The organism is Citrobacter sp. TBCS-14 (assembly GCF_005280805.1).
In the GTDB taxonomy this organism is placed as follows: Bacteria; Pseudomonadota; Gammaproteobacteria; order Enterobacterales; family Enterobacteriaceae; genus Citrobacter; species Citrobacter gillenii.
Genome location: NZ_SZWM01001020.1, coordinates 57,672 through 115,342, shown reverse-complemented (window position 1 = coordinate 115,342; position 57,671 = coordinate 57,672). Strand labels below are relative to the sequence as shown.

Here is a 57,671-nt window from a genome sequence, read left to right as displayed (position 1 = left end):
CGTCTCTAACTATGCGGTGATGAACGTGACAGTGACGGGGAGTTCAGCCTCAATCGGCACAATGGATTTTACATTAAACGGCGAGCATCAACCGATCATCGCGGCTGATGGGCAGTCGCAGCATCCGGTTACGTTGGTGCTAAAAGATGCCAATGGTAAACCGTTAACAGGGCTTGCCCATGACATTGAGTTGTCATTGGCATTTACGCCTGACGCACAGCAAAGCCGTGAGCGTTCGGCACAGGCACCCAAGCTCGGTGAAGTACAGGAAACCCGTTCCGGGGTGTATACCGCGACGTTGACGCCGGGTTTAACGGCGGGTACGGCACGCATCACCGCTAAAGTCCTGGGTAAAACAGAAACTCTGACGGTAAAACTAAAAGCGGTTTCCGCCGAGGCGGCAAAATCGACGTTGACGGTAATGCCCATGGAACAGATCGTTGGGCACCCGATTAGCCTGACGTTAGAGGCAAAAGATAAAGACGGGAATGCCATTACCGGCGACGACAGCTTACGTTTTTATGCTGTTTCAGCCAGCGGCGAGGTTCGTTTTACTGCCGTAGAAGAGAAAGACGGCGTGTACCGCGCTAAGGCAACATCTGAACTGGCTCAGGCGACACGCATTGGTGTGGCATCACAAAAACATGATTTCTCCGGGCTGGAAAAACAAGCCACCTGGATTGCCGACAAAACGCAGCCGGTGGTTCAGGCTTTTAACCTGACCAGGGACAATGCGCTGGCGGATGGCAAACAGAGTAATGTCGCAGTCGTTACCCTGACCGACCGTTATGGCAACGCGCTGTCCGGATACACGGTTACCCTGGCGTTACCGCCACAGGTCAAGATCGCGAATGGGGAGAACGTTGTGAAGACCAATGCCAAAGGTGAAGCAACATTCTCACTGATCAGTTCAACGCCGGGAACATATGAGATTACGCTAAGCGCGGGGAACATCAGCTCATCACTGCGCGTAACATTTGCCTCTTCAATGACGGGCGCAACATTGTCTCTGGCAGCCAAAGACAATGGCGCAATCACCAATATTGCTGCAAACGGTCGCGATGGCGCCACGCTTGAGGTAAGGCTCAACAATACCGCCGCGTCGGTTGAAGGACAGAAAGTGGAGCTTATCGTAACGCCGCAAGGGCTCGTATACCCGGACAAAATCACCACCAATAAAGACGGTTACGCAACGGTGACGTTAACCACGGTTAAGGCGGGTAATTACACCGTGAAAGCCATGGCTACAGACGGGCAACAGAGTATTGAGTCCTCGAGCGTTGAACTGGGCTTTGTACCTGATATTAACAGCGCTGTGCTGAATTTGACCGCACCAGCAGAGAGCATCGCGGCGAACGCATCAGCTAAGCACGAAATTCAGGTACAGGTTGTCGACGGTGAAAACAACCCATTTAGCGGTGACGTGCGCCTAACCAGCGAACCCGCCAGTGGATTAAAACTGGACCAGTCCGAACTGACATTGGATGAGAAAGGAATGGCATCAACAACCTTTGTTGCCGCAGAGGCCGGGCGCTATCAATTGCAGGCAACCTTCATCAAAGAGGGTAAACGCGTTACGGCGAGTAAGGCAGTGGAGGTGGTATCGGATCTGCAAAATGCAGTCTTGACGATCGAACCGTCAACCACCTCAGCCATAGTGAGTGATGTGGATAACGTGGCGTTTACCCTGCATCTGAGCGATACATCGGGTAACAACGTCAGCAACCGTAAGCTGAAAATTACGGCCACAGGCCCATCGTCACGCGATCCTCTGCAGATTGATAATACGCTTGTCACCACCAATGACTCCGGTACTGCGACCGTGAATGTCCACGGCCATAAGGCGGGTCGTTACACGCTGACCGCCACATTGGCTGAACACGGTAGCAACGTCTCGGCAAATGCTTCGCTGACGCTGAATGCTGATGCCCAGAATCCGGTACTCACTCTGGAGCAGGATCCTGGCTATGCCGTTGCCAACCTTGAACCGGTAGGCTTTATGGCCCGATTGCAGGATAAGTTCGGTAACCCGTTAAACGGCAGTGTCGAATTTAGCGCGGGCAGCAAAGCCCAACCCAGCAGCGGAACCTTTACGATGACGCCGGATAAAACCAACTTTACGTTAGGAAATGCCTACTCACAGCTGAGAACGGATACCGCTGGTGAAAGTTGGGTGAGGGTGAAGGCAATGACGGGAGATAAAACGCTGGAAAAAGAACTCACCGTCTGGGTAGTTGAAAACCATAAACCGAATTCCTGATTCGGGATATACACCGGAGATAGCCGCGGCTCAGCGGCTATCTCCCTTATCTATTTATTCAGCCCTCTGAGGCTCTGGACTGTAATAGGTTTAACACGCTCAAATCCCTCCTCGACGCCCCCTTACCCTGTTGATCTGAAAACGCCCATCAATATAATAAGTGGGGCTGGAAATAGCGATAAAACCTCAGGTAATATATTTACAGACTGAAGACTACGCTGTCAGAATTAATTTATCACGTAACAAACTATGCAGGGAGACTTAAATCTACTATCCGGCATGGCCGTTTGCATAACATGAATAACACATAGCATATATCATCAATTCGGAGTCTTACATTTTCACTCTCAAAAATGTAACCCGATAAATATTTTACCCCAAAAATGTTAAATTTTTATTATGATTATTTTGCGGAGAGCTTATGAACAAAATATATCAGATAAAATGGAGTAAAGTCCGTAATTGCTGGTGTGTGTGCTCAGAGCTTGGAAGGAAGAATACGAAAAAAAAGTCCAGGGCGTTATTAGCTGGTGCCGTAGCGTTATGCTCATCGATGGCCTTGGCTAATGATATTGATGTAAGCACAGATAACACCGTTGATTTTGGCACAGGCAACCAGTCCATTAATTACCATATCAATGTAAAAGACAATGCCAACCTGGTGATCAATGCACCGGACTCGCGTCCCCGCCTGACCTTCACATCAGGAGGCGGGCTGGATATTACCCAGGGAACAGTGCGTATCAACGGTGAACTGAACATTCTGCTGAAAGGCACCGGTTACCTTAACGTCTCTAATGCAGGCAGTGAACTCTACGCTGACGACTTATATGACAGCGCGTCAGATAACTGGCGAACGGGCGGTTATTTTAACGTGTCTGATGGCGGTAAGATTCATGTTAAAGGGACCAGCCGCCTGACCTATGAAAGGGGAAACGTTAGCGGTGAGGGTAGCCAGGTCAATACACAAACATTCTTTATGGGTGTATTCAAAAGCTACGGTGGCGATCAATTCCTGTCAGTTAATAATAAGGGGGAAGTTAACGCCAGTGATAAATTAAGTCTCGGGTATTACAATCAAGATTCCAATACCACATTGGTCGTATCCGACATGGGGAAGATCTCTGCCCCTGAAGTTAGCCTAAGTACAAACTCAGAATTAGCATTAGGCGCTCAGGAAGGTGAGAAAGCGAAAGCTGCCGGGATTATTGACGCCAAGAAAATAGAGTTTGTTTGGGCGGGTACGGACAATAAAAAAATCACCCTGAACCACACCAGCGATAACGCCAATATATCAGCGGATATATCAAGTGGCAGCGAGGGGCTGGGTTATATTAATGCACTTAACGGCACAACGTTTCTGTCTGGGGATAACTCAAAATTTAGCGGTAAAGTAAAAATTGCCAAGAATGCCACACTTGGGGTTACGCAGAACCTGGGAACCGCGAATATCAGCAATAGCGGTAAACTCTTGCTGAATGCCCAGGACAACATGGCGTTTACCAATAAGGTTTCGGGGAATGGCATTATCTCCGTCGGCACCGGAAATGTGGCGCTATTGGGTGATAACACCGCCTTTAAAGGAAAGATCAATGTTGAATCGGGCGCCGTTGCGAGCGTTTCTGATCAGAAAAATCTCGGTTCTGCCGGGTTATCCGTTGCCGGGACGCTGCAGCTCAATAGTACAAGCGACTGGTTGTTTAACCACCAGATTGCTGGCTCTGGCATCCTGGAGGTCGATACGGGAAACCACGCTTTCTCTTTTAAAAACAGCGCGGTGACATCCGGATTTACGGGTGCTCTGGCGTTACAGAATACGACATTCAACCTGCAGGGAACCAACGCCGATGCTCTTGCAAAAGCAGGGCTAATTGCAGGAAAAGGGAGTGAAATTTCACTGGGAACGGGCACACAGTCCATTGGAAGCCTGGCCTTTTCTGGCGGAACCATTGCGTTTGGTAACATTACCCCCGGCATACACCACACCGATAAAATGGTGAATGTCAAAGAGGAGTTAGACCTGACGGGGTCTGGTGCTGTGCAGGTGAATCCTGTGGGCGTAGTGGACGCTATAGCGCAAGATATTGATACCGGTCTCTCTTTAATGGAGCAGGAAGACGCCAATGCAGAAATTAAACTGGTGTCCACCCAGTCAGGAACCGGTGTAACAGGTGACGCCGGAAACCTGCAACTGCAGGATCTAAACGGTAACGCGATAACAGATGCTGTTCAGCATGACATTAGCCAGAACGGACAGGTGGTAGCCAAAGGAACTTACGACTATCGCCTGACCAGCGGGAAAAACCATGATGGTCTTTATGTAGGCTACGGTCTGACGCAGATTGAACTACAAGGACAGGGGCAGAATGCACTACTGCTGGACGCCAACGGAAAAACCGGGGCGGCTGCGGAATTAAGCTCTCGCCTGAGCGGCTCCGGGGATCTGGCGCTTGACAGCCAGAAAGGCCAGACAGTTTCACTTTCTGGTCTGAATAATGATTACACCGGCCTAACCGATTTGCGCAGCGGTAATCTGCTGATGCTCAATGATAATGTACTGGGTCATACGTCAGGTCTTCAGATGGCAGAAGAGACCGTTCTGGATATGAATGGGCATAGCCAGACGATTGGGCAGCTAACCGGCGCCGTAGGATCGGTTCTGAATATTAATGGCGGTAGCCTGACGATTTCTAACGGCGGAACGTCATCAGGGACATTGGCCGGCAGCGGTAATCTCAACATAGATAACGGCGTCTTTAATGTGAATGGCAGTAATGCGTCCTTAAGCGCAACAACGACCATCGCGTCCGGCGCAGAGGTCAAACTAGATAACGTTCAGGGATTGGGGGCCGGGAATATTATTGCCGATGGTCATCTCAACCTGAATACCGTTGAGGGGAAATTGTCCAACAACCTGAGCGGCAAGGGTGAAGTTTCATTCAGCGAATCTAACGTCGCTCTCGAGGGGGATAACCGCGGGTTTAGCGGTCACGTTAAACTGGATAAAAACACACAATTAGTTGCGTCAGCCGCCGGCCATCTCGGGGGAGCAACCATTCACAATCAGGGTGACTTGATCCTTAACAGCATGGATGACTGGACCCTGCAAAACCAAGTCGATGGCAGCGGTAATGTCATCAAGCAGGGCCAGGGTACTATCACGCTGACCGCGAATTCCGCCTATACCGGCACTACGGATATTCAACAAGGGGGGCTGATACTGGGTCAGGAGGATGCGCCGGTTACGCTGGCGAGCCAGCAGGTCAATATTTCTTCTGCCGGTATGCTCTCAGGCGCGGGAACAGTGTCAGGCAGTATCCATAATGCCGGATTGTTCGTTGCCGGAAATGGCGCATCAGGTCGCTTTACTGTTGGCGGGAATCTCTCTAACCAGGGTGTGATATCTTTGGGGAATAGTGGGCAGTCCGCCGGCAACCAGCTGATTGTTGAGGGGAATTACCACGGCAATAATGGCCTGATTAATTTTGATACTGTTCTGGGGGACGACCGTTCGGCCACCGATAAGCTTATTGTAAAAGGTGACACCACTGGCAGTACTCAAGTAAGTATCACCAATGCAGGGGGCCAAGGTTCACAAACTCTGGAGGGGATTGAGCTTATTCATGTAGATGGCCGTTCTGAAGGTGATTTTTCTCAGAGCGGGCGTATCACTGCGGGCGCTTATGATTATTCATTGGTTCGGGGCCAGGGGGCTAACAATAGCCACTGGTTTCTGACCAGCCAGTTGATTAAACCTGAAAATCCCGAACAACCGGTTTCGCCCACAGAGCATACGCTTCGCCCGGAAGGGGGAACCTATACCGCGAACCATGCGGCAGTAAATACCCTGTTCAACATGAGGCTACACGATCGCGCGGGAGAAACGCAGTACACAGACATGTTAACCGGAGAGACAAAAAACACCGCTATGTGGATGCGTCAGACAGGGGGCCATCATAGTTGGTATGACGGTAGCAGCCAGCTGCGTACTCAAAGCAATCGCTATGTGATGCAGCTCGGCAGCGATATCGTGCAGGGCTCAACTAACGGGCGTGATAGCTGGCGTCTCGGGATCATGGCCGGGTATGGCCATGATAATAATCAGACCCGCTCATCAGCCACGGGTTATACCTCGCGAGGTAGCGTCAATGGCTATAGCACGGGTCTTTACGCCACATGGTATGCCGATAACGTCGATCATAACGGTCTGTACCTCGACGGCTGGGCGCAATATGGATGGTTTGATAACTATGTAAAAGGTGAAGGACTGGCTTCTGAAGCCTATAAATCCAAAGGTCTGACGGCATCTGTTGAAACGGGGTATACCTTTAACGTTGGCGAATTCTCCGGTAGCCAGGGAACCGTTAATGAGTGGTATATTCAGCCGCAGGCGCAGGTTACCTGGATGGGGGTCAAATCTGATGACCATCGAGAGGCTAACAGAACGCGTATCGAGATGAACGGCAACGGTAATGTTCAAACCCGTCTTGGAGCCAGAGCCTACCTGAAAAGCGTTAATAAAATGGATGAGGGCAAAGGCCGTGAATTCCAGCCATTTATTGAGGCTAACTGGATTCATAATACGCGCAGTTTTAGCACGAAAATGGATGACGTTAGCGTCAGCCAGGAAGGTGCGCGTAATCTGGGAGAAATTAAACTGGGTGTTGAAGGCCAGATTACACCAGATTTAAATCTGTGGGGTAATGTGGGCGTCCAGATGGGAGACAACGGTTACAACAACAGCGCGGCAACGTTAGGGCTGAAATATCATTTCTAATCGGCCCGCAACAAGAGATAGCCGGGGTGTTTTTGCAAGCACCCTGGCTACTGCTGCTTGCACGCCTATTATCTGATTCATTCATAATCATTTCTACGTTAGCCAATACCATGCCAAGGATTGATGAATATCACTCATAGTCTCTATCCCCCTGCTGGTGATTATCCGTGGCGATTCAATCACTATCTAATGAGTCAGCAATTCTGGCTTTGTCCCCCCCCCTTTCCTCGCCTATGATTTCGCAGTGTTGTTAGCACTTTTTTGCTAATTCGCATTACCTCTCGCAATCTTGTTATAGCGTTTAGCAGTGGAGTAATTTAGCCACTGCGCTTAGCACCAATCCGATGCTGCCATTTATGACACCTTTTAGTTTGTTGTGAAGATGCTCGATTAAATTTTTCATGACTGTGTTCGCTTGGCCTTCAAATCATGTGCAGAACAAAGACGGAATTATTAATAATCCGATGAACCTTAGAATTTTTAAATAGGTTTCCAAAAGCTCTCTAAAAAGGATATGGAAATGAATTCATAATAATTGACGTAACTAGCTGATATAAATAATTTTAATAAGACTTAGAAAAATTAACCCCTTGCGATAATGAAACACCAAGTCCAAAAAGACACCTTTGCGTCCAAAAAGGACTTCACATAGTCCAGCTGAGACGCTATAGTATTTTCTCATACTTAGGAGAGTAATCATGCTTACTTATGCTTTTTGGAACAATAAGGGTGGTACCGGTAAAACCAGCTTGGCATTTCAAGTAATTACAAGATATGCTGAAACTCATCCAAACGAGAGGATTTTGGCGCTTGATCTGTGTCCTCAAGCAAACTTATCTGAACTCATGTTGGGTGGAATGAATGCCAATGGCAGTGAAAAATTACTAGCAAGGCAAGGTCTTGTTCCTCGTTGTTCCATCGGCGGTTATTTTCAGACTCGCTTACCAGCACCATATTCTCCACCGGTATTCAATGCTTTTGATTACATAACAACTCCTTCCGCTTCTAACCGTGACATTCCCGGTAATATTAATTTGATATGTGGCGATCCATTGCTGGAATTGCAGGCAAACGCAGTGAACACCTTGGCAAACCAGAATATTCCAGGCACAAATGCGTGGCTTGCAGTAATTGACTGGTTAAAGGATTTACTGTCACAACTGAGAACCACTTATGATGTGGTCTTCTTGGATTGTAACCCAAGTTTTTCATTCTATACTCAAATTGCGTTAGCAAGTGCTGACAGACTGATTTTACCTGTAATGGCAGATGACTCTTCCAGAAGAGCAATATTAAATGCTATTTCTCTGGTATACAGTTTAAAACTACCATCTGAAATTTATACTTCCTATATGTTTTCGACAAAGTTAGAAGCTGCCGGCAGGCCCTTACCTAAGATTCATCAGATCGTACAAAACAGGTTAACTCAATATATGGGTGATGCTTCAGCATACGCGGCTGTACTTCATGCAATAAGAAAAGATGTTCAAGATCTTATAACATCTCATCCTCACTTATTTACGTTCAGTAACGTAACGGATGGGTTTTCTAGCGTACGTGATTTTCAAACGACAGGAGTCATTGCACACGCTAAAGGGCAACCTTTCTCAAAAGTTAAGGCAGGTAAACAATCTATCAATGGCCATAGAGTTCAGGTGAAAGCTGATTATTTAGATAATTGCAGAACTGCTATTAATAATCTTACTTCACGATTCTAAAAAAAGGCCCAAAATGGGCCCTTAAATTTTTATTGTTTTCTGACGCTGTGCTTTGTAATGATTTAATTCCATTTTTATCTACATTGCATTATCCCAGCGCCGACAGCAGATTCACGTTCAGATCTAGACTGGCCCCGTAGTTCAACGATTAGATAATGGTCGGTTGCGGCGTATCAGCTGTCAGGCTTGTCGACAGCGGACCCAACGGTGCCAAAACGCAAACTGCCCACTTATTCAGTTTGCCCTCGTGTTTCTCCTCCACTCAGCGGCGATAACGGAAACGCCACTCTTTCGATCCGTTCGGCTCGATGAGCAGAGAGAGGCCATTGCCATCGTTGAGTTCACGCGACTTAGAGCGCCTGATTTCAATGTCTGTGAGGGGCATTGTGTATAGTTCCAAAGTGTAGATCGCGGGCTATAGGCATTGTATATACATAAATGTATAGATTTGAGTAGACGTTAGTTTACGTCAAAATACTGAGATATTGGCGAAAGCCTTATGATTACTGGGTTTGATTGACTTGAGTAGACTTTAAAAGAAGTGTGTTTGGAGCGGGCGAAGGGAGCCGAGGACAACTAGCTAACTTCTTGTTTCTTAAAGACTGATGAATCCATTGGTTACAGTGATGGTTACACATGGATAGGCTGAAGGTCAAGACTTGAAGCACGTAATAATCCCTCTAAAGGAATAGAACTCACGGTCTGACTACCCGACCCTCAGCCAGACCAAAAGGGCCGGGCTATGGGGTAAAGCGTCAGGCTCATCGTATTAGATGGGTCCTCACATTTTTCAGTCAAAATTCATCGTCTAAGAACCATCATCAGCGAGCTGACATCAGAACGACCACCAGCCCCAGCTTCAGCAGGAGGACTACCAGATAGACTTTGTGTAGGTCCATATGTCCCCTCCCTCGCATAGTTATGATATAACATAACATTAAATAAGGGCCAAGACCCGAAGGTCCTGACCAATAGCTATTATTGTTACTTAGCTTACTTGCTAAAGCTCAGGCACTTGACCACTGGCAACACAGCAGTAGCACTTCCTGTCTTCATCTTAACAGTCGTAGCGGCTTCAGCCACAACAAAGACCTTACCGAGAATCTCAAGGTCATGGGACTGGGAGTTACCATCACGGGAAAGAATCACGGTGATATGTTCACCATCATGACGCAGACAACCAAAGGATAGACAGGTGAAGTGCTTCGCCAACATGAATAGGCCACGGTCAGTCCCATTGTAGTAGGCGATGTCTGTACCCAGCATGTCCTTTACTGCATCCTCACCACCAAATCCGTTCTTCATAGCCAGACGGGAGAGAGCGGACATATGGGACTCATGAGCAAGGATGCCATAGCTGGACACCTCAGAGCCATAAGCGGGCTCGGTACTCTCAAACAGCGCGTCTACGATAGCCTCTGCTCGTGGCAGGAGACTCCCGGTCAACTTAGGATAATCCACTGTCTTCAGCAGCTTAGAGGTCAGTAATACATCGACCATTTTAGCGTTGATTGTACGGACCACATTCTCGCAGATGTTCAGGGCGTCTTGCTGAAGTGTGCCAACAGTGAAACCAGTAGAGGACTTAGCGTCCCACAACTTCGCCTGATGGCTGACGAGGATAGCCTTTTCGATTGGTTCAACGGTAATCTCGCTACCAGCGGCAGCGGTGACTACAGTGGGAGTCTTACCGCCACGTACCGGAACGACCACGGAGCGGTCAGCCAGAGTGTGAGCAATGATTGGGGTCGGTAAGCTGTTACGGGTCGGCAGCAGCTCAACAGGGAAAGGAATGTTCTCCTGAGCGTCTTTAAGCACACCATTCAGCATCGTTTTCACCAGCTTAGCCAGCTCAAGGGCATAAACCTGCGGGTCAGCGTTAGTCGGCAAGCCTTCGTTAATCTGGAGGTTGTCGGTGTCGGTGATACGAACAGGCTCAATGCCAAACTGTAAAGCGTCTTTTGTCATAGTCATGATAATTAATCTCCTTTGAGTCAAATACTTGAAGTCCGGGACGCGATGTCCCAGACCTGAATGTGTGTGGGTGTGAGCTGGCGAGCAGCTAATGTGCTTAGAGTTGGTCCATCCAGTTGTCCATGCCGTCAATCTCCACCAGCTTCGAGGCTCGTGAGCGACCAGCAGAAGACACAGCGTTGCGAATAGAGTCACCATAGGCCTGACGTTCAGCTTTCTGCTGGTCACGCTTCTGGGCCGCTGCTAGACGCTCCTCGGGGGTCATGTTCAGCTCAGCCATACGCTCAGCCTGAATGCGTACAGTTTCAGCAGCTTCAGCTTGTGCTTTGGTCTTGGCCTGCTGGCGTAGACGATAGGCAGACATGACTTCCTTACCGAAGAAGTTAGCGATAAGTACGCCAGCATCAGAAAGGACTTCCAGTAGCTCCAGAGGCTCGGCAGCTCGTGGACTGAAGCCAGCCATATAGCCGGGGATGAGGGTCTTTAACGCCAGTGATAACGGATAGGACTCACCGTCCAGCTTGCAAGTATTTGCGTAAAGGTCGATGTCGGTGACTTTGAGTTTCCAGTCGTTTTGGTCGAATAACATTGTTCGTACTCCTCTTGAGAGTTGAGACTATCGGTCTCGCAGGCATGGTTATGCCTACGGTCTCCCCGCATCGGTCATCTCAAAAGGTTTAAAATTAGGTTAGGTTTGATCACTCTGAACGATCAATTGAAGACATTATGATTGGAACAAACGATCAATAGGTATGTGGTTATTTGCTAATCTACGACCACCTTTCACCGAGAAACCCAGGAATGCCTCATGCCTAAATTAGCTATTAGCTTATTGCTTTATTTGACCTGCTTTTATGCAGTTGGATATGGCGCTGGATATATAACAGGTGGGATAACTTGGCACACACTGTATATGCTTGAACGTATAATCACCGTAGCCTTACTTGCATTCATTCCAGTCTTTATCTTTGCGGTTTTATTAAAGGCATCAAAAAGACACGGAATAATAAGATCACTTTCAGTCGCAGCAATTAATATCATCCCTTCAGCTATCGCATTACTTATAGGATTCACTGACGCAGTGACCAGAGAATTCCTTACTTACTTTCTCGGTTAACTGACATATCACGAATGACCAACTGTTCTATTAGCTCATTACGAGAATAAAATGGTCGGTCATTCGTAGCCGCTTTATCTACACCAAGCATCGACAACAAAACAGAAGTGGGAAGACCCCGGTAACGCAGGGTCAAACGGCCTTCGGGAGTGCGTGGGTCAATCATAGCCATTGTTAAAGTCTCCACTCACAGCGACCGACACGTAGCTCCTCAAACGCCTCTTTCGAGACGAGTTGTCCAGCACTGTAGTGCGATACAGTGTGCTTCTTAATGAATGCCTTAGAGTCCGGCGTGATTTCATCCGAAGATGCTACAGCGGCCTGAACGCTGGCACTGGAGGTCATAGACACAAAGGCATCCGCTACAGCTATTCCGTACTCAAAGTCCAGCCACTCGCCAAACTTCACGGCGGACGTGGGGTCAGCAAGCCATGACGTACCGAGGCAACCCATATCAACTTTCTTTATGCGACCACTTTTCGGTCCCATAAGATAGCGCCCGACTTTGGTACGGGCAAAGCGTCTGACTTCTGTACTATTGCCATCTGCAACTTTGCCAATCTGGATACCGACCCGACGAATTTCATCCAGTCGAAACAATCCGTCCTGACTGGTGAGGTCCTGACCGAAGATATGGATGGTGTATTCTTGTTGAGACATTTACGTGTACTCCTTTTGTTTGCACCCTGAAGTCGCACCCTACTGACCTACTCAAGCCCCCACGTAAAGGGAGACCAGCAGGCAACAGGACGCAAACAGAATGACTTGAGGTAATTGTGTTGTGGTCTGCGATGACCATAGAGACGAAGGTGCGACAGCGTGTCAGGACGACCAGATGGTGAGCGGTGATAGACTCAAGTCAAAATGAAGACACGAGAACGCTAACGGGCTGGAGGTCTGACAGAGGCTGTCTTGCCTTGGGATGTCTTCGGAGAAAGACTTAATGTCGGGAGAGCTTCCGCATGGCTTGACGCATCAAGACCAGAGGCGAATGTACAGTCCCTATAGTGATAGCTAAGGGTCCACTCCCTATAGTGAGGGTTTAAGATTTGCGACCATATTTACTTTGGCTGGTAGGACTTAAAGTTCTCCTTATTGGAATTGTGATAACACAATCCATCAAAGAGGACTCTAGTCAAACCATAGTAACAATGGGTCTCCTCCAGCCTGCTGGTCATCTCAAAGCTCCAACCTCAGACACCACTGGTCAACCACTTTGAGTTTCCGCCTGTCCACAAATGGATGGCAGACCTCAGTAATGGTGTCTTGGTTCTTCACAATCTCGCACACCGATGGTCTCATAGACGGAAGTTCCGCTGAGGTCTGATGTTCTCCGCCTGTCAAAGGAGAGAGATAGCTACGTTAAAAGAGAATGGTCTCAGGCCAAGGTGATTTAACACTAGGCGTCTGCGGATGGTTTCCAATCGGGTCCGCTGCCGGAAGCCTGAGACTTAATGAATGTGTGTGGGTCGAGGAACTAAGGGTCCCCCTCCTATAGTGATAGTTTAGTCCCTCCCCTATAGTGAGGGTTTATTCGTTAGCGGCTTTCTGTCCTTCTCTCGCCTTCCTGTCCCGGTCTTCAATGCCCTTGAGCGCCCTTTCCGGCATACTGTTAAACATGGCCTCAACTTCTTTCGGTCTGGTAATCTGCTCAGTGACAATGATATTCAGCAGCTTAAAAAGACCATGCGCTAACTGAGGGTCATCATCAATGTTAATTTCACCCGGATGGACCGCCTGATTGCCAACGATACGACAAATATCAGCAGCTCGCTGGACCAATGGTGACAGACCTTTAGCCACGAGGGACTTAATGTCCGTGTCGATATGCTTCCCCGGCTCACCGAGATGGACCATCAGCTTTTGAAGACTCAAGCGCAGGAGTGCAGCAGCGCCTTTAGGTGACAGATTAATGATGCTTCTGGCTTCCATGTAGTCGGACTTACAGTCTTCTGGCATGTCAGGATTAGGGGGCTCAACATTACCAGACGTGGGTATGACCATATTACTTTCATTCCAGTAAGCATCATCATCACAATGGGAGCATGTGGACATATAGAAGCTGGTCTCTTTGTAATGAAGCTGAGAGCTACTTCCTCCCATACGACGCCAGTGCTGCCTAGAATAAACACCACAGTGAGGGCAGTTAAACGCCTCTGCTTTAAATTTCGCCGGGAAATACTCAGCCATTTACTCCAGTCTCCTTATAAACACCAGCCATCACATTAACCAATCTATCTACCTCGACCTCTTTCGCGTAACGGTCGTAAGTTATAGACCCTGAGCTATGACCCATAATCGCCTGAGCATACGCTAACTCGACACCATGTTGTTTTAGCTGGGTCGCAACTGTATGTCTAAACGAGTGAAACGCTAAGCCGCTACGATCAGCGAGGACTTTCGGCAGCAACGTTCTGTTAAACCATTTGCTGACCTGCTCACCGTAGCCGTTCTTCATCAGCTTGAGGCCACCGAATACCATAGCATTATCACCCACAGCCTTTCTACGGTCTTCCACAAGCGACATAAAGTCAGTCAATACAAACCATAAGCGCCACCGACCAATGGGACGCAGCGGTCACTATGGGCGTTCTTGATGCTCTTACCCGGCAGGCTGCTATCGTCTTCGTTGATATGAATGTAGACGGTCCCGGCCTCAGTGACCCTGACGTCTTTGACTTGAAGTTGAGCCACCTCGTTAAGTCTTGCACCTGTAATCGCAGCCAGAGCGGTGACGTAATAATGATATGGCTTACCTGAGGTCTTCTGCGAGTACGCTTTAGCGGCGACCATCAGTTGCCCTACCTGCTCAGGACTGAACGCATCACGAGCGTCGGAGGCTTTACGCTGCGGGACTTTCAGCTCAAGACCTTCTGTCAGGTTCTTAGTTATCAGGTCGTTGCGTACCGCCCACTTAAAGACAGCAGCCATCTTGATAAGATATTTATTGTTAATGGTGACGACATCTAAACAGTCAGTCTTAGCCTCTCGGTTCAGCAGGTCTGACAGCTGCATATCCTTAAAGCGTTGCTTACGGTTCTTCGGTATCTGCTGGAGGACTTCACGGACCCTGAGCATATCTGAGCGGGTCGCCTTACTGACATCCTGAATACTCAGATAGTCGAATATCTCGATTAGCGTGGAGTGTGACGCTCGGTTCTCGCTTAGGGTCGCTGGCTTCCAGTTCTGGGCGTTCTCCTGCTCGTACTGCTCAATGAGAGACGCGAGGGCCAAAGCTTTAGGCTCAGGGACTTCTGGCTCCGATGATACAGATAGGGAGGCGGACGGTCTTAGACTACTAGTCTCAGGCTCAAGGTAAGACAACAGGCTGGAACTATCGCCCTTGAGTCTGTCCTGACAGGCCTTGAGCACACCGATAACGTCATTGATATAGTGATGCTGGTCTACAGTCAGACGCTCAGTCGCTACAGCTTCCCGAAGGTTAGACTTAATGTCGTCGTACTGGTCAACATAAAGCTGGTAGGACTCCGGGTCGTTCAGGTCATCACGGCGGACACTTAGTTCCCACTCGACAATGGTCTGCAAGTGCTCCCGTAGCTCCTCATAAGAGGCGTTAGGGCTGTCTGCGTGGATTGCTTTAAGTGCTGACTTGATGTGCCGAGAGTGAGCCATGGCGGTGCGTCTGTCCTTAGTCCGTAGTGACAATGAGGTCATTCTATCAGTGTTTGACTGACGGTGCCGTAGACGGAAATAGTAGACGCCTCTGCGCTCATAGAGATAGGCGGTAATTTGGAGTTGCTTGCTTGATGGCTGAATCATATGTCTGTATGCCCTGAGAGGGTTACACAGTGGGTTACAGTAAGTAACTCTGCAAGGAGGCTTTAAGCCATATCCCTTAGGATTCAGTAAGTTAGTAAACTTTAAGAAAGGTCATGGAGCGGGCGAAGGGAATCGAACCCTCGTATAGAGCTTGGGAAGCTCTCGTTCTACCATTGAACTACGCCCGCATTGAAGTGCGTAAGGGATTATAAACCTTACACACTTCCTGGCAAGGGGCTGATCGACTGACTGGCGATTAATTCACCGTCAGCATTTTGGCTTGCTGCCCTGCGGCGGCAAATAGCGCTGCGGATCGATAGCCGTAGCGCGATAACGGATCTGGAAATGCAGGCGCACCGAAGCCGCATCAGAGCTGCCCATGGTGGCAATTTTCTGCCCGGCTTTCACTGTTTGCCCGTTGTTAACCAACAGCGTATCGTTATGGGCGTAGGCGGTAATGTAATCTTCGCCATGTTTTATCATCACGAGGTTGCCGTAGCCGCGCAGCTGATTGCCGACATAGACCACCTTCCCGGCTCCAGCCGCATAAACAGGCGTGCCGCGCGCGGCAGAGATATCAATCCCCTTGTTGCCACCTTCGGCCGTGGAGTATGGCAGTATCACCTTCCCACTCGCTGGCCACTGCCAACAGCGTTGCCCTACCGGTGGCCAGGATGACTGTGGCACAGAAGAAGACGGTCTGACTGCTGCCGTTTTGGTGGAGGATTTCGATTTAGATTTTGTTTTCGCCGATGCCGTGCTGGTTTTCGCGCCACCGCTGACCTTAAGCTTTTGCCCAACTTCTATGGTATAGGGGGGAGAAATGTTGTTCAGGCGCGCGATCTCTTTGACGCTGGTCCCTGTCGCACGTGAAATACCATACAGCGTATCTCCCCGCTTAACGGTATAGGTAGAACCAGAACCGGAATCAGATGAGCTTGAACATCCCGCGACGATCAGGCTGCTCAGCAACATTATTGTGATAACAAAGCGTTTTCTCATCAGGCGTCCCGCACTCAAAACAATTCCTCGCAACATTTTAAGACGCTTTATCATAGCAGTCCGATGCCGGATGCCAAATCATATCGCGGCACGAATCGTCCGTTCAGGCATTTCACACCGACGGATAATCAATCGGCCACAATTAGGCATATAATAGTGATGCTCAAGATTAATGGTGGATGCGATGCGACAGGAACATGTCATTTTGTTGAATGAGCAGGACCAGCCCTGCGGAACACTGGAAAAGTATGCGGCGCATACCGCTACAACGCCCCTACACTCTGCCTTCTCCTGCTGGCTCTTTAACGACCAGGGCCAACTGTTGGTGACTCGGCGTTCGCTACACAAAAAAGCCTGGCCAGGCGTCTGGACTAACTCGGTCTGCGGCCATCCGCAGTCCGGTGAAACTACTGCAGACGCCATCATCCGTCGCGCTCGTTTCGAACTGGGTGTGGAGGTAGCCGAACTCACGCCCGTGTATCCTGATTTTCGTTACCGCGCTGCAGACCCCAGTGGGATTGTGGAAAACGAAGTTTGCCCGGTCTATGCCGCACGAGTTATCAGTGCGCGACGGCCAAACACGGATGAAGTAATGGATGAGCAGTGGAGTGAACTTGAGGATGTCTTACGTGCGCTGGATGCCACACCGTGGGCCTTCAGCCCGTGGATGGTAATGCAGGCATCTAACGATAAAGCGCGCGAATTATTACGCGAGTTTGCTAACCGTAATTGATTGCCGGATGGCAACGCGAAAGCGTTTTATCCGGCCTACAAATCATGCTTATCGTAGGCCGGAAAAGCGTGGCGCGATCCGGCATTTCACATCTTATTTAACCGGACGCATCGCCGGGAACAGGATCACGTCACGGATGGTATGGCTGTTGGTGAACAGCATAACCATACGGTCAATACCAATCCCCAGACCGGCTGTCGGCGGCAGACCGTGTTCCAGAGCGGTAACGTAGTCTTCGTCGTAGAACATCGCTTCGTCATCGCCCGCATCTTTGGCGTTAACCTGATCCTGGAAACGCTGCGCCTGATCTTCTGCATCGTTCAGCTCGCTGAAACCGTTACCGATTTCGCGTCCACCAATGAAGAATTCGAAGCGGTCAGTAATTTCCGGGTTGTCATCGTTACGACGAGCCAACGGAGAAACCTCTGCCGGGTACTCGGTAATGAAGGTCGGCTGAATCAGGTGCGCTTCCGCCACTTCTTCAAAGATCTCCGTCACGATACGACCCAGACCCCAGCTCTTCTCAACCTTGATGCCGATAGATTCAGCAATCGCTTTAGCAGAGTCGAAGTTGTCCAGATCCGCCATGTTGGTTTCCGGACGGTATTTCTGAATGGCTTCACGCATGGTCAGTTTTTCGAACGGTTTACCAAAGTCGAAGACTTCTTCGCCGTAAGGCACTTCGGTGGTTCCCAGAACGTCCTGCGCCAGCGTGCGGAACAGCGATTCGGTCAGTTCGATCAGGTCTTTGTAGTCCGCATAAGCCATATAGAGTTCCATCATGGTGAACTCTGGGTTATGACGAACGGAGATGCCTTCGTTACGGAAGTTACGGTTAATTTCGAACACACGTTCGAAGCCGCCAACCACCAGACGCTTGAGGTACAGTTCCGGCGCAATACGCAGGTACATGTCCAGATCCAGCGCGTTATGATGGGTGATGAACGGGCGTGCAGCGGCACCGCCAGGGATCACCTGCATCATCGGGGTTTCCACTTCCATAAAGCCACGGCCAACCATGAACTGACGAATACCCGCCATGATCTGTGAGCGCACTTTAAAGGTATTGCGAGATTCATCGTTAGAGATGAGATCCAGGTAGCGCTGACGGTAACGCGCTTCCTGATCCTGCAGGCCGTGGAATTTGTCCGGCAACGGACGCAGCGCTTTAGTCAGCAGACGCAGCTCGGTGCAATGGATGGACAGCTCGCCGGTTTTAGTCTTAAACAACTTACCTTTCGCGCCGAGGATATCGCCCAGATCCCATTTTTTGAACTGCTCGTTGTAAATGCCTTCCGGCAGATCGTCACGCGCAACGTACAGCTGAATACGGCCACCAACGTCCTGCAGCGTAACGAATGAGGCTTTCCCCATAATGCGGCGGGTCATCATACGACCGGCAACGGATACCTCAATGTTCAGCGCTTCCAGCTCTTCGTTTTCTTTCGCGTCGAAGTCAGCGTGCAGTTGGTCTGAGGTGTGATCGCGACGGAAATCGTTCGGAAACGGGATCCCCTGCTCACGCAGGTTAGCCAGCTTCTCACGGCGCGTTTTCAGTTCATTGTTAAGGTCGGCTACCGCGTCAGCGCCCTGTGCGTGTTGTTCAGACATGTTGGTTCCTCATAACCCTGCTTTCAAACTTGCTTCGATAAATTGATCCAGGCTGCCATCCAGCACCGCCTGCGTGTTACGGGTTTCAACCCCGGTACGCAGATCTTTGATGCGGGAGTCATCCAGGACATAAGAACGAATCTGGCTACCCCAGCCGATGTCGGACTTGGTGTCTTCCATCGCCTGCTTCTCGGCATTCTTCTTCTGCATTTCCAGTTCATAAAGCTTCGCTTTCATCTGCTTCATGGCCTGGTCTTTGTTCTTGTGCTGGGAACGGTCGTTCTGGCACTGTGTCACAATCCCGGTCGGGATGTGGGTAATACGCACCGCAGATTCTGTACGGTTAACGTGCTGACCACCCGCACCTGAAGCGCGGTAAACATCGATGCGCAGGTCTGCCGGGTTGATTTCGATATCAATGTCATCGTCAACTTCCGGGTAGACAAATGCAGAGCTGAACGACGTATGGCGGCGACCGCCGGAGTCAAACGGACTCTTACGTACCAGGCGGTGTACGCCGGTTTCAGTACGCAGCCAGCCGTAAGCATATTCGCCAGCGATTCTGATGGTCACGGATTTAATACCCGCCACTTCACCTTCAGATTCTTCAATAATTTCAGTCTTAAAGCCGCGTGCTTCAGCCCAACGCAGATACATGCGCATCAGCATGCTGGCCCAGTCCTGCGCTTCGGTGCCGCCAGAACCGGCCTGAATATCGAGATAGCAATCTGCGCTGTCATATTCACCGGAGAACATACGACGGAACTCCAGCTGCGCCAGCTTTTCTTCCAGCGTATCGAGTTCGGCAACGGCTTCGTTAAAGGTTTCTTCGTCGTCGGCTTCTATAGCCAGTTCTAACAGGCCGGAGACATCTTCCAGGCCCTGGCTCATTTGGTCGAGCGTGTCGACAATGGCCTCAAGGGAAGAACGTTCTTTGCCCAGCGCCTGCGCGCGTTCGGGTTCGTTCCAGACATCCGGCTGTTCCAGCTCGGCGTTTACTTCTTCCAGACGCTCTTTCTTGGCATCATAGTCAAAGATACCCCCTAAGAACGTCAGAGCGTTCCGTGAGGTCCTGAATGCGGTTATTTACCGGATTAATTTCAAACATGGTCTGTTTTCTTTTATTGGACGAGTCAAAATGCGGTTATAAGAGCGGGATTGTAACCAATCCACGCTCTTTTTTATAGATATAGTGACGCTAAAGTGGCCAGATATTATCGATAATAATTTGCAATGAGCGGTTGCCGCGAAACTCGTTAATATCCAGCTTATAGGCCAGCGTGACTTCACGAACGCCGTTATCCGGCCAGATAGCGGTATCAACATTAAACGCAATACCGTCCAGCAGCGGTCCGCCGTCGACGGGTTCAACCATCACCTTCAGATGACGCTCGCCAACCAGACGCTGCTGAAGCAGGCGAAAGCGCCCGTCAAACAGCGGCTCCGGGAACATTTGCCCCCAAGGTCCTGCATCACGCAGCATTTGTGCGACGTCCATGGTCATCTCCGCCGCACTTAGCGGGCCATCGGAGACCACTTCGCCCTGCAGTAAGGCAGGATCGAGCCACTCGGTCACCAGCTCACCAAAACGCTGCTGGAAGCACTCAAACTGTGCTTCTTCCAGCGATAATCCTGCCGCCATGGCGTGGCCGCCGAACTTAAGGATCATGCCCGGGTAAAGGGTATCCAGTCGCTCCAGTGCATCTCGCATGTGCAGGCCCTGAATCGAGCGCCCCGACCCTTTAAGGGTGCCGTCTCCAGCCGGTGCGAAGGCGATCACCGGACGGTGAAAACGCTCTTTAATGCGTGACGCCAGGATCCCTACCACGCCCTGATGCCACTCGGGGTGATACATCGCCAGCCCGCCAGGCAGCGTCTCGCTGCTGCGCTCAAGCTTCTTGCACAGGGTCAGCGCTTCCGTCTGCATGCCCTGCTCTATCTCTTTCCGCGTCTGGTTGAGCGCGTCCAGTTCACTGGCAAGCACCCGCGCGTCGCCAATGTTGTCGCACAGCAACAGCGCCACGCCAACTGACATATCATCCAGGCGGCCTGCCGCATTCAGGCGTGGCCCCAGCGCAAAGCCTAAATCGCTGGCGGCCAATTTCTGCGGGTCGCGATTTGAAATCTCAAGCAGCGCTTTAATGCCAGGACGACATTTCCCTGCGCGAATACGGCTCAAGCCTTGCCACGTCAGGATGCGGTTATTAGCGTCCAGCGGGACAACATCGGCTACCGTACCTAGCGCAACCAGATCAAGCAGATCTGCGAGGTTTGGCGGGGTGATAGCTCGCTCATCAAACCAGCCCTTATCACGAAGAAAAGTACGCAGTGCCAGCATCAGATAAAAAGCCACGCCGACGCCCGCCAGTGATTTCGACGGGAACGTACAGTCGTGCAGGTTAGGATTAATAATCGCCACTGCACCCGGCAGGGTATCGCCGGGCAGGTGGTGATCGGTAACCACTACCGGGATCCCCAGCGTTCTGGCATGTTCAACGCCGGCATGGGAAGAGATGCCGTTGTCGACGGTGACGATCAGCTGAGCGCCGCGGGCATGTGCCTGATCCACCACCTCCGGGCTCAAACCATAACCGTCTTCAAAACGGTTGGGCACCAGGTAGTCAATGTTGCTACATCCCAATGCTCGCATCGCCAGAATGCTCAGCGCCGTGCTGGTTGCGCCATCGGCGTCAAAATCCCCCACCACGATAATGCGGGTGCCTTCACGAAAAGCGTTATAGAGGATCTCCACCGCCTTTTCGACACCGCTCAATTGCTGCCACGGCAACATGCCTTTGACGCTACGCTCAAGCTCCTGCGCGCTACGCACACCGCGACTGGCGTACAAACGACGCAACAGCGGCGGCAGATCGGCAGGCAGGTCGCTAGTCTCGTCGGCTTCACGACGACGAAGTTGTATCTGTTGTTTCACGCGAATTATTTACCGCTGGTCTGTTTTTGGTGCGCGTCGAGGAACGCTTTCATCTCTTTCGGTCCCTGATAGCCAGGAACAACATAGCCATTGCTCAGAACGATCGCCGGCGTGCCGCTTACACCAAACTGCACACCCAGCGCGTAATGGTCAGCAATATCCACATTACAAGTTGCTGGCTTCACGCTTTTACCCGCCATGGCATCATCAAACGCTTTGTTTTTATCTGACGCACACCAGATGGATTTCATGTCCTGCTCGGCCTGGCTTTCCAGTCCCTGGCGAGGGAAGGCCAGATAACGCACGGTAATTCCCAGTGCGTTGTAGTCTTTCATCTCTTCATGCAGCTTGTGGCAATAGCCGCAGGTGATGTCGGTGAAAATGGTAATAACGTGTTTTTCCTGCGGCGCTTTATAGATGATCATCTCTTTTTCCAGCGCGTTCAGCTGCTTCATCAGCAGTTGATTGGTGACGTTAACCGGACTTGCACCGCTCACGTCATACATCGGTCCCTGAATAATGTGCTTGCCGTCTTCGGTGACGTACAACACGCCGCTGTTGGTCAGTACAGTTTTCATTCCCGCAATCGGAGCAGGTTGAATTTCTGTGCTTTGTACACCCAGCTTCGTTAATGACTGACGAATCGCCGCGTCGTCTGCCTGCACCATGCCTGAAAACGCCGTCGCCAGCAGGGTGAGCATCATAAAACTTTTTTTCATAACCTATCCTTTCCTGTCAGCACTCACGCACGCGGGTGATGCTGTTGATGTAATTGACGCAAGCGCTCCGTTGCGACATGGGTATAAATTTGTGTGGTAGAGAGATCGCTATGACCTAGCAGCATCTGCACCACGCGCAAATCAGCGCCATGGTTAAGCAAATGCGTGGCAAAAGCATGCCGCAGTACGTGCGGCGACAGCTTCTCGCTGTCGATTCCCGCTAACACAGCATAGTGTTTAATTCGATGCCAGAAGGTCTGGCGTGTCATCTGCTGCGCACGCTGGCTGGGAAACAGCACATCAATGGAGACGCCATTGAGCAACCATGGTCGTCCGTGCTCCAGATAGGTTTCCAGCCAATACACAGCCTCTTCACCCAACGGTACCAGCCGCTCTTTATTACCTTTACCAATGACCCGCACAACGCCCTGACGCAGGCTGACATCACTCATCGTCAGCCCCACCAGCTCAGAAACGCGCAAACCGGTGGCATATAAGACTTCGAGCATGGCTTTGTCTCGGAGTTCCAGCGGCTGGTCAATCAGCGGGGTCTGCAGCAGTCGCTCGACCTGCGCCTCACTGAGATCTTTTGGCAAACGCTGTGGTAGCTTAGGTGAAGCCAGCGAGGCACTGGGATCATCATCGCGGAATTTCTCGCGATAGAGATGTTGAAAAAATCGCCGCATTGCACTTAACAAACGCGCGGAACTGGTGGCTTTATACCCTCCCTCCATTCGCTCGGCCAGCAGTGCTTGCAGGTCATCGCTCTGTACCGTCGTCAGAGAAACACCGCGATGGTGTAGCCATTCAACAAGCATGGTTAGATCGCGACGATACGCATTTAATGTGTTTTCCGCCAGATTGCGTTCCAGCCACAGGGCATCAAGAAATTGCTCGATGCGCGCCAGATCTTGTTCCACTCGCGCCCCTTATTTCATTCTCATTTTTGATGCATTATGCCTCATTGTGCCGTGATTGCGGCGATTCTGATACACTACGCGCAACGCTACAGCAGAATTGAGACGTTTAGTAATGAACATGGGTCTTTTTTACGGTTCCAGCACGTGCTACACCGAGATGGCAGCAGAGAAAATCCGCGATATTCTTGGTCCCGAGCTGGTGACATTACACAACCTCAAGGATGATTCTCCGACCTTAATGGAGCAGTACGACGTGCTCATTTTAGGTATCCCGACCTGGGATTTCGGCGAAATCCAGGAGGACTGGGAAGCCGTCTGGGATCAGTTGGATGACCTCAACCTGGAAGGCAAAATTGTTGCTCTCTACGGCATGGGCGATCAGTTGGGTTACGGTGAATGGTTCCTGGATGCGCTGGGAATGCTGCACGACAAGCTAGTCACGAAAGGGGTGAAGTTTGTCGGTTACTGGCCAACAGAAGGCTACGAATTTACCAGCGATAAACCTGTTATTGCCGATGGGCAACTGTTTGTCGGCCTTGCCCTGGATGAAACCAACCAGTACGATCTTAGCGATGAACGCATCCAGGCATGGTGTGAGCAAATTCTTGGCGAAATGGCCGAACACTGGTCCTGAGCATCTGCTGACTGACGGTGAAGGTCTGTAACCTTACCGTCAGCGCTATTTCTGCATTGACGGTTGTAATATCAACCGACGCAAATCCCGCCATTCGGCATCATCCATACTGTCCGCCGCCAGCCACAGATGCTGACGCTTTCCTGTACTTGACCGCAAACGCAACATCATGCCCGTTTTTATCATCCAGGGGGCGCTAACAATCGACCACTCTTGCCCTTGCCAACGCAGGCGGCCATCCATCAATAGTCTAATCTCTCCCTGACAAGCGTTGATACGGCGCTGACTGCGCACGCAATCGAACACCACCAGAGAGAGCAAAATCAACCATAAAGGGGTGTAACTCAGTGGCCATGGCATCAATAAAATAAGCACCGCCACTAGCCCATGAATGAGCAACGAAATCCACTGTGCGCGCCAGGAGACGCGTAAATCAGATTGCCACTGGACCACGTTCCCGATTCCGTGTCTGGATAAGCCGTACCATTTGCTCCAGCTGTGCATCAGCCGGCTTCCCGTGATTCATCAACCAGTTAAATAAATCGGGGTCATCACATTCCAGCAAACGGATAAAAATGCGCTTTTCGTCATCACTTAAGTTGTCATACTCATGTTCGAAAAACGGCATGATCGAAATGTCCAGCTCACGCATACCGCGACGGCATGCCCAATGAATACGTGCTTTGTTGTTAATATCCATGTTCTTCTTCCTGTCTCGCGAAAACGAAGTACCCGGCTATTGTAACGTGTTTTTCACGCTCTTTTACGGGAATATCAGTAAACGGAAGCACGATCGCTAAATAAAACCACATTAAGTCAAAGGGTTCATCAATTATGGATGTCTCCTCGCAAAGCTTAAAATATGGCACAAATAGGATGTTTAAACCGCTTGCAATGGGCCATAGCTCTTTTACCATTAGTCATTATTACTGCGTTAAGCAAATCAGGACATTATTATGGCTTTTACATCTTTTCCTCCTCGTCAGCCTTGTGCGTCAACACGTTTGCCTCTGACGCTGATGACGCTTGATGACTGGGCACTCGCGACCATTACCGGCACCGACAGTGAGAAGTATATTCAGGGCCAAGTTACTGCTGATGTCAGTCAGCTGACCGAACATCAGCATGTGCTGGCTGCCCACTGTGATGCCAAAGGCAAAATGTGGAGCAACCTGCGCCTCTTCCGCCTGGGTGAAGGCTTCGCGTGGCTTGAGCGCCGTAGCCTGCGCGATGCCCAGCTTACCGAACTGAAAAAATATGCCGTCTTCTCAAAAGTGGTGATTGCGCCGGACGACGAACGCGTGCTGCTGGGCGTTGCCGGATTCCAGGCGCGTGCCGCGCTGGACAATCTCTTTAGCGAACTGCCAACCCGCGATAAGCAGGTGATTACCGAAGGCTCTTCTACGATATTGTGGTTTGAACACCCGGCCGAACGCTTCCTGCTGATTACCGATGCAGCCACGGCGGAAACGCTGGTAGAAAAACTGCGTGGTGAAGCAGAGTTGAACAACAGCCAACAGTGGCTGGCACTGGATATCGAAGCCGGTATCGCAGTAATTGATACCGCCAACAGCGGGCAGTTCATTCCACAGGCTACCAACCTGCAGGCCTTGGGTGGGATCAGCTTCAAAAAAGGCTGCTATACCGGTCAGGAAATGGTCGCACGGGCGAAATTCCGCGGCGCTAACAAACGAGCGCTGTGGACACTGGCAGGTTCAGCCAGCCGGGTGCCGGAAGCGGGTGAAGACCTGGAACTGAAAATGGGAGAGAACTGGCGCCGAACCGGCACCGTACTTGCGGCAGTACAACTGGCGGACGGTCAGGTACTGGTGCAGGTGGTGATGAATAACGACATGGAAGCCGACAGCGTATTCCGCGTGCGCGACGACGCGAAAACGCTGCATATAGTACCGCTGCCGTATTCGCTGGAAGAGTAAATCGCCAGGTAGCGACTTCACCTTACCGGGTCGAGGGTTTTGTAGGCCCGGTAAGCGCAGCGCCACCAGGCAATGATGATTACGCCTGCCCCACGTACAGATAGATGGCCAGGAAATGGCACACGCTGCCACCCAGCACGAATCCATGCCAGATTGCATGGTTGTAAGGGATACGTTTGCAGACGTAGAAAATGACGCCCAGTGAATAGACCACGCCACCTACCGCCAGCAGCGTTACGCCCCCAGCAGCCAGTTTAACCGCCAGTTGATACACCACAATCAATGACAGCCAGCCCATGGTCAGATAGGTCACCAGCGACAAAATTTTAAAGCGGTGGGCAATGGTCAATTTGAACAGAATACCGAGCAGCGCCAGGCTCCAGATCACCACCATCAGGCCACGCGCCAACTGTGAGTCCAGCCCCACCAGCAGAAATGGCGTATAGGTTCCGGCAATCAGCAGATAAATAGCGCAATGGTCGAATTTCTTCAGCCAGAGTTTCGCTCGCTGATGGGGTATCGCGTGATACAGGGTTGAAGCCAGGAACAGCAAAATCATGCTGCCGCCGTACAGGCTATAGCTGGTAATGGCCATAGCACTGGCATTGGTATCTACTGCCTGAACCAGCAACAGCACCAGTCCGATAATCCCAAACACCAGCCCAATTCCGTGGCTGATGCTATTGGCGATTTCCTCTGCCAGAGAATACCCCTGTGCAATTAATGGCTTCTGAACCATAGCTTACTCCCAAAAAACGAACACTTTCGTGATTGCGCTTCTAGCGTAACTGAGAATGGTTCCAGTGAACACATGTTAGCTAAAATAAATATCAACCAATAAATAACATATAAAAATCAATTATTTACATTTTATTTTTCAGCTAACAAGTGTATTCTTTAAATTAAACGCATTTAAAATCAATCACATAAAACTGCGTCTGATTTGGATAGATCTCTGTAATCACGCGTTTAAGCTCATCAAGGGTCATATTTTCCTGCTGAGCATGTTTTTCACTCAGCGTATCCAACGTCACGGTCGAGGTGCCTACCACTTCTATAGTGCAGAAGTAACCGTCATCTTCGAAGCGTCCAACCCGCAGAATGTCTCCGGTTTTGAAGTGGGACTCAGACTCATCGCGAATAGTGATAGTCTTGCGTCCGGCCAGAATGTCATCCTGGAAACGCTGAAAAAAAGTGATGTCATTTGGCTGCATGTTATTATTCCCTGTAGATGAAGTCTGATGAGTGAGTATTGCCATTGTGAGTATGTTCTCCCACGCCGCCATCGCCAGTCTCAACAATCTTGAGATGTTGGTCTACAACTATGTCATCAAGAACCGTGACAAAGTCATGTACATGACCATTCGCGAACTGGCTGATGCCGTAGGGGTTTCAACCACCACCGTGCTGCGCTTTTGCCGCAAACTTAACTGTGAGGGCTACTCTGAGTTTCGCGTACGCTTTAAATTATATTTAGAGCAGAATGAACCGCAACAGGCTAATTTCGGTGCCAGCGAAATAATCAGCTTCTTTAAGGGCGTGAATAACGACGAATTCGACACATTACTCGATCAGGCTGTTGATATTATATTGTCCTCCGAGCGTATTATATTCGTTGGCGCGGGAACATCCGGCGCCTTAGCTAAATATGGTGCGAGATTTTTCTCAAACGTCGGGAAATTCAGCAACCATATTGACGATCCCTATTTCCCGGTAACCAATGATATGGCCCGAAACGCGTTGGCAATTGTCCTATCCGTCTCCGGCGAAACCGAGGAGATCCTGCGTTTCGCCAGCCAGTTTAGCCTCCACAACTGCAAAGTGTTGTCGGTTACCAGCCACGAGCACTCACGCCTGGCGAAACTGGCCGACTTTAACCTCTCCTGGCATGTGCCGCAAACCCGCATTGCGGGGGTCTATGATATAACCACACAAATCCCCGTAATTTATATTCTGGAGTCACTGGGTCGCAAACTGGCGAAAAAATTGGCATAAAAAAACAAACTGTTTTTTTGATGTAACAAATCACATTAAGCCTATTTTGTTATATCGTGACATTTAACTTTCCTTTGTTAGACTCAAAATCAAATGGTATTAATTTGAGACTGAGCGCAAATGAAAAAACTGACTTTACCGAAAGATTTTTTATGGGGTGGTGCGGTTGCGGCGCATCAGGTTGAAGGCGGCTGGAACAAAGGCGGCAAAGGGCCAAGCATTTGTGACGTGCTGACCGGCGGCGCGCACGGTGTTCCACGCGAAATCACCCAGAGCGTCATTCCAGGCAAGTACTATCCAAACCACGAAGCCGTCGATTTTTACAGTCATTACAAAGAAGACATAAAGCTGTTTGCTGAAATGGGCTTCAAATGCTTCCGTACGTCTATTGCCTGGACCCGAATCTTCCCGCGAGGTGACGAAACTCAGCCAAATGAAGAAGGGCTGAAGTTTTACGACGACATGTTCGACGAGCTGCTCAAGTACAACATTGAGCCGGTTATTACCCTCTCCCACTTCGAAATGCCGCTACATCTGGTACAGCAGTACGGTAGCTGGACCAACCGCAAAGTGGTCGATTTCTTCGTTCGTTTTGCCGAAGTGGTCTTTGAGCGCTACAAGCACAAGGTCAAATATTGGATGACCTTTAATGAGATCAACAACCAGCGTAACTGGCGTGCGCCGCTGTTTGGCTATTGCTGTTCCGGCGTGGTGTACACCGAGCATGAGAATCCGGAAGAAACGCTGTATCAGGTGCTGCATCACCAGTTTGTTGCCAGCGCGCTGGCGGTGAAGGCGGCACGGCGCATTAATCCTGAAATGAAAGTCGGCTGCATGCTGGCGATGGTGCCGCTGTACCCCTTCTCCTGTAAACCCGAGGATATGATGTTTGCGCAGGAATCGATGCGTGAACGCTACGTCTTCACCGACGTCCAGCTACGCGGTTATTACCCCTCTTATGTGCTGAACGAATGGGAGCGTCGTGAATTCAATATCAAAATGGAAGCAGGCGACAAACAGATCCTGCGTGAAGGCACCTGCGACTATCTCGGATTCAGCTACTACATGACCAACGCCGTAAAAGCGGAAGGTGGCAGCGGTGACGCGATTTCCGGCTTCGAAGGCAGCGTCCCCAACCCACACGTTAAAGCCTCCGACTGGGGCTGGCAGATAGATCCCGTCGGCCTGCGCTATGCCTTATGTGAGCTGTACGAACGCTATCAGAAGCCGCTGTTTATCGTTGAAAACGGCTTTGGTGCGTACGACAAAGTAGAAGAAGATGGCAGCATCAACGATGACTATCGCATCGACTATCTACGCGCCCACGTTGAAGAGATGATGAAAGCAGTAACGTACGATGGCGTAGATTTGATGGGCTACACACCGTGGGGCTGCATTGACTGCGTGTCGTTCACAACCGGTCAGTACAGTAAACGCTACGGCTTTATTTACGTGAACAAGCACGACGATGGCACCGGAGATATGTCGCGTTCACGCAAGAAAAGCTTCAACTGGTACAAAGAGGTGATCGCCAGCAACGGCGAAAATCTGTGATTTTTGCCGGATGGCGGCGTAAACGCCTTATCCGGCCTACACATTAATTTCCCGTAGGCCGATAAGCGATGCGCCATCCGGCAATCAACGTGTTACTTCCCACCCGCCAGCTCCAGAAAACTGCCCGTTACGTAAGACGCCTTCTCACTCAGTAGCCAGGTGATAGCCTGCGCCACTTCTTCCGGTTGTCCGCCACGCTGCATCGGTAACATCGACTTTACGCGATCAACCCGTCCGGGCTCCCCACCAGACGCATGCATGTCGGTGTAGATTAGGCCAGGACGCACGCCGTTCACACGGATACCCTGCGCCGCCACCTCCAGCGCTAACCCCGTCGTCAACGTATCTACCGCCCCTTTCGACGCTGCATAGTCGATATATTCAAATGGAGCGCCCAGCCTTGATGCTGCTGACGAGACGTTAACAATCGCCCCGCCCTTACCGCCATGCTTCAACGACATCCGCTTAACCGCTTCCCGACAACACAGGAAATAGCCGGTAACGTTGGTTGCCATTACGCGGTTGATGCGTTCGGCAGTAAAGTTTTCTACCGTGCTCTGCTCGAACAAAATCCCGGCATTGTTCACCAGCGCAGCCAGTGGTTCACCTTCTCGGTCGATCGCCTCAAACATTGCCACAACCTGGCTTTCATCGCTGATATCCGCCCGCAGGGCAAATGCTTTGCCGCCTGCTGACGCAATGTGATTCACCACCTCGGTTGCGGCACGAATATTGTGATGGAAGTTAACCGCAACGGTGTAACCCTCTTCTGCCAGCTGTAGCGCGGTTGCGCGCCCAATACCGCGACTTCCGCCAGTAACAAGTGCGATTCCCATGGATACCTCCAGATATGAAAAAGCCGGGAGGCGGCTTCGCCTTACCCGGCCTATACACTACTTTACTACGCGGAAAAGTTACTGATATTCGCTCATCGGCACGCAGGAGCAGAACAGATTACGGTCACCATAAACGTCATCAAGACGTTTCACCGTTGGCCAGTATTTATTTGCCACGCCAGCCGGGAACACCGCGATTTCACGGCTGTAACCGTGATTCCACTCCGCCACCAGCTCGTTTTGGGTGTGCGGCGCGTTAACCAGCGGGTTATCTTCCAGTGACCACTCGCCTGCTTTCACACGATCGATCTCTGTGCGGATTGCCAGCATCGCATCAATAAAGCGATCTAATTCCACTTTACCTTCAGATTCCGTCGGCTCCACCATCAGCGTACCCGCTACCGGGAACGACATGGTTGGTGCATGGAAACCGTAGTCGATCAGGCGCTTGGCAATATCCAGCTCGCTGATGCCGGTCTCTTCTTTCAGTGGACGAATGTCGAGAATACACTCGTGCGCCACACGGCCATCGCGACCGGTATACAGAACCGGGTAGGCATCTTTCAGACGGCTGGCAATGTAGTTGGCATTCAGAATTGCCACCTGGCTTGCCTGCTTCAGACCTTCAGCGCCCATCATGCGGATGTACATCCAGCTGATTGGCAGAATGGAGGCGCTACCGAACGGTGCGGCAGATACCGCGCCCTGACGGGTGAGCATGCCTTCAATCTGTACCACACTGTGACCCGGCACAAACGGTGCGAGGTGCGATTTAACGCCGATCGGCCCCATACCCGGGCCGCCGCCGCCGTGCGGAATGCAGAAGGTTTTATGCAGGTTAAGGTGTGAAACATCCGCGCCGATAAAGCCTGGCGTGGTGATACCGACCTGAGCGTTCATGTTCGCGCCATCGAGGTAAACCTGGCCGCCAAACTGATGCACGACTTCGCATACTTCACGGATCGTTTCTTCGTACACGCCGTGGGTGGATGGATAGGTCACCATAATGCAGGACAGGTTTTCACCCGCCTGCGCCGCTTTTTCGCGCAGATCGCCAAGATCGATGTTGCCGTTTTTATCACAGGCCACCACGACCACCTGCATTCCCGCCATCTGGGCGGAAGCTGGGTTAGTACCGTGAGCAGAGGCCGGGATCAGGCAGATATCGCGATGGCCTTCGTTACGGCTTTCGTGATAGTGACGAATCGCCAGCAGGCCCGCATATTCACCCTGTGCGCCGGAGTTCGGCTGCATGCAGACGGCGTCATAACCGGTCAGTTTTACCAGCCACTCAGAAAGCTGACCAATCATCTGCTGATACCCTTCCGCCTGCTCTGGTGGGCAGAACGGGTGCAGTTCAGCAAATTCAGGCCAGGTGATAGGGATCATCTCGGCGGCCGCGTTCAGCTTCATGGTGCAGGAACCCAGTGGGATCATTGCCTGATTCAGCGCCAGATCTTTACGTTCCAGCGAGTGCATGTAGCGCATCATCTCGGTTTCGCTGTGGTAGCGATTGAACACCGGATGACTCAGGATCGCATCATCACGCAGCATGCTGTCCTGAATAGAACGGCTGTCGAGCGCCACGTCTTTATCCAGCGTATCGATGTTCAGGCCGTGGCTGTCGCCCAGCAGAACATTAAACAACTGCACCACATTTTCACGGGTGGTGGTTTCGTCGAGCGTAATGCCTACCGCGTTATGAATATCGCTGCGCAGGTTGATTTCTGCCGCTTCGGCACGCGCCAGCACGGCCGCTTTATCAGCGACTTCGACACACAGGGTGTCAAAGTAGTGCGCATGACGCAGCTTCAACCCTTTCTGTTGCAGACCCGCGGCCAGAATATCGGTCAGGCGGTGGATGCGGTTCGCAATGCGCTTCAGTCCGACTGGACCGTGGTAAACGGCATACAGGCTGGCGATGTTTGCCAGCAGTACCTGCGAGGTACAAATATTGGAGTTCGCTTTCTCACGGCGGATATGCTGCTCGCGAGTCTGCATCGCCATGCGCAGAGCGGTATTACCTGCGGCATCTTTGGAGACGCCGATAATACGGCCTGGCATGGAGCGTTTGAATTCGTCTTTGGCAGCAAAGAATGCCGCGTGCGGGCCGCCGTAACCCATCGGTACGCCAAAGCGCTGAGCGGAGCCGAAAACAATGTCCGCGCCCTGTTTGCCCGGCGCAGTCAGCAGAACCAGCGCCATAAAATCGGCCGCTACGCTGACCACCACTTTACGCGCTTTCAGTTCAGCAATCAGCGCGCTGTAGTCGTGAACTTCACCGGTAGTGCCCACTTGTTGCAGCAGCACCCCGAAGACATCTTGGTGATCCAGCGCTTTTGCTGCGTCGTCAACGATGACATCAAAGCCGAAGGTTTCCGCACGGGTACGGACAACATCCAGCGTTTGCGGATGAACATCAGACGCCACAAAGAAGCGGTTGGCGTTTTTCAGTTTACTGACGCGTTTTGCCATCGCCATGGCTTCGGCAGCCGCAGTGGCTTCATCCAGCAGAGAAGCGGAAGCCATATCCAGACCGGTCAGATCCAACGTCACCTGCTGGAAGTTAAGCAGTGCTTCCAGACGGCCCTGGGAGACTTCTGGTTGATACGGCGTATATGCGGTGTACCAACCCGGGTTTTCCAGCATATTACGCAGGATAACCGGCGGTAACTGCACGGCGGTATAACCCATGCCAATGTAGGACGTGAAGCGCTTGTTACGCCCGGCGATGGCTTTTAACTCTGCCAGCGCAGCGTATTCGGTCGCCGCCTCGCCCACCTGTGGCGGGGTTGCGAGCTGAATGTCTTTCGGCACAATCTGGCCGATCAGCGCGTTTAACGACTCGGCGCCAACCGCATTCAGCATTTCTTGCTGCTGCGCGGCGTCCGGTCCGATATGGCGTTCAATGAAAGCGCCGCTGTTTTCAAGCTGGCTTAACGTCTGTGTCATGGGCGATGGTTCCTGAAACGTGCAGTGAATCGTGATTGTCTCTAACTCAATTGCCCGGTGGCGCTGACGCTTACCGGGCCTACATAAAACCGTAGGCCGGATAAACGCAGTGCCATCCGGCACAATCTTATTCGTCTTCCAGTAATGCCTCGTACGCAGTGGCATCCAGCAGTGATTCGATCTCGCTTTCGTCGCTGGCTTTGATCTTGAAGATCCAGCCGCCGGTATACGGCTCGCTGTTCACCAGTTCCGGGGAGTCGCTGAGCGCGTCATTCACCGCCACAATCTCACCGCCCACTGGCGCATAGATATCGGAAGCCGCTTTTACGGATTCCGCAACCGCGCAGTCGTCGCCCGCGCTAACAGTGGCACCCACTTCTGGCAGGTCAACGAACACCATGTCACCCAGCAGTTCCTGAGCATGTTCGGTGATCCCTACGGTGTAAGAGCCGTCTGCTTCTTTGCGCAGCCATTCGTGTTCTTTACTGTATTTCAGTTCTGCTGGTACGTTGCTCATCAATCAATCTCCAAAAAGGATGAATCACGCGACGGCTTTGCCGTTACGCACAAAAACAGGTTTAGTCACTTTTACCGGCATTTCACGGTTACGGATCTGCACGATTGCCGTCTCGCCAATACCCGCAGGTACGCGCGCCAGTGCAATGCTGTAGCCCAGCGTCGGAGAGAACGTACCACTGGTGATAATGCCTTCATGCGCATTGCCCGCCGCATCGGTGAAACGCACCGGCAGTTCATTACGCAGTACGCCTTTCTCGGTCATTACCAGGCCAACCAGCTGCTGGTGACCTTTTTCACGCTGCATTTCCAGCGCTTCGCGACCAATGAAGTCGCGGTCAGCCGGTTCCCACGCGATGGTCCAGCCCATGTTGGCGGCCAGCGGAGAAATACCCTCGTCCATTTCCTGGCTGTACAGGTTCATACCTGCTTCCAGACGCAGCGTATCGCGCGCGCCCAGACCACATGGCTGTACGCCTGCGTCGACCAGCGCACGCCAGAAATCCGCGGCTTTTTCATTAGGCAGGGCGATTTCATAGCCCGCTTCGCCGGTATAGCCAGTGGTGGCGATAAACAAATCACCCGCCTGCACGCCAAAGAACGGCTTCATGCCTTCTACCGCATGGCGCTGTTCTTCAGTAAACAGCGTGGCTGCTTTAGCCTGAGCATTCGGTCCCTGCACCGCAATCATCGACAAGTCATCACGAACGGTGATGTCGATAGCGTAAGGTTCAGCGTGTTGGGTTATCCAGGAGAGGTCTTTTTCGCGGGTGGCGGAGTTAACAACGAGGCGGAAGAAATCTTCAGTGAAGTAGTAGACGATCAGGTCATCAATCACACCGCCCGACGCATTGAGCATACCGGAGTAAAGGGCTTTACCGGTTTTCGTTAGCTTCGCGACGTCGTTTGCCAGCAGATAACGCAAGAACTCCCGGGTGCGACTGCCGCGCAGGTCGACGATGGTCATGTGCGACACATCAAACATACCGGCATCGGTGCGAACAGCGTGGTGCTCGTCGAGCTGAGAACCGTAATGCAGAGGCATCATCCAGCCATGGAAATCAACCATGCGCGCGCCGCATAGCGTGTGTTGTTCGTACAAAGGAGTCTGTTGAGCCATCTTTTCCTCGTTGAATAAGCGGGGCTATCAACTCTTTCGCGGTGAAATTTTCGCCACGAAACCCAGCACCGCAGCCGCTCCGGGGGCTGCGACGCAAACGTTCTCTTTGTCTTGAACTTACCACTGAAACAGACGCTAAACCATAAGGCAAAATTAACCATCACATTAGCTTATGGCTAAAAATAGCCACATCACCGGCAGAATAAAAAACCAGTTAACCGCCATAAAATCAGAGCAAAAGATAGATAAAACGAAACAAATCGTCATCAATCCATATTAAATGTGGAAAAAATGTCAAAAATGGCGTTATGAGAAAATAGTAATATTAAAAAAACTAATGCGAAAAGAAGCGTGAAATTAGATTATTTCAAATGAGAGAAGCATCCCGGCGCGCAGGCCGGGAGAGGAAAGTGTGACGGGTCTCAAACTCTTAAAATTGTCCTGACGGACGTTAGCGCAACCACTCAGGAAGATCGTTTAATCCCATCGCCTGACGGATGAGTTGTGGTTTTACGCCTGGCAGGGTATCGGCCAGTTTCAGACCAATATCACGCAGCAGTTTCTTCGCTGGGTTCGCGCCAGCAAACAGTTCACGGAACCCCTGCATACCGGCCAGCATCACCGCTGCACTGTGCTTACGGCTACGCTCGTAGCGACGCAGATAGAGGTACTGACCGATGTCTTTCCCCTGGCGTTGCAGACGTTTTAGCTCATCAATCAGCTCCGCAGCATCCATAAAACCGAGGTTAACCCCCTGTCCTGCCAGCGGATGGATGGTATGTGCCGCATCACCGACCAGCGCCAGGCGGTGCGCGGCAAACTGGCGAGCATAGCGCCCCGTTAGCGGAAACACCTGACGTTCACTCTCAACGCGACATAGTCCCAGCCGATTATCAAAGGCGATATTCAGCGCCTGATTAAACGCGTCAACACTTGCCAGTTGCATGCGCTCTGCTTCCTGCGGCGAGAGTGACCAGACGATAGAGCACAAATGCGGATCGCTGAGCGGTAAGAACGCCAGAATGCCTTCGCCATGGAACGCCTGGCGGGCAACTGCACCGTGCGCGTCCTCGGTACGAATGGTTGCCACCAGCGCATGATGGCGATAATCCCAGAAGGTCAGCGGGATATCCGCTTTGTTACGCAACCAGGAGTTTGCGCCGTCCGCGCCAATGACCAGGCGCGCAGTCAGCATCGAGCCATCCTTCAGGGTCAGAAAAGCTTCGTTCTCCCCCCAGGCCACTTGCTGAAGTTCTGCCGGAGCCATTAGCGTAATATCCGCCGACTGCTGCGCCTTTTGCCACAGCGCGTAGTGGACCACCGAATTTTCAACGATATGTCCTAAATGGCTATAGCCCATGCTTTGGTCATCAAATTCGATGCGCCCAAAGCTGTCTTTGTCCCAGACTTCCATCCCGTGGTAACAGCATGCCCGACGGGCGACAATGTCTGACCATACGCCAAGACGGGTCAGTAGTTTTTCGCTGGCGGCGTTAATGGCCGACACGCGAAGCTGAGGAGGTGCATCCGCCGCCAGAGGCTGCGGAACATGTTGTTCTAATACGGCAACGCGTAACCCGCTGCCCTGCAAGCCGCAGGCAACCGCCAGTCCCACCATGCCGCCACCAACAATTGCTACATCAACACTTTGCACTGTTTGCTCCTGAAAACGGGACTATCAAATACCGTAGGCCGGATCAGGCGAAGCCGCCATCCGGCATGATTGCCATTGCATTTTCCTGATGGCGCTACGCTTATCAGGCCTACTGGCTATATTTATCGCGCGACCCAGCCCAGGGTCCGCTCCGCCAACGCATCGCGGGCTGGCGTCAATAATTCCATCGCCATAAGACCCACGTTACGTCCAACAACCAGCGGTGCCCAGCGATTGGCAAACAGATACACCAGGCTGTTGGTCACGCCAATCGTTGTTTCGCGATCGGTCTCACGACGCTGCTGATAGCGCGACAGCACCGCATAATCACCCACGTCTTCGGCTGCAAACTGTGCCTGCGTCAACGTTTCGGCAAGGCTCATGACATCGCGCAGGCCGAGATTAAAACCTTGGCCGGCAATAGGATGCAGGGTCTGCGCCGCATTGCCCACCAGCACGGTGCGATGGCTAATCGCCTTCACCGCGGTGGTTAAAGACAGCGGATAGGCGCTACGTTGACCGGCTTGCGTAATGCGCCCAAGCCGCCAGCCAAACGTCGTTTGCAGTTCGCGACAAAACTGTTCGTCAGACCAGGCCATGATCTCATCTCGCTTTTCCAGCGGATGACACCACACCAGCGAGCAGCGCCCTTCTGACATCGGTAACATGGCCAGCGGGCCATGCTGCGTGAAACGTTCAAACGCTCGTCCGTTATGCGGGACAGAGGTGGTAACGTTGGCAATCACCGCCAGTTGTTCGTAAGGCTGCTGCTGCCAGTCAACGCCGCAGGCGGTCGCCAGCGCAGAGCGTGTGCCGTCAGCGGCTACCAGTACACGACCGGTAATCACCTCGCTATTCTCCAGCGTGACCTCAACGTGCTGCTGGGTGCGCGACACGCTGGCCACCCGGTCAGGGCAATGTAGCGTGACGCCGCGCGCTTTGCGCAACAGCGCAAACAGACGCAGCCCGACGTCATGCAGTTCCACCACCTGACCCAGCGCAGGAATACGGTATTCCTGTGCATCAAGCGTCACACACCCGGCATGTCCACGGTCGCTGACGTGCACCGTTTTGATCGGGGTTGCGCAATCGGCAATGGCCTGCCAGACGCCAATTCGCGCCAGCTGCTGGCAGGTGCCTGCGGCCAACGCAATCGCCCGAGCGTCAAATCCCGGATGGCGGTCAGTATCCGGCTCGCTCGCTTCAATAAGATGGACCGGCAGCGTCCCATGACTCAGCTCTGAAATAGCCAGCGCCAGAGTCGCTCCAACCATACCACCACCGACAATAATCACGCTCATTTCAGTCGCGCCGCAGCCATCAGTGCTTCAATATCATCCGCCTTTTTCACTACGCTGGCGGTGAGGTTTTCATTACCGTCTTCGGTAATCAGGATGTCATCTTCAATACGAATGCCAATTCCGCGATAAGCCGGTGGTACGTCGGCGTCCGGCGCGATATACAGTCCTGGCTCGACGGTAAGCACCATCCCCGGTTCGAGGATACGCGAGCGATCCTGGCCATAAACGCCAACGTCGTGGACATCCAGCCCCAGCCAATGGCTCAGGCCATGCATAAAGAAAGGACGCTGCGCGTTGTCGGCAATCAGTTGATCGACATCGCCGTGCAGAATACCCAGTTTTACCAGACCGGTAATCATGATGCGCACCACCTCTCCCGTCACCTCCTGGATGGACGTCCCCGGACGATACAAACGCAGGCTGGTTTCCAGTGACTCCAGCACGATGTCATAGATCTCGCGCTGGGCGGGAGTGAACTTCCCGTTGACCGGGAAGGTGCGGGTAATGTCGCCAGCGTAACCTTTGTATTCGCATCCGGCGTCAATCAGCACCAAATCGCCATCGCGCATTTCACTTTCGTTTTCGGTGTAATGCAGGATGCAGCCGTTTACACCGCTGCCGACAATGGTGTTATAGGAAGGATAACGCGCACCATGACGGGTAAACTCATGATGGATCTCCCCTTCCAGCTGATACTCGAACATTCCCGGACGACATTTTTCCATCGCGCGGGTATGCGCCAGCGCGCTGATTTCACCGGCACGACGCATGATTGCTATTTCTTCCGGCGATTTGAACAGGCGCATCTCGTGCACCATCGGACGCCAGTCGATAATCGCCGCAGGGGCTTTCATATTTTGTCTGGCGCCTTTGCGCAGCTTATCCATCGCCGTAAACACAATCTCATCCGCCCAGGCATATTCGCCCTGGGCGTGGTACACCGTGTCCAGACCGTTAAGCAACTGATGCAGTTGTTGGTTGATTTCGCTGAACGCTAACGCCCGATCAACACCCAGTTTCTCGGGGGCAGCATCTTGTCCCAGACGGCGACCAAACCAGATCTCCGCCGTCAGGTCACGTACCCGGTTGAACAAAACGCTATGGTTATGAGTGTCATTACTTTTAATCAGCACCAGCACGGCTTCAGGTTCGTTAAAACCGGTGAAGTACCAAAAGTCGCTGCTCTGGCGGTACGGATATTCACTGTCCGCACTGCGCGTCGCTTCTGGGGCCGCGAAAATCAGCGCAGCGCTGCCTGGCTGCATGTGCGCCAGTAATGCCTTGCGACGGCGTAAGTATTCTTGCTGAGTCATAACACTCTCCCTGGCGTTCTCGTTACTTAGTGCAGTGTCGGTTTACGTACTTCCGGCGCGGTCGGTTGCTGACGCGTAAACGTGTCATGGCACAACAGCGCAGCAACACGCACGTACTCGATGATCTCTTCAAGCGACATTTCCAGCTCTTCCTGATCTTCGTCTTCGTCATATCCCAACTGGGCGATATTGCGCAGGTCGTCAATCGCTTCGCCGGTTTCACCGGTCACTTTGTCGAGCTTGGGCTGCGTAACCCCGAGGCCCAGCAAAAAGTGATTGACCCAGCCCGCCAGCGCGTCGGCACGATCGAACACGCTGACGCCGTCGCCTTCAGGCAGATAAAGCTGAAAAAGGAAGCCGTCGTCTTCCAGGGCGTCGCTGGTCGCCGCGTGCATTTTGATCAGTGCCTGAGCCAGCTCATGGCCAAAGGCCAAACCTTCATTGGTCAGGTCGTGCAACAGCGGCTGCCATGAGCTGTCGTTGTTGCCGCCGCAAATCATCCCGCTGATCAAACCGTGCATTTCGGCCGGGGTTAATCCAGCCCCTTGTTGGTTCAAAAACTGGCTAACATCGGTGTAACCAGGCATTTCGTTCTGTATGGACATAAGCATTCGTCATCAAAGGGAGGATATTCATGTTATGCTACCACTTTGGGCCCTGGTGGACCAGAAAAGGGCTTGTATGTTCATACCAGGGTAGCTATAGTGTCGCCCCTTCGCGGACCCAAGGTCTGGAGACGAAGGCAGCGCAGTCAATCAGCAGGAAGGTGGCATGTCTGCACAACCCGTCGATATCCAAATTTTTGGCCGTTCACTGCGAGTGAATTGCCCGCCTGAACAACAAGATGCGTTGAATCAGGCTGCGGACGATCTGAATCAGCGATTGCAAGATCTGAAAGTTCGCACTAGAGTCACAAATACTGAGCAGCTGGTTTTCATCGCCGCGTTGAACATCAGCTATGAATTAACTCAGGAAAAAGCGAAGACGCGTGACTACGCGGCGAGCATGGAACAACGTATTCGGATGCTACAACAAACCATTGAACAGGCGTTGCTTGATCAGGGTCGCATAACCGAAAAAACGGGCCAAAACTTTGAATAACACTTTTCGGTTTACTGTGGTAGAGTGACCGTGAAGACAAAATTTCTCTGAGATGTTTGCAAGCGGGCCAGTCCCCTGAGCCGATATTTCATACCACAAGAATGTGGCGCTCCACGGTTGGTGAGCATGCTCGGTTCGTCCGAGAAGCCTTAAAACTGTGACGACACATTCACCTTGAACCAAGGGTTCAAGGGTTACAGCCTGCGGCGGCATCTCGGAGATTCCCTTCTACCTGGCAACAGCCATGACACTACTTTCTGAACTTCCTTTATCCCGGCAAGAAATTCGTCAACTGATTCGGCAACGTCGCCGTGCGCTAACGCCTGAGCAACAACGCCATTTCGGTCAGCAGGCCGCGAGCAGAATGCTGAGCTTCCCCCCTGTTGTACTCGCCCACACCGTGGCGGTATTTCTCTCTTTTGATGGCGAACTTGATACTCAACCGCTGATCGAACAACTGTGGCGTGCGGGCAAGCGTGTCTATCTCCCGGTTCTACATCCGTTTAGCCGCGGTAATTTACTGTTTCTGCACTATCATCCGCACAGTCATCTGGTAACTAACCGACTCAACATCCAGGAGCCGCGACTCGATGTGCGCGACGTTTTGCCGTTATCAAAGCTGGATGTATTGATTACGCCGCTCGTGGCGTTTGATGAAGACGGACAGCGCTTAGGCATGGGCGGTGGTTTTTACGATCGCACGTTACAAAACTGGCAGCAGCATCAAATCCAGCCGGTGGGCTACGCACATGATTGCCAGCGAGTGGAGAAGTTACCGGTCGAAGAGTGGGATATTCCGCTGCCCGCGGTGGTAACACCGTCAAAAGTATGGGAATGGTAGCCTTGAATTGCCAGATGGCGCTACGCTTATCAGACCTACGAATCATCTCGTAGGTCGGTTAAGACGCAGTCGCCACCCGGCACGATGTACCAATAATTAGTACAGCATACGCGCGCGAATCGTTCCCGGAATGGCTTTCATCGCCAGCAGCGCTTTCTCCGCCACATCCTCATCTGCCTCGATATCAATAACCACATACCCCACCTGCGCGGAAGTTTGCAGATACTGCGCGGCAATGTTAACGCCCTGCTCGGCAAAGATTTGGTTCAGCGCGGTCAGCACGCCTGGTCGGTTTTCGTGAATGTGCATTAGACGACGACCACCGTGCAGCGGCAGCGACACTTCCGGGAAGTTAACCGCCGACAGCGTAGAGCCGTTATCGGAATACTTCGTCAGCTTACCTGCCACTTCCAGACCAATGTTTTCCTGCGCTTCCAGCGTTGAACCGCCGATGTGCGGCGTCAGGATCACGTTGTCAAAATCACACAGCGGAGACGTAAACGGATCGCTGTTGCTCGCCGGCTCCGTTGGGAAGACGTCGATTGCTGCGCCGGCCAGATGCTTAGTGGCTAACGCATCGCACAGCGCAGGAATATCAACAACCGTGCCGCGCGCGGCGTTGATCAGCAGCGCACCCGGCTTCATCAGGGCAATCTCTTGTGCGCCCATCATATTCTTGGTGGAGGCATTTTCCGGCACGTGAAGGCTGACCACATCGCTCATATTGAGCAGGTCGGAAAGATGCTGTACCTGGGTGGCGTTACCCAGCGGGAGTTTGTTTTCAATATCATAGAAATAGACGTGCATCCCCAGCGATTCCGCCAGAATGCCCAACTGGGTACCAATGTGGCCGTAACCGATAATCCCCAGTTTTTTGCCACGCGCTTCAAAAGAGCCGGTAGCCAGTTTGTTCCACACGCCACGGTGCGCCTTAGCGTTCGCTTCCGGCACGCCGCGCAGCAGCAGCAACAGTTCGCCAATTACCAGTTCGGCAACGGAGCGGGTGTTAGAGAATGGTGCGTTAAACACGGGGATCCCGCGTTTTGCCGCCGCCCCCAGATCAACCTGATTGGTGCCAATACAGAAGCAGCCAATCGCGACCAGTTTCTCTGCGGCGTCAATCACATCTTCAGTCAGATGAGTACGGGATCGCAGGCCAATAAAATGGGCATCACGGATGGACTCTTTCAGCTGTTCAGTGTCCAGAGCGCCTTTGTGAAACTCGATGTTGGTGTAACCTGCCGCACGAAGGCTTTCCAGTGCTTTTTGATGCACACCTTCAACCAGCAGAAACTTAATCTTTTCTTTCTCCAGTGATACCTTTGCCATTTCCCCGACCCTGTCTTTTTTTAGTTCAATCTGATGTGTTGTGTGTGGGATTTTCATCCGCCTCTTCAACATATCAAAAAAAAATATTGCGGCAATATGAACGTTTGCGTCGTCGTGCTGAAGAAGTGTCATTCAGCGGGAAATGTCAGAGTAAAATTCTGGTGATAACTTTTTCTTTGGAGGGATCGGCAGGACAATATTGTAAACGTGACACAAGTCACCAAATTTGCCCTGCCAAAATTTTTTTAACGACAGAAGATCCCGGTCGTCAGATCATTTTACGATAGTTTTCACGCCATCTGCTGTGCCGATCAGCGCAACGTCCGCCCCACGGTTGGCAAACAGACCCACGGTCACAACGCCCGGGATTGCGTTGATGGCGTTTTCCATCGCCACAGCGTCAAGGATCTCCAGACCGTGCACGTCAAGGATGACGTTGCCGTTATCAGTAATCACACCCTGACGGTATTCAGGACGACCGCCCAGCTTCACCAACTGACGAGCAACCGCACTACGCGCCATCGGGATCACTTCTACCGGCAGCGGGAAGTTACCCAGAATATCGACTTCTTTGGACGCGTCGGCGATGCAGATAAATTTCTTAGCGACGGAGGCAATGATCTTTTCGCGGGTCAGCGCTGCGCCGCCGCCTTTGATCATTTGCATGTGACCGTTGATTTCGTCCGCGCCATCAACGTACACGCCAAGGCTGTCCACTTCGTTAAGATCGAACACGTGGATACCGAGGCTTTTGAGTTTTTCAGTGGAAGCGTCCGAACTGGACACTGCGCCTTCAATCTGACCTTTCATGGTGCCCAGCGCATCAATAAAGTGTGCGGCTGTTGAACCGGTACCTACGCCCACAATGGTGCCGGGCTGTACATACTGAAGTGCCGCCCATCCTACTGCTTTTTTCAGTTCATCCTGCGTCATGATCGTTTCGCCTGTGGTGTGAATGTGGTGTGGAAATTCACGCGCATTATAGAACATTGCGTAGAAAAATGTCCCCACACCCGCTCGCAGACGGCGGATTTCGTCTGTACCCAACCTAAAATTGTGTCATAGTGCAGAACACGCAAAAATATCAGGAGTACGTCAGAGCAATGAAACGTCCGGACTACAGAACACTACAAGCACTGGATGCGGTTATTCGTGAACGGGGATTTGAGCGCGCTGCGCAAAAGCTATGCATCACACAATCCGCGGTTTCACAACGCATAAAACAGCTTGAGAATATGTTCGGACAACCGCTGCTGGTGCGTACCGTACCGCCTCGCCCAACCGAGCAAGGGCAAAAGTTGCTGGCACTGTTGCGTCAGGTTGAACTGCTGGAAGACGAGTGGCTGGGAGATGAACAAACCGGCTCGACGCCGCTGCTGCTCTCCCTGGCCGTCAACGCCGACAGTCTGGCCACCTGGCTACTCCCGGCGCTGGCCCCTGTGCTGGCAAACTCACCGATTCGTCTGAACCTGCAGGTTGAAGATGAAACACGCACTCAGGAACGCCTGCGTCGCGGTGAAGTGGTGGGCGCGGTGAGTATTCAACATCAGGCGCTACCAAGCTGTCTGGTGGATAAACTCGGCGCGCTGGACTACCTGTTTGTCGGCTCAAAACCTTTTGCCGAGCGCTACTTTCCGAATGGCGTCACCCGTTCTGCCCTGCTAAAAGCGCCGGCGGTTGCGTTTGACCATCTCGACGACATGCATCAGGCTTTTCTGCAACAAAACTTCGATCTGCCACCGGGCAGCGTGCCGTGCCACATCGTTAACTCGTCGGAAGCCTTTGTGCAGCTGGCGCGCCAGGGGACAACCTGCTGCATGATCCCACACCTGCAGATCGAGAAAGAGCTGGAAAGCGGCGAGCTTATCGACTTAACGCCAGGCCTGTTCCAGCGTCGGATGCTCTATTGGCATCGCTTTGCACCGGAAAGCCGCATGATGCGCAACGTCACCGATGCGCTGCTGGCCTACGGACACAATGTGCTGCGTCAGGATTAAAGCATTTATTGCCCCTGAGTGCCGGATGGTGGCGTAACGCCTTATCCGGCCTACAACCTTATACCCTCTTTTCATGCTATTCCCTCCACGTCTTTGAAATCCATCACAAAATAAAACACACCACGCGGCAAAAAACGACGTCTTATTGGCTATTTTTTGCTGGCGACAAGCCAGCTGAAAAAGCTCACCGTATTCGCAAAGATTCAACTTATTGCGTAATACGGAGCAAAAAATGGCCAATATGCAGGCGTGGCAAACGCTCGCCAACAAAGAACTCAGCCGACGGGAAAAAACCGTCGACTCGCTGGTAAAACAGACGGCAGAAGGGATTGCCATTAAGCCGCTGTACACCGAGGCTGATCTCGACAACCTGGAAGTGACGGGCACCCTCCCCGGCCTGGCGCCTTACGTTCGTGGCCCACGCGCCACCATGTATACCGCGCAGCCGTGGACTATTCGCCAGTACGCCGGGTTCTCTACCGCCAAAGAATCTAACGCGTTTTATCGCCGCAATCTCGCCGCCGGACAAAAAGGGCTTTCCGTCGCCTTTGACCTCGCCACCCATCGCGGCTACGACTCAGATAACCCGCGCGTGGCAGGCGACGTCGGCAAAGCGGGCGTGGCTATAGATACCGTCGAAGATATGAAGGTACTGTTCGACCAGATCCCACTGGATAAGATGTCGGTATCCATGACCATGAACGGCGCGGTACTCCCGGTGATGGCGTTTTATATCGTGGCAGCGCAGGAGCAAGGCGTCGCGCCAGAGCTGCTCACTGGCACGATACAAAACGATATTCTGAAAGAGTATCTATGCCGCAACACCTATATTTACCCACCCAAGCCCTCTATGCGCATTATCGCTGACATCATTGCCTGGTGTTCTGACAATATGCCGCGCTTTAATACCATCAGCATCAGCGGATATCACATGGGTGAAGCGGGTGCCAACTGCGTGCAGCAGGTGGCGTTTACCCTGGCCGACGGGATTGAGTACATCAAGGCCGCGCTGTCCGCCGGACTGAAAATTGATGATTTCGCCCCACGACTGTCATTCTTCTTCGGCATTGGCATGGATCTGTTTATGAATGTCGCCATGCTGCGCGCCGCGCGTTATCTGTGGAGCGAGGCGGTCAGCGGTTTTGGCGCCACCAACCCAAAATCCCTGGCGCTACGAACCCACTGTCAGACCTCCGGCTGGAGCCTGACCGAGCAGGATCCGTACAACAACGTGGTGCGCACCACCATCGAAGCGCTGGGTGCAACCCTGGGCGGTACTCAGTCTTTGCACACCAACGCCTTTGATGAAGCGCTCGGCCTGCCAACTGACTTTTCCGCCCGCATCGCGCGCAATACGCAGATCATCATTCAGGAGGAGTCGGAGATCTGCCGCACCGTCGATCCGCTGGCCGGATCGTATTATGTGGAGTCGCTGACCGATCAGATCGTTAAGCAAGCACGGGCGATCATCGAACAGATCGATGAAGCGGGTGGAATGGCGAAAGCGATAGAAGCGGGGTTACCAAAACGGATGATCGAAGAAGCTTCCGCCCGCGAACAATCACTCATCGACCAGGGCCAGCGCGTTATCGTTGGCGTGAACAAATACAAGCTGGATAAAGAAGACGCCACGTCGGTATTGGAAATCGACAACGTCAAGGTGCGCAACGAGCAGATTGCCTCGCTGCAACACATCCGCGCGACCCGTGACGATATTGCGGTGAAAGCCACGCTGAAAGCTTTGACCCACGCGGCGCGGCACAATGAAAACCTGCTCGCCGCCGCAATAGATGCCGCGCGCGTTCGCGCCACGCTGGGTGAAATCTCTGACGCACTGGAGTCCGCTTTTGACCGTTACCTGGTACCCAGCCAGTGTGTTACCGGAGTGATTGCGCAAAGCTACCACCAGTCTGAAAAATCCGCCGACGAGTTTGACGCCATTGTTGCGCAAACTGAAAAATTTCTCGCCGATAACGGCCGCCGCCCGCGCATTCTGGTCGCTAAGATGGGTCAGGACGGTCACGATCGCGGCGCCAAAGTGATCGCCAGTGCCTATTCCGATCTCGGTTTCGATGTTGACCTCAGCCCGATGTTCTCCACGCCGGAAGAAATCGCTCGCCTGGCGGTAGAAAACGATGTGCACGTGGTTGGCGCCTCTTCACTGGCGGCGGGTCATAAAACGTTGATCCCCGAACTGGTGGCGGCGCTCAAAAGCTGGGGGCGCGAGGACATTTGCGTGGTAGCCGGCGGCGTCATCCCACCGCAGGATTACGCCTTCCTGCAAGCGCGCGGTGTCGCCGCTATTTATGGTCCCGGTACGCCGATGCTCGACAGCGTACGCGATGTATTAACCCGCATTGGTCAGCACCATGATTAGCAGCGCCACGCTGGCTGATAGCATCCAGCGTTTACGTCTGGGGGAGCGCGCCACGCTCGCCCAGGCCATGACGCTGGTCGAGAGCCAGCATCCGCGTCATCAGCTACTCAGCACACAGCTGCTGGACGCCATTATACCGTTCACCGGTAACGCCCTGCGTCTGGGCATTACCGGTACGCCGGGCGCGGGGAAAAGCACCTTTCTGGAAGCCTTTGGCATGCTACTGATCCGTAAGGGATTGCGGGTGGCGGTGATCGCTGTCGATCCCAGCAGTCCGGTCAGCGGCGGTAGCATTCTGGGCGATAAAACCCGAATGACGGAACTGGCGCGTGCGGATGCCGCGTTTATTCGACCGGTTCCTTCCAGCGGGCATTTGGGCGGTACCAGCCAGCGCGCCCGGGAATTAATGCTGCTGTGCGAAGCGGCAGGCTTCGACGTAGTGATCGTCGAAACCGTCGGCGTTGGGCAGTCCGAAACAGAAGTCGCCAGCATGGTTGATTGCTTTCTCTCGCTGCAAATAGCCGGCGGTGGTGACGATCTGCAGGGCATCAAAAAAGGCATCATGGAGATGGCGGATCTGGTCATCATCAACAAGGATGACGGGGACAACCGCGCCAACGTCGCCATCACCCGCCATATGTATGATTCCGCCCTGCACATTCTACGCCGCAAGTATGACGAGTGGCAGCCGCAGTCTCTGGCCTGCAGCGCGCAGGAAAAACGCGGCATTGAAGAAATCTGGCAGGCCATCATCGATTTTAAAACATGCCTTACAGCCAGCGGTCGGCTGGAAAAAGTCCGCCAGCAGCAGGCGGTGGACTGGTTACAGAAACAGGCCGAAGAAGAGGCGCTGCACCTGTTATTTTCCCGCACTGATTTCGATCGCTATTTCCAGCAAACGCTGCGCTCGGTCAGGAACAATGACCTTTCGCCACGTACCGGCCTGCGACACATCAGCGAATTTATCCAACATCATTACTTTGATTAAAGAGAACATTATGTCCTATCAATACGTCAACGTCGTCATCATCCAGAAAGTCGCGGTCATTGAATTCAACTATGCCCGCAAGCTTAACGCCTTGAGCAAAGTGTTTATTGACGATCTTATGCTGGCGCTGAACGATCTCAATCGTCCAGAAATTCGCTGTATTATTCTGCGCGCACCGAGCGGGGCCAAAGTGTTCTCTGCTGGACATGATATTCATGAACTCCCTACCGGACGTCGCGATCCGCTGTCCTATGACGATCCGCTGCGCCAGATCACCCGCATGATCCAAAAGTACCCGAAACCTATTATCTCGATGGTTGAAGGCAGCGTCTGGGGCGGTGCATTCGAGATGATCATGAGTTCCGATCTCATCATCTCTGCCGAGACCTCGACGTTCTCGATGACGCCGGTCAATCTCGGCGTGCCGTATAACCTGGTGGGTATTCACAACCTGACCCGTGATGCGGGTTTTCATATCGTCAAAGAGCTGATTTTCACCGCTCTACCGATTACCGCCCAGCGCGCGCTGGCGGTAGGTATTCTCAACCATGTGGTCGCCGTCGACGAGCTGGAAGATTTTACTCTGCAAATGGCGCATCACATCTCAGAAAAAGCGCCGCTGGCGATTGCCGTGATCAAAGAAGAACTGCGCGTGCTGGGCGAAGCGCACACCATGAATTCCGATGAATTTGAACGCATCCAGGGCATGCGCCGTGCGGTTTACGACAGCAATGACTATCAGGAAGGGATGAATGCGTTTTTAGAAAAACGGAAACCGAATTTCGTCGGCCATTAATCGCGGTCAGCTAAAGGAAAAGCCATGAAACGGATGAGCGCCGAACAGGCGGCAGAAATTATTCAGCATGATGATATGGTGGCGTTCAGCGGCTTTACACCTGCGGGTTCACCAAAGGCGTTACCCGCAGCGATTGCCCGGCAAGCCAGCGAACTGCATCAGGTCGGGCAGCCTTTTCAGATCCGCCTGCTGACCGGCGCGTCAATTAGCGCTGCCGCAGATGACGCGCTCTCTGAGGCGGATGCCGTTTCCTGGCGCGCGCCTTATCAAACCTCATCAGGCCTGCGTCAGAAAATTAATCAAGGCCAGGTGCGGTTTGTCGATCTCCATCTCAGTGAAGTCGCACAGATGGTTAATTACGGCTTCTTTGGCGAGATTGATGTTGCTGTTATAGAGGCCTCAGCCATTGCGCCGGACGGCAGGATCTGGCTGACCAGCGGGATCGGCAATGCGCCAACCTGGCTGCTACGGGCGAAAAAAGTCATTATTGAGCTGAATCATTATCACAATCCACGCGTAGCGGAACTGGCCGACATTGTGATACCAGGCGCGCCGCCGCGTCGTAACAGCGTCCCCATTTTTCATACCATGGATCGCATCGGCAGCCAGTGCGTCCAGATAGACCCGAAAAAAATCGTCGCTCTGGTGGAAACGAACCTGCCCGATGCCGGCAGTGCGTCGGATAAAACCAATCCGCTCTGCCAGCAAATTGCCGATAACGTGGTGAGCTTTCTGCTGGCGGAAATGGCGCACAAACGTATTCCACCTGAGTTTCTTCCCTTGCAAAGCGGCGTCGGCAATATTAATAACGCGGTGATGGCGCGGCTGGGCGAGAATCCGGAAATTCCCCCCTTTATGATGTACTCCGAGGTACTGCAGGAGTCGGTCGTAAATCTGCTGGAAACGGGCAAGATTACCGGTGCCAGCGCCTCCAGCCTGACGATTTCCGCCGCCTCACTGCAGAAGATATATGCCAATATGGATTTCTTCGCCAACCGCATTGTGCTGCGCCCGCAGGAGATCTCCAATAACCCGGAGATCATCCGCCGCCTGGGGGTGATTGCGCTGAATGTCGGCCTGGAGTTTGATATCTATGGTCATGCCAATTCCACGCATGTTGCAGGGGTAAACCTGATGAACGGCATCGGCGGCAGCGGGGATTTTGAGCGCAACGCCTATCTGTCTATTTTTATGGCCCCGTCGATTGCCAAAGACGGGAAAATCTCGACGATCGTCCCGATGTGCAGCCACGTCGATCACAGCGAACACAGCGTCAAAGTAATCGTTACCGAACAAGGGATTGCCGATCTGCGTGGGTTATCGCCGCTGCAACGAGCGCACACCATCATCGACAACTGCGCGCACCCGCTGTACCGCGACTACCTGCATCGCTATCTGGAACAGGCACCCGGCGGGCATATTCATCACGATCTCAGCCACGCATTTGATCTGCACCGCAACCTGCTCGAAACAGGATCAATGCTGGGTTAATCTGCCGTACCGTCACGATCTTCAGCAATATGCTGGAGCATCGTGGCGGTATAACGATGATTTTTCAGCGAATAGAGAAATTCCTGCATGTACATCGGGCTGCCGGGCGCATCAAAATATTTCAGCGTTGCCGGATTCACCAGCCGCCAGGCAAAATGGGGGATCACCGTCAGAAAATGTCCGCGCTCCACTGCACTCACCTTAGCCATAAAGCTATATGGACGATAGATAATGGTTGGATTGATCCCACTGGGCCGCATGTAGGCATCCAGCATGGCTTCAAAATTGGCGCGGTTCTGGAAGCGCATTTGCAGCCAGGGTAATTCCCGCAGCAGATCCTGAGGCTGCTTTTCTTCGTAACGGCGGGACACCAGGAACCCCAGGCGCAGGGGAGGCAGTTCGCTCACCGCCAGATTTTCCAGCTCCTGAACGCGCGAAGAAACATGCTGCGGCGAAATAATAAAATCCAGCTGTCGGTCGAACAGATTATCAATCACCCCATTCTCACTGAATTCAACGGCCTGAGCCGTCACGCCTTCATATTTATCACCAAGGCTAATCAACTGGTCGAAAATGATGGTCGGATAGGTATTATCGATGCCAATAACGATTTCACGCGAACGACGCGAGGAAGTATGGATTTCGTTATCAATGGCGGACAAACGCTGATAGACGGGAAACAGTTTTTGATACAGCTCCTGCCCGGCTTTGTTGAGACTGATGTTGTTGTCTTTACGGGTAAACAGCGTATAGCCGATTTGATCTTCCAGTGCAGCAATGCTTTTGCCAAAGGGCGATGCGGTCATGTGGATTTTTTCTGCTGCTCTGGCGATATTATTGGTTTGCGCCAGCAGAATAAAATTACGCATCTTTTTCGAGATAAAAATATCCATAGTCACCTCATAAAATCACTATGGCATATCCTCATGCAGCCCCAAAAAAGACGCACGACGCGGTCGCATTTTTACAGTTGATCACATAAAAAACCCGGCTGAAAAGCCGGGTCTGAAAAGATTACTGCGTTTTGGCAGGTGTTGCCGCTGGCTGACTTGCCGCAGGCTCTATCTGGAAGACCACATCGACCTGATCGTCAAACTGAATGACCGGCTGCTCGTAGGTTTCCTGCGCCGATGCTGCAGGCGCTGCGTCGGCTTTCATCATCCGTACCATTGGGCTTGGCTGATAATTCGACACGTGGTAGCGCACGCTGTAAACCGGGCCGAGTTTGCTGTTAAAGCCCGCCGCCAGTTGTTCAGCCTGATGAATCGCATCATCAATGGCCGCTTTACGCGCTTTATCTTTGTAGGCATCCGGCTGGGCAACACCCAGCGACACTGAACGAATCTCGTTCAGACCCGCTTTCAGCGCGCCATCCAGCAGCGCGTTGAGTTTGTCCAGTTGACGCAGAGTCACCTCAACGGTGCGCACCGCACGATAGCCTTTAAGTACGCTTTTACCATTCTGGTAATCGTAATCCGGCTGGGTACGCAGGTTTGCAGAGCTGATGTCTTTTTTCGCTATCTGGTTTTGTTCCAGGAAGGAAAGGTATTGCGCGACGCGTTCGTCAGCCTGTTTCTTTGCTGAGGCCGCATCCTTTGCCGCCACGTTGACTTCAATTGCCAGCGTCGCAATATCAGGTGTCGCGTCCACGCTTGCCGTTCCGGAAGTCACGATGTGCGGTCCATTCGGCAATTCATTTGCCTGTACTGAGAGTGCACTGAATCCGACTAATGCCGCCAGGGCCATTATTTTGAACTTCACTGTCGTTCCTCCATGTTTCATTATTTACCCCGAAACTCAGGGCGCATGCAGGCAAGCTTAGCGGATCTCAGCCTGTTGTCCATCAGACAACACTTAGTTGAACAGCGCATCTACGTGCGCAACGCCTTCTTTTGCCAGTTGAAAAGCAATAAACCACATCACGAGTCCCACCAGCGTATTGATGATTCGTTGTGCTTTGGCGGTGCGCAGACGCGGCGCCAGCCAGGCCGCCAGCAGCGCCAGGCCAAAGAACCACAGGAACGATGCGCTAACAGTACCCAGAGCAAACCAGCGCTTCGGCTCGACGTCCAGTTGACCGCCAAGACTGCCCAGCACCACGAAGGTATCGAGATAGACATGCGGGTTAAGCCACGTCACCGCCAGCATCGTAGCGATAATTTTCCAGCGCCCCTGCTTCATCACCTCGGCACTGGCCAGCTCCAGATTACTGCTCATCGCCGTTTTTAACGCGCCGAAACCGTACCAGAGTAAGAACGCCACGCCGCCCCAGGTTACCAGCGCCATCAGCCATGGCGATTGCATCAGCAAGGCGCTGCCGCCAAAGATCCCCGCGCAGATCAGCAGTAAATCGCTGATGGCACAAAGTAAGGCGATCATAATGTGATACTGGCGACGAATACCCTGATTCATCACGAAAGCATTTTGCGGACCGAGCGGAAGTATCATCGCTGCGCCAAGCGCAAGCCCTTGAAAATAATATGATAACACGTTGAATATCCCAAACTGTTTCTCTTAAGCGCAGACTATAACGCGGGATAATCATTAGCGGAAATTGATAATATTAATCAGGTATAAGAGGAATTAATACCCGGAGGGAAAACGCCGGATGGCGGCTGACGCCTTATCCGGCCTACAGGTTTTGTAGGCCCGGTAAGCGGTAGCGCCACCGGGCTCGTGATTATTCTGCCGCGTTTGCTTTCACGCGCTTGAAATTCACATCCATTTGCGGATACGGGAAGCTGATGCCGTGAGCATCAAACTCACGCTTAATGCGTTCCAGTACGTCCCAGTAGACGCTTTGCAGATCGCTACTGTTGCTCCAGACGCGCACCACGAAATTAATCGAGGACGCCCCGAGCTCATTCAGGCGCACCGTCATTTCACGGTCTTTCAGGATACGCTCGTCAGACTGAATGATATCGGTGAGGATTTGTTTAACCTGGTCGATATCAGAGTCATACGCCACCCCAATAATAAATTCGTTGCGACGAACCGGTTCACGAGAGAAGTTAATGATATTACCGGCAATGATTTTCCCGTTGGGGATCACCACAATTTTTCCGTCTACGGTACGCATGGTGGTAGAGAAAATCTGCACATTGAGCACGGTACCCGCTACGCCGCCAAGATCGACATATTCGCCTGCGCGGAACGGACGGAACATCACCAGCAGAACGCCTGCGGCGAGGTTAGACAGCGAGCCTTGCAACGCCAGACCGACGGCTAAACCGGCGGCACCGAGCACGGCGATAACAGAGGCTGTCTGCACGCCCACGCGGCCCAGCGCAGCAATCAACGTAAAGGCAATAATACCGTAACGCACCAGCGCAGAGAGAAAATCAGCCACGGTCGCATCAATTTGACGCGCCACCATCACACGGTTAATGGTGTTGGACACAACCCGAGCCACAATCATCCCGATGATGACAATAGCGATAGCCGCAACGATGTTGACGGCATAGCTCAACAGCAGCTCCTGGTTACGCACCAGCCAGGTACCCGCACCGTTTATGCTGTCGACAACATTCAAATCTTCCATTCACTATTCCTTTTTTGCTTACCCAAACGGGAGAAAGAAAGCCGCCCCACCGGGACGGGCAATTTGACAAGGGTAAACAATAAACGCCATTTTTGCCAAATAGATCACATAATTCTCTGTCGACTACCGCGAGAAATGACAATAAAAAAGGCCCGCATTTGCGGGCCTGATGTCACGTTGAACGGCGTAAATTACAGAACGTCAACCGCGTTCAGTTCTTTGAAAGCCTGTTCCAGACGGGTGATCATGGTTGCCTGACCAGCACGCAGCCATACGCGCGGATCGTAGTATTTCTTGTTCGGCTGATCTTCGCCTTTCGGGTTACCCAACTGACCCTGCAGGTAAGCTTCGTTTGCTTTGTAGTAGTTCAGAACACCTTCCCAGGTCGCCCATTGGGTATCGGTATCGATGTTCATTTTCACTACGCCGTAGCTTACGGAGTCTTTGATTTCCTGAGCAGTAGAACCGGAACCGCCGTGGAAGACGAAGTTCAGGCTGTTGTGCGGCAGGTTATGTTTCTTAGAAACATAGTCCTGAGAGTCACGCAGGATAGTCGGGGTCAGAACCACGTTACCTGGTTTGTACACGCCGTGTACGTTACCGAAGGATGCCGCGATAGTGAAACGCGGGCTGATTTTGCTCAGCTCGGTGAACGCGTAATCAACGTCTTCTGGCTGGGTGTACAGTGCAGAAGCGTCCATGTGGCTATTGTCCACGCCGTCTTCTTCGCCACCGGTGCAACCCAGTTCGATTTCCAGAGTCATGTCCATTTTGGACATGCGCGCCAGGTATTTGGAGCAGATTTCGATGTTCTCTTCCAGAGACTCTTCCGACAGGTCGATCATGTGAGAAGAGAACAGCGGTTTGCCGGTTGCTGCGAAGTGTTTTTCACCCGCGTCCAACAGACCGTCGATCCACGGCAGCAGTTTCTTCGCGCAGTGGTCAGTGTGCAGGATAACCGGAACACCGTAGTGTTCAGCCATCTGGTGAACGTGATGCGCACCAGAGATAGCACCGAGGATTGCCGCGCCCTGAGGAACGTCAGACTTCACGCCTTTACCCGCGATGAATGCAGCGCCACCGTTGGAGAACTGAACGATTACCGGTGCTTTAACTTTTGCAGCGGTTTCCAGAACGGCGTTGATGGAGTCGGTACCGACGCAGTTAACGGCTGGCAGTGCAAAGTTGTTTTCTTTTGCTACCTGGAAAACTTTCTGTACGTCGTCGCCAGTGATGACGCCCGGTTTTACGAAATCAAAAATTTTAGACATGTTACGTAGTCCTGTATCTGTATCTTCGACCGTTGAAGAAGGTTCGCGAGCGTTTAAGCGCGCTGAAAAACAGGCGGGTCACCCCGCCTGAACTGAATTACTTCTTAGCACGCTCTTCGAGCATGGCTACTGCTGGCAGAACTTTGCCTTCCACGAACTCGAGGAATGCGCCGCCACCAGTGGAGATGTAGGAGATTTTGTCAGCGATGCCGAACAGGTCGATAGCCGCCAGGGTGTCGCCGCCGCCAGCGATAGAGAATGCTTCGCTGTCGGCAATGGCGTTAGCCACGATTTCAGTCCCTTTGCGGAAGTTCGGGAATTCAAACACGCCAACCGGGCCGTTCCACAGAATGGTTTTTGCATTCTTCAGGATTTCAGCCAGTTGCTGTGCAGATGCGTCACCGATATCCAGGATCTGCTCGTCTTCTTTCACGTCGTTAACAGATTTCAGCGTTGCAGGCGCAGTTTCAGAGAACTCAGTTGCTACGCGAACGTCAGCCGGTACCGGGATGTCGCAGAGAGTCAGCAGGCGCTTGGCTTCATCAACCAGGTCTGCTTCGTACAGGGATTTACCCACGTTGTGGCCTTGCGCGGCAACGAAGGTGTTGGCGATACCACCGCCGACGATCAGCTGGTCAGCAATTTTAGACAGAGAGTCCAGAACGGTCAGTTTGGTAGAAACTTTAGAACCACCAACGATAGCAACCATCGGACGAGCCGGTTCTTTCAGAGCTTTACCCAGTGCGTCCAGCTCAGCGGCCAGCAGCGGACCCGCGCAAGCAACGTCAGCGAATTTCGCGATACCGTGAGTAGAAGCCTGCGCACGGTGAGCCGTACCGAAAGCATCCATGACGAATACGTCGCACAGTGCAGCGTATTTTTTAGACAGTGCTTCGTCGTCTTTCTTCTCGCCTTTGTTAAAGCGAACGTTTTCCAGAACCACCAGTTCACCGGCTGCAACGTCAACGCCGTCGAGGTAATCTTTTACCAGACGAACCGGGTTAGACAGTTTGTCTTTCAGGTAGTTAACAACCGGCAGCAGAGAGAATTCTTCGTTGTACTCGCCTTCGGTAGGACGACCCAGGTGGGAAGTTACCATCACTTTTGCACCCTGTTTCAGGGCCAGTTCGATGGTCGGCAGAGACGCACGGATACGCGCATCGCTGGTTACTTTCCCTTCTTTAACTGGTACGTTCAGATCCGCACGGATAAAAACACGTTTACCAGCAAGATCCAGATCGGTCATCTTAATTACAGACATGGTGAATCCTCTCGTTGATTCTTAAAGTTTTGCAAGCGCTCACGCGCCTTACCTGAAACCAATAGCAGCCATCGCTAACGTTGTGTCGAGCATGCGGTTAGCAAAGCCCCATTCATTATCGCACCAGACCAATGTTTTGATCAGGTGAGCACCACTTACGCGCGTTTGCGTACCATCAACGATGGCGCTGTGCGGGTCGTGGTTAAAATCTACAGAGACCAACGGTAATTCCGTATAGTCAACTATACCATGAAATGCACCTTGTGCTGCTTTTTGCAGCAACTGGTTGACTTCACTCGCTTTTACTGGTTTTTTCACCGTCACGCTTAAGTCGATCGCCGTCACATTTATGGTCGGTACACGCACCGCAATCGCTTCAAAACGATCGTTAAATTGTGGAAAAATTCGTGTGATCCCCGCCGCCAGTTTGGTATCAACGGGAATAATCGACTGACTGGCTGCTCGCGTACGACGCAGGTCGGGATGATAGGCATCAATAACCTGTTGATCGTGCATCGCGGAGTGGATCGTCGTAACGGTGCCGGACTCGATGCCGTAAGCATCATCCAACAATTTAATAACGGGAATAATGCAATTCGTGGTGCAGGAGGCGTTGGAAACGATCCGGTCTTCAGCGCGCAGCTGATCCTGATTAACGCCAAACACAACGGTTGCGTCGATGTCGTGACTACCAGGATGTGAAAAGAGCACTTTTTTTGCACCTGCGGCAATATGCGCTTCGCCGTGTTCGCGGCTACCGAAGACCCCCGTACAGTCCAGCACGACGTCAACACCCAGTTCGCGCCACGGAAGCGCATCGAGTGTTCGCTCATGCAGAATGCGAATCGCGTCGTCGCCAACAATGAGCTGGTCGCGTTCCTGGCGAACATCCCAGGCAAAACGTCCATGGCTGGTGTCATATTTCAACAAATGCGCCATGCCTTCAGCACTCGCCAATTCGTTGATGGCCACCACGGTGATTTCCGCCCGACGCCCGGATTCATACAAAGCACGAACCACGTTGCGCCCGATGCGACCGAAACCATTAATCGCTACGCGTACGGTCATAGGTCTCCTGCAAGGATTTCTCAGAAACGATGTGGCTGACAGAGTAATGCAGCAAATCGCTCAGGGAAACCTTACCTGTCGCAAACTGCGACTGTTTGATTAATTGTCGAACATTTAATCGACTGAAACGCTTCAGCTAGAATAAGCGAAACAAGGAATAAAAGGAATGATTGTCCAGCAACAGAACACCGTTATCTGACTTACATCACATTTTAACGCTCTGCCCCGCTAAATTTATTCCATATTCCTGAATTG

General features: G+C 52.2%; 48 protein-coding genes, 1 tRNA gene, 1 other RNA gene and 2 pseudogenes (1 of these 52 only partly in view). 17 read left to right on the top strand and 35 right to left on the bottom strand.

Going from position 1 to position 57,671, the window contains the following annotated elements; all coding sequences use genetic code 11:
- The 3 genes from FDX22_RS23250 to FDX22_RS23240 form a co-directional block, all read left to right on the top strand.
- Positions 1-2,260: the 3' portion of an inverse autotransporter beta domain-containing protein gene (locus tag FDX22_RS23250; RefSeq protein WP_146717852.1), read on the top strand. Its footprint begins 1,283 nt before the window's first position; 2,260 of the gene's 3,543 nt are visible here — the last part of the coding sequence; the start codon falls outside the window, past its left edge; the stop codon is at positions 2,258-2,260.
- Between the two features lie 421 nt (positions 2,261-2,681).
- Positions 2,682-7,037 carry an autotransporter outer membrane beta-barrel domain-containing protein gene (locus tag FDX22_RS23245; RefSeq protein WP_146717851.1) on the top strand — a complete coding sequence of 1,452 codons (4,356 nt, stop codon included), beginning with the start codon at positions 2,682-2,684 and terminating at the stop codon, positions 7,035-7,037.
- Positions 7,038-7,735: 698 nt separating this feature from the next.
- On the top strand, positions 7,736-8,755 hold the full coding sequence (locus FDX22_RS23240; protein WP_146717850.1) for a ParA family protein: 1,020 nt from the start codon (positions 7,736-7,738) through the stop codon (positions 8,753-8,755).
- Between the two features lie 268 nt (positions 8,756-9,023).
- On the opposite strand, the pseudogene FDX22_RS31925 reads toward FDX22_RS23240, so the two are convergent.
- The 3 genes and pseudogenes from FDX22_RS31925 to FDX22_RS23225 all read right to left on the bottom strand — a co-directional run.
- A pseudogene (locus FDX22_RS31925) lies at positions 9,024-9,140 on the bottom strand (Arm DNA-binding domain-containing protein); the annotation flags it as partial.
- Positions 9,141-9,748: 608 nt separating this feature from the next.
- Entirely contained in the window at positions 9,749-10,729 is a 981-nt protein-coding gene (locus FDX22_RS23230) for a hypothetical protein (RefSeq protein ID WP_146717849.1), read from the bottom strand.
- Positions 10,730-10,826: 97 nt separating this feature from the next.
- The gene (locus FDX22_RS23225) at positions 10,827-11,318 is read right to left on the bottom strand and encodes a hypothetical protein (protein ID WP_146717848.1); all 492 of its coding nucleotides are present in this window, start codon (positions 11,316-11,318) and stop codon (positions 10,827-10,829) included.
- Between the two features lie 219 nt (positions 11,319-11,537).
- Between FDX22_RS23225 and FDX22_RS23220 the strand changes: the two genes are divergently transcribed.
- Positions 11,538-11,846, top strand: coding sequence for a hypothetical protein (locus FDX22_RS23220; protein WP_146717847.1), 309 nt, complete (start codon positions 11,538-11,540; stop codon positions 11,844-11,846).
- On the opposite strand, the gene FDX22_RS31920 is transcribed toward FDX22_RS23220, so the two are convergent.
- From FDX22_RS31920 to actS, 6 genes and pseudogenes are all read right to left on the bottom strand, one after another.
- Positions 11,827-12,018, bottom strand: coding sequence for a hypothetical protein (locus FDX22_RS31920; RefSeq protein WP_146717846.1), 192 nt, complete (start codon positions 12,016-12,018; stop codon positions 11,827-11,829). The two genes, FDX22_RS23220 and FDX22_RS31920, sit on opposite strands and share 20 nt — an antisense overlap.
- Positions 12,019-12,020: 2 nt before the next feature.
- Positions 12,021-12,506, bottom strand: a complete 486-nt coding sequence (locus FDX22_RS23210; RefSeq protein ID WP_146717845.1) for a hypothetical protein — start codon at positions 12,504-12,506, stop codon at positions 12,021-12,023.
- 870 nt (positions 12,507-13,376) lie between these two features.
- Entirely contained in the window at positions 13,377-14,036 is a 660-nt protein-coding gene (locus FDX22_RS23205) for a DUF4145 domain-containing protein (RefSeq protein WP_146717844.1), read from the bottom strand.
- A pseudogene (locus tag FDX22_RS23200) lies at positions 14,029-15,626 on the bottom strand (tyrosine-type recombinase/integrase). Before FDX22_RS23200 ends, FDX22_RS23205 begins: the two are co-directional and overlap by 8 nt.
- A gap of 114 nt (positions 15,627-15,740) precedes the next feature.
- A tRNA-Gly gene (locus tag FDX22_RS23195) sits at positions 15,741-15,814 on the bottom strand.
- A 79-nt stretch (positions 15,815-15,893) separates the two neighbouring features.
- The gene (gene actS / locus FDX22_RS23190) at positions 15,894-16,652 is read right to left on the bottom strand and encodes an amidase activator ActS (protein WP_168246980.1); all 759 of its coding nucleotides are present in this window, start codon (positions 16,650-16,652) and stop codon (positions 15,894-15,896) included.
- A 160-nt stretch (positions 16,653-16,812) separates the two neighbouring features.
- Here actS and idi point away from each other — a divergent pair, with 160 nt between their 5' ends.
- Positions 16,813-17,361, top strand: coding sequence for an isopentenyl-diphosphate Delta-isomerase (gene idi / locus FDX22_RS23185; RefSeq protein WP_117342622.1), 549 nt, complete (start codon positions 16,813-16,815; stop codon positions 17,359-17,361).
- 93 nt (positions 17,362-17,454) lie between these two features.
- Here the strand turns inward: idi and lysS are convergent, their stop codons facing one another.
- From lysS to xerD, 5 genes are all read right to left on the bottom strand, one after another.
- A complete protein-coding gene (gene lysS / locus FDX22_RS23180) occupies positions 17,455-18,972 on the bottom strand; it encodes a lysine--tRNA ligase (RefSeq protein ID WP_096755805.1) in 1,518 nt (505 codons plus the stop codon).
- 9 nt (positions 18,973-18,981) lie between these two features.
- Positions 18,982-20,080, bottom strand: a protein-coding gene (gene prfB, locus FDX22_RS23175; protein WP_115257544.1) for a peptide chain release factor 2 whose coding sequence is annotated in 2 segments (ribosomal slippage) — positions 18,982-20,004 and positions 20,006-20,080 — 1,098 coding nt in all. Because the reading frame shifts where the segments join, the coding sequence is not laid out codon by codon here.
- A gap of 90 nt (positions 20,081-20,170) precedes the next feature.
- Positions 20,171-21,904: a single-stranded-DNA-specific exonuclease RecJ gene (gene recJ, locus FDX22_RS23170; protein ID WP_146717843.1), complete on the bottom strand. Its 1,734-nt coding sequence runs from the start codon at positions 21,902-21,904 to the stop codon at positions 20,171-20,173.
- A gap of 5 nt (positions 21,905-21,909) precedes the next feature.
- Positions 21,910-22,623, bottom strand: a complete 714-nt coding sequence (gene dsbC / locus FDX22_RS23165; protein WP_096755802.1) for a bifunctional protein-disulfide isomerase/oxidoreductase DsbC — start codon at positions 22,621-22,623, stop codon at positions 21,910-21,912.
- Positions 22,624-22,646: 23 nt separating this feature from the next.
- Complete coding sequence (gene xerD, locus FDX22_RS23160) at positions 22,647-23,543, bottom strand: site-specific tyrosine recombinase XerD (protein WP_146717842.1); 897 nt, start codon at positions 23,541-23,543, stop codon at positions 22,647-22,649.
- Between the two features lie 112 nt (positions 23,544-23,655).
- Here xerD and fldB point away from each other — a divergent pair, with 112 nt between their 5' ends.
- Positions 23,656-24,177 (top strand): flavodoxin FldB, encoded by a 522-nt coding sequence (gene fldB / locus FDX22_RS23155; protein WP_096755800.1) that lies wholly within the window; start codon positions 23,656-23,658, stop codon positions 24,175-24,177.
- Between the two features lie 45 nt (positions 24,178-24,222).
- On the opposite strand, the gene FDX22_RS23150 is transcribed toward fldB, so the two are convergent.
- Both FDX22_RS23150 and sdhE read right to left on the bottom strand, forming a co-directional pair.
- On the bottom strand, positions 24,223-24,630 hold the full coding sequence (locus FDX22_RS23150; protein WP_096755799.1) for a protein YgfX: 408 nt from the start codon (positions 24,628-24,630) through the stop codon (positions 24,223-24,225).
- Positions 24,611-24,877, bottom strand: coding sequence for an FAD assembly factor SdhE (gene sdhE, locus FDX22_RS23145; RefSeq protein ID WP_096755798.1), 267 nt, complete (start codon positions 24,875-24,877; stop codon positions 24,611-24,613). Before sdhE ends, FDX22_RS23150 begins: the two co-directional genes overlap by 20 nt.
- Before the next feature lie 256 nt (positions 24,878-25,133).
- Between sdhE and ygfZ the strand changes: the two genes are divergently transcribed.
- Positions 25,134-26,114, top strand: a complete 981-nt coding sequence (gene ygfZ / locus FDX22_RS23135; RefSeq protein ID WP_115257540.1) for a tRNA-modifying protein YgfZ — start codon at positions 25,134-25,136, stop codon at positions 26,112-26,114.
- Between the two features lie 79 nt (positions 26,115-26,193).
- Here ygfZ and FDX22_RS23130 read toward each other — a convergent pair whose 3' ends face one another.
- Both FDX22_RS23130 and yqfB read right to left on the bottom strand, forming a co-directional pair.
- The gene (locus FDX22_RS23130) at positions 26,194-26,853 is read right to left on the bottom strand and encodes a hemolysin III family protein (protein WP_146717841.1); all 660 of its coding nucleotides are present in this window, start codon (positions 26,851-26,853) and stop codon (positions 26,194-26,196) included.
- 163 nt (positions 26,854-27,016) lie between these two features.
- Positions 27,017-27,328, bottom strand: a complete 312-nt coding sequence (gene yqfB / locus FDX22_RS23125) for a N(4)-acetylcytidine aminohydrolase (RefSeq protein ID WP_096755795.1) — start codon at positions 27,326-27,328, stop codon at positions 27,017-27,019.
- A 52-nt stretch (positions 27,329-27,380) separates the two neighbouring features.
- On the opposite strand from yqfB, the gene FDX22_RS23120 reads away from it, so the two are divergent.
- Entirely contained in the window at positions 27,381-28,109 is a 729-nt protein-coding gene (locus FDX22_RS23120; RefSeq protein WP_115259901.1) for a MurR/RpiR family transcriptional regulator, read from the top strand.
- A 120-nt stretch (positions 28,110-28,229) separates the two neighbouring features.
- Positions 28,230-29,663, top strand: a complete 1,434-nt coding sequence (bglA, locus tag FDX22_RS23115; RefSeq protein ID WP_115257538.1) for a 6-phospho-beta-glucosidase BglA — start codon at positions 28,230-28,232, stop codon at positions 29,661-29,663.
- A 92-nt stretch (positions 29,664-29,755) separates the two neighbouring features.
- Here the strand turns inward: bglA and FDX22_RS23110 are convergent, their stop codons facing one another.
- The 8 genes from FDX22_RS23110 to FDX22_RS23075 form a co-directional block, all read right to left on the bottom strand.
- Positions 29,756-30,499: an SDR family oxidoreductase gene (locus FDX22_RS23110; protein WP_117342627.1), complete on the bottom strand. Its 744-nt coding sequence runs from the start codon at positions 30,497-30,499 to the stop codon at positions 29,756-29,758.
- A 78-nt stretch (positions 30,500-30,577) separates the two neighbouring features.
- Positions 30,578-33,451, bottom strand: coding sequence for an aminomethyl-transferring glycine dehydrogenase (gcvP, locus tag FDX22_RS23105; RefSeq protein WP_146717840.1), 2,874 nt, complete (start codon positions 33,449-33,451; stop codon positions 30,578-30,580).
- Positions 33,452-33,578: 127 nt separating this feature from the next.
- The gene (gene gcvH / locus FDX22_RS23100; RefSeq protein WP_045447282.1) at positions 33,579-33,968 is read right to left on the bottom strand and encodes a glycine cleavage system protein GcvH; all 390 of its coding nucleotides are present in this window, start codon (positions 33,966-33,968) and stop codon (positions 33,579-33,581) included.
- Positions 33,969-33,992: 24 nt separating this feature from the next.
- The gene (gene gcvT, locus FDX22_RS23095) at positions 33,993-35,087 is read right to left on the bottom strand and encodes a glycine cleavage system aminomethyltransferase GcvT (protein WP_115257536.1); all 1,095 of its coding nucleotides are present in this window, start codon (positions 35,085-35,087) and stop codon (positions 33,993-33,995) included.
- A gap of 451 nt (positions 35,088-35,538) precedes the next feature.
- Positions 35,539-36,741 carry an FAD-dependent 2-octaprenylphenol hydroxylase gene (ubiI, locus tag FDX22_RS23090; protein ID WP_096755789.1) on the bottom strand — a complete coding sequence of 401 codons (1,203 nt, stop codon included), beginning with the start codon at positions 36,739-36,741 and terminating at the stop codon, positions 35,539-35,541.
- Between the two features lie 122 nt (positions 36,742-36,863).
- Positions 36,864-38,042, bottom strand: a complete 1,179-nt coding sequence (gene ubiH / locus FDX22_RS23085; RefSeq protein ID WP_115257535.1) for a 2-octaprenyl-6-methoxyphenyl hydroxylase — start codon at positions 38,040-38,042, stop codon at positions 36,864-36,866.
- A complete protein-coding gene (gene pepP, locus FDX22_RS23080) occupies positions 38,039-39,355 on the bottom strand; it encodes a Xaa-Pro aminopeptidase (protein ID WP_146717839.1) in 1,317 nt (438 codons plus the stop codon). The genes ubiH and pepP overlap by 4 nt, the downstream gene beginning before the upstream one ends.
- A gap of 26 nt (positions 39,356-39,381) precedes the next feature.
- On the bottom strand, positions 39,382-39,960 hold the full coding sequence (locus tag FDX22_RS23075; protein WP_135911444.1) for a YecA family protein: 579 nt from the start codon (positions 39,958-39,960) through the stop codon (positions 39,382-39,384).
- A gap of 166 nt (positions 39,961-40,126) precedes the next feature.
- On the opposite strand from FDX22_RS23075, the gene zapA reads away from it, so the two are divergent.
- From zapA to FDX22_RS23060, 3 genes are all read left to right on the top strand, one after another.
- Positions 40,127-40,456, top strand: coding sequence for a cell division protein ZapA (gene zapA / locus FDX22_RS23070; protein WP_096755784.1), 330 nt, complete (start codon positions 40,127-40,129; stop codon positions 40,454-40,456).
- Positions 40,457-40,497: 41 nt separating this feature from the next.
- A non-coding RNA gene (gene ssrS / locus FDX22_RS23065) (6S RNA) lies at positions 40,498-40,681 on the top strand.
- Positions 40,682-40,700: 19 nt separating this feature from the next.
- Entirely contained in the window at positions 40,701-41,297 is a 597-nt protein-coding gene (locus tag FDX22_RS23060; RefSeq protein ID WP_115257533.1) for a 5-formyltetrahydrofolate cyclo-ligase, read from the top strand.
- Positions 41,298-41,393: 96 nt separating this feature from the next.
- On the opposite strand, the gene serA is transcribed toward FDX22_RS23060, so the two are convergent.
- Both serA and rpiA read right to left on the bottom strand, forming a co-directional pair.
- Positions 41,394-42,626: a phosphoglycerate dehydrogenase gene (serA, locus tag FDX22_RS23055; RefSeq protein ID WP_096755782.1), complete on the bottom strand. Its 1,233-nt coding sequence runs from the start codon at positions 42,624-42,626 to the stop codon at positions 41,394-41,396.
- A gap of 273 nt (positions 42,627-42,899) precedes the next feature.
- A complete protein-coding gene (gene rpiA / locus FDX22_RS23050) occupies positions 42,900-43,559 on the bottom strand; it encodes a ribose-5-phosphate isomerase RpiA (RefSeq protein WP_168246943.1) in 660 nt (219 codons plus the stop codon).
- Positions 43,560-43,729: 170 nt separating this feature from the next.
- Here rpiA and argP point away from each other — a divergent pair, with 170 nt between their 5' ends.
- The 5 genes from argP (at position 43,730) to FDX22_RS23025 (ending at position 50,275) form a co-directional block, all read left to right on the top strand.
- Positions 43,730-44,623 carry a DNA-binding transcriptional regulator ArgP gene (argP, locus tag FDX22_RS23045; RefSeq protein ID WP_003825477.1) on the top strand — a complete coding sequence of 298 codons (894 nt, stop codon included), beginning with the start codon at positions 43,730-43,732 and terminating at the stop codon, positions 44,621-44,623.
- Positions 44,624-44,855: 232 nt separating this feature from the next.
- A complete protein-coding gene (gene scpA / locus FDX22_RS23040) occupies positions 44,856-47,000 on the top strand; it encodes a methylmalonyl-CoA mutase (protein ID WP_096755780.1) in 2,145 nt (714 codons plus the stop codon).
- Positions 46,993-47,988, top strand: coding sequence for a methylmalonyl Co-A mutase-associated GTPase MeaB (gene meaB / locus FDX22_RS23035; RefSeq protein ID WP_115257530.1), 996 nt, complete (start codon positions 46,993-46,995; stop codon positions 47,986-47,988). The genes scpA and meaB overlap by 8 nt, the downstream gene beginning before the upstream one ends.
- Before the next feature lie 10 nt (positions 47,989-47,998).
- On the top strand, positions 47,999-48,784 hold the full coding sequence (scpB, locus tag FDX22_RS23030; RefSeq protein ID WP_096755778.1) for a methylmalonyl-CoA decarboxylase: 786 nt from the start codon (positions 47,999-48,001) through the stop codon (positions 48,782-48,784).
- Positions 48,785-48,808: 24 nt separating this feature from the next.
- Positions 48,809-50,275 carry an acetyl-CoA hydrolase/transferase family protein gene (locus FDX22_RS23025; protein ID WP_115257529.1) on the top strand — a complete coding sequence of 489 codons (1,467 nt, stop codon included), beginning with the start codon at positions 48,809-48,811 and terminating at the stop codon, positions 50,273-50,275.
- On the opposite strand, the gene FDX22_RS23020 is transcribed toward FDX22_RS23025, so the two are convergent.
- The 7 genes from FDX22_RS23020 to epd all read right to left on the bottom strand — a co-directional run bounded on the left by FDX22_RS23020 (position 50,272) and on the right by epd (position 57,416).
- The gene (locus FDX22_RS23020; RefSeq protein WP_115257528.1) at positions 50,272-51,168 is read right to left on the bottom strand and encodes a LysR family transcriptional regulator; all 897 of its coding nucleotides are present in this window, start codon (positions 51,166-51,168) and stop codon (positions 50,272-50,274) included. The two genes, FDX22_RS23025 and FDX22_RS23020, sit on opposite strands and share 4 nt — an antisense overlap.
- A gap of 121 nt (positions 51,169-51,289) precedes the next feature.
- Positions 51,290-52,036: an oxidative stress defense protein gene (locus FDX22_RS23015; protein WP_115257527.1), complete on the bottom strand. Its 747-nt coding sequence runs from the start codon at positions 52,034-52,036 to the stop codon at positions 51,290-51,292.
- Between the two features lie 93 nt (positions 52,037-52,129).
- Complete coding sequence (argO, locus tag FDX22_RS23010; protein ID WP_096755774.1) at positions 52,130-52,765, bottom strand: arginine exporter ArgO; 636 nt, start codon at positions 52,763-52,765, stop codon at positions 52,130-52,132.
- Positions 52,766-52,955: 190 nt separating this feature from the next.
- Positions 52,956-53,816 (bottom strand): small-conductance mechanosensitive channel MscS, encoded by an 861-nt coding sequence (locus tag FDX22_RS23005; protein ID WP_096755773.1) that lies wholly within the window; start codon positions 53,814-53,816, stop codon positions 52,956-52,958.
- 191 nt (positions 53,817-54,007) lie between these two features.
- Entirely contained in the window at positions 54,008-55,087 is a 1,080-nt protein-coding gene (gene fbaA / locus FDX22_RS23000) for a class II fructose-bisphosphate aldolase (RefSeq protein WP_096755772.1), read from the bottom strand.
- A 97-nt stretch (positions 55,088-55,184) separates the two neighbouring features.
- Entirely contained in the window at positions 55,185-56,348 is a 1,164-nt protein-coding gene (pgk, locus tag FDX22_RS22995) for a phosphoglycerate kinase (protein ID WP_096755771.1), read from the bottom strand.
- 48 nt (positions 56,349-56,396) lie between these two features.
- Complete coding sequence (epd, locus tag FDX22_RS22990; RefSeq protein WP_096755770.1) at positions 56,397-57,416, bottom strand: erythrose-4-phosphate dehydrogenase; 1,020 nt, start codon at positions 57,414-57,416, stop codon at positions 56,397-56,399.
- Positions 57,417-57,671: the final 255 nt, after the last annotated feature.

What these genes read in the sequence shown, in the direction of transcription:
- FDX22_RS23245 (WP_146717851.1), top strand. Translation starts at nt 2,682, where the DNA reads ATGAACAAAATATATCAGATAAAATGGAGTAAAGTCCGTAATTGCTGG.
- FDX22_RS23240 (WP_146717850.1), top strand. Translation starts at nt 7,736, where the DNA reads ATGCTTACTTATGCTTTTTGGAACAATAAGGGTGGTACCGGTAAAACC.
- FDX22_RS23230 (WP_146717849.1), bottom strand. Translation starts at nt 10,729, where the DNA reads ATGACTATGACAAAAGACGCTTTACAGTTTGGCATTGAGCCTGTTCGT.
- FDX22_RS23225 (WP_146717848.1), bottom strand. Translation starts at nt 11,318, where the DNA reads ATGTTATTCGACCAAAACGACTGGAAACTCAAAGTCACCGACATCGAC.
- FDX22_RS23220 (WP_146717847.1), top strand. Translation starts at nt 11,538, where the DNA reads ATGCCTAAATTAGCTATTAGCTTATTGCTTTATTTGACCTGCTTTTAT.
- FDX22_RS31920 (WP_146717846.1), bottom strand. Translation starts at nt 12,018, where the DNA reads ATGGCTATGATTGACCCACGCACTCCCGAAGGCCGTTTGACCCTGCGT.
- FDX22_RS23210 (WP_146717845.1), bottom strand. Translation starts at nt 12,506, where the DNA reads ATGTCTCAACAAGAATACACCATCCATATCTTCGGTCAGGACCTCACC.
- FDX22_RS23205 (WP_146717844.1), bottom strand. Translation starts at nt 14,036, where the DNA reads ATGGCTGAGTATTTCCCGGCGAAATTTAAAGCAGAGGCGTTTAACTGC.
- idi (WP_117342622.1), top strand. Translation starts at nt 16,813, where the DNA reads ATGCGACAGGAACATGTCATTTTGTTGAATGAGCAGGACCAGCCCTGC.
- lysS (WP_096755805.1), bottom strand. Translation starts at nt 18,972, where the DNA reads ATGTCTGAACAACACGCACAGGGCGCTGACGCGGTAGCCGACCTTAAC.
- dsbC (WP_096755802.1), bottom strand. Translation starts at nt 22,623, where the DNA reads ATGAAAAAAAGTTTTATGATGCTCACCCTGCTGGCGACGGCGTTTTCA.
- fldB (WP_096755800.1), top strand. Translation starts at nt 23,656, where the DNA reads ATGAACATGGGTCTTTTTTACGGTTCCAGCACGTGCTACACCGAGATG.
- sdhE (WP_096755798.1), bottom strand. Translation starts at nt 24,877, where the DNA reads ATGGATATTAACAACAAAGCACGTATTCATTGGGCATGCCGTCGCGGT.
- ygfZ (WP_115257540.1), top strand. Translation starts at nt 25,134, where the DNA reads ATGGCTTTTACATCTTTTCCTCCTCGTCAGCCTTGTGCGTCAACACGT.
- FDX22_RS23130 (WP_146717841.1), bottom strand. Translation starts at nt 26,853, where the DNA reads ATGGTTCAGAAGCCATTAATTGCACAGGGGTATTCTCTGGCAGAGGAA.
- yqfB (WP_096755795.1), bottom strand. Translation starts at nt 27,328, where the DNA reads ATGCAGCCAAATGACATCACTTTTTTTCAGCGTTTCCAGGATGACATT.
- FDX22_RS23120 (WP_115259901.1), top strand. Translation starts at nt 27,381, where the DNA reads ATGTTCTCCCACGCCGCCATCGCCAGTCTCAACAATCTTGAGATGTTG.
- bglA (WP_115257538.1), top strand. Translation starts at nt 28,230, where the DNA reads ATGAAAAAACTGACTTTACCGAAAGATTTTTTATGGGGTGGTGCGGTT.
- FDX22_RS23110 (WP_117342627.1), bottom strand. Translation starts at nt 30,499, where the DNA reads ATGGGAATCGCACTTGTTACTGGCGGAAGTCGCGGTATTGGGCGCGCA.
- gcvP (WP_146717840.1), bottom strand. Translation starts at nt 33,451, where the DNA reads ATGACACAGACGTTAAGCCAGCTTGAAAACAGCGGCGCTTTCATTGAA.
- gcvH (WP_045447282.1), bottom strand. Translation starts at nt 33,968, where the DNA reads ATGAGCAACGTACCAGCAGAACTGAAATACAGTAAAGAACACGAATGG.
- gcvT (WP_115257536.1), bottom strand. Translation starts at nt 35,087, where the DNA reads ATGGCTCAACAGACTCCTTTGTACGAACAACACACGCTATGCGGCGCG.
- ubiH (WP_115257535.1), bottom strand. Translation starts at nt 38,042, where the DNA reads ATGAGCGTGATTATTGTCGGTGGTGGTATGGTTGGAGCGACTCTGGCG.
- pepP (WP_146717839.1), bottom strand. Translation starts at nt 39,355, where the DNA reads ATGACTCAGCAAGAATACTTACGCCGTCGCAAGGCATTACTGGCGCAC.
- FDX22_RS23075 (WP_135911444.1), bottom strand. Translation starts at nt 39,960, where the DNA reads ATGTCCATACAGAACGAAATGCCTGGTTACACCGATGTTAGCCAGTTT.
- zapA (WP_096755784.1), top strand. Translation starts at nt 40,127, where the DNA reads ATGTCTGCACAACCCGTCGATATCCAAATTTTTGGCCGTTCACTGCGA.
- FDX22_RS23060 (WP_115257533.1), top strand. Translation starts at nt 40,701, where the DNA reads ATGACACTACTTTCTGAACTTCCTTTATCCCGGCAAGAAATTCGTCAA.
- serA (WP_096755782.1), bottom strand. Translation starts at nt 42,626, where the DNA reads ATGGCAAAGGTATCACTGGAGAAAGAAAAGATTAAGTTTCTGCTGGTT.
- rpiA (WP_168246943.1), bottom strand. Translation starts at nt 43,559, where the DNA reads ATGACGCAGGATGAACTGAAAAAAGCAGTAGGATGGGCGGCACTTCAG.
- argP (WP_003825477.1), top strand. Translation starts at nt 43,730, where the DNA reads ATGAAACGTCCGGACTACAGAACACTACAAGCACTGGATGCGGTTATT.
- scpA (WP_096755780.1), top strand. Translation starts at nt 44,856, where the DNA reads ATGGCCAATATGCAGGCGTGGCAAACGCTCGCCAACAAAGAACTCAGC.
- meaB (WP_115257530.1), top strand. Translation starts at nt 46,993, where the DNA reads ATGATTAGCAGCGCCACGCTGGCTGATAGCATCCAGCGTTTACGTCTG.
- scpB (WP_096755778.1), top strand. Translation starts at nt 47,999, where the DNA reads ATGTCCTATCAATACGTCAACGTCGTCATCATCCAGAAAGTCGCGGTC.
- FDX22_RS23025 (WP_115257529.1), top strand. Translation starts at nt 48,809, where the DNA reads ATGAAACGGATGAGCGCCGAACAGGCGGCAGAAATTATTCAGCATGAT.
- FDX22_RS23020 (WP_115257528.1), bottom strand. Translation starts at nt 51,168, where the DNA reads ATGGATATTTTTATCTCGAAAAAGATGCGTAATTTTATTCTGCTGGCG.
- FDX22_RS23005 (WP_096755773.1), bottom strand. Translation starts at nt 53,816, where the DNA reads ATGGAAGATTTGAATGTTGTCGACAGCATAAACGGTGCGGGTACCTGG.
- fbaA (WP_096755772.1), bottom strand. Translation starts at nt 55,087, where the DNA reads ATGTCTAAAATTTTTGATTTCGTAAAACCGGGCGTCATCACTGGCGAC.
- pgk (WP_096755771.1), bottom strand. Translation starts at nt 56,348, where the DNA reads ATGTCTGTAATTAAGATGACCGATCTGGATCTTGCTGGTAAACGTGTT.
- epd (WP_096755770.1), bottom strand. Translation starts at nt 57,416, where the DNA reads ATGACCGTACGCGTAGCGATTAATGGTTTCGGTCGCATCGGGCGCAAC.